Below are 57,671 nucleotides of genomic sequence, written 5' to 3' on the forward strand. Positions count from 1 at the left end.
GGCGTAAAGCGGCAGGACTCGAATATTGAATAAAACGAAGGGACTCGTTTTATTGCCTCTTGTCAGCTTCGAGCGCTAATTCTTTATATAAGGAATATAATTATGACTGATTTCATTCGTGAAGTGGTGGCAACGGTGCTTTTTGTTGTTGCGGTTGTGGCACTTTATATTCTTTTTTCGGCTGGTTTTAATCTTATTTTCTGCTTATTAGTCCCAACTAGCTTTGTAAGCGCATATTTTATCTGGCCAAAGCGTGAAAACCGTGAAAAAGGCAGTACTGCGTTAGATATCCTTGAAGCGATAGTTCTGTTTCCAGTTGAATGCTTTATTTGGATCTCACGTTTGTTATATAGCTTGTTGGGTTTTCTTGTGATAGGCAAGGATAGTAGCGGTTTAGATTAAACTGCAATCATTCATATAACATCTCTGTCTGCTGATTTCTTTTCAACTTTCCATCCCTTATCTATACTCAATGACTGTGCGAGCTTTACCTTCGTTGAACTTTTCAAGCGGATATTGCAGTGAACGCCAGTGTGACCTTTCGGATTTTTGCTTATCTATTTATTGCACTTAGTGTGTACTTTTCATCTAATGTCATCGCACATAAACATAATAACTCGCATATAGAGGCCCCCTCATTTTTTGATATTGGGGAGTTAATATTTCAACATGTCGGTGATAGTGAAACAATCCCTAAAGGGGTGATCACCGCCATGGTGCAAGATAGTCGCGGATTTATATGGATAGGCACGCAGTTTGGGCTGATCCGATATGACGGATACCGATTTAAGCGTTTTGGACACAGCCCTGAAGACTCTTCATCTTTACCGGGTAATTTTGTCAGAGCTTTGTGGGCTGGTCGCAATGGTCAAGTATGGGTTGGCACCTTTTCTGACGGCGTTTCGGTGTTTGAACCCGAAACAGATCAATTTCGCCACTTTAAACATCATCTTGCTAATAACAATAGCCTTTCAAATAACAATATTCGCGCATTAACAGGTGATAGCCAAGGCAATATTTTTGTCGCCACCAATGATGGCTTAAATTATATCAATAGCGACACCAATGAAGTTGTAAGGCTGGAAAATATTGCAGGCTGCGATATGCCTTTAAAGATAACTCGCATGCGCTCTGTACTTTTTGAACAACCTCGTACTTTATGGCTTGGCACCCAATTGGGACTTTGCAAGATCACTTTACCGGACAGGTTTTCCCATATATCTACAGCCAATCAGAGGGTATTAAGAGGGCAAACTTATGAGGAGTTTAACGGCAAAAATGTATTTCGGCTCTTTTTAGCTAAAGATAACGCTGTGTGGGTAGGGACAACGGATGATGGTGCTGCGAGACTGGGTGGCGAGAAGGACGTTATTCAGTGGGTAAAACATCAGCCCAATGATCCTGCATCACTCAGTCATCATTGGGTTAATGGAATTGTTCAGCCTGCAGCAGATGAGATCTGGTTGGGAACTTCTGGTGGCGGCATCACTGTGGTGGATGCGGTATCCACGTCAGTGAAAAGACACATTCGCCATGAGCCCTTAAATGAATACAGTATTCCACTTGATACCATGGGCGCCATGTTAGTCGATGACTCTGGCGTAGTTTGGGTGGGGACATGGGGAGGCGGACTAAGCCGTTATAGCCCGCAAAATAAAGCGTTTAGAAAGTTTGTCCGTGGCCTTGATAGACAACATACACTGACACATGAAGATGTGAGAGGGTTTGTAGAACTGAGTAATGGTCAAATTTGGGTTGGCACAGCGCAGTCGGGCATCGATATTATTTCACCAGAGTTTGGCGTGGTTGGCGGCTTTAGACCTGAGCCTGACAACCCTAAAGCACTGTCGGAAGGCTATGTCCGTGTGATGCGCCAAACACGTGACGGCAGCGTATGGGCTGGTACCACAAATAAGGGGTTGCATCGCTACGATTTTTCACAGCAGCGCTTTTATCGTTACACCACTGCCGAGGGTCTGCCAAGTATACAAATCGTGACCTTGCAGGAGACGCCGGGCGATAAGCTTTGGGTTGGGACTGGAGAAGGGGTCGTATTGATAAATACGCAAACCAATCAAGTCGAAGATATTACTCATTTTTCTGGCAGCGAATTATTTACAGGAAAGTCGATTTTGAGCTTTGTGTATGATCACAATGACAGGCTTTGGGTTGGCACGCGCAATGGTCTGTTAGTGATATTTATTGGTGAGGAAAAGGTACTTGAGGTAAGTCCTGAAGCGGGCACAACCCAAAGTTTATCCGATAACTATATCAATAGCTTACTTTTGGATAGTCAAAAAAGGCTGGTGGTTGCCACACCGCATGGTTTAGACCGCTTGGTCAGTTTTAATGGTCGCTTTGCAAAATTTGAGTCGTTAAACACTTTGGTTGGTAGGCCTGTGGGTACTGCCGGTAATTTGCTCGAAGACGCGCAAGGGCGGATCTGGAATGGCTATGGCTGGTTAGATCCTGATCAAGGCACATGGCAAAATTTAGCGCGAGCAGATGATTGGGATGTAGGTACCATGTGGACAGGTTCTTACATTAAGCTTCGTGATGGCACCATGCTCTTTGGTGGCACAAAAGGGATATTATTATTGCGCCCATCGCTTTGGCAAAGCTGGCAATATCAACCTAAGCTAGTGATCAGTGAATTAGAGGTCAATAATCAAGCCGTTCCTATCCCTGAGAAACTGGTTTTGCCTGCTGATACAAAGAGCTTTTCAGTTGAATTCGCCGCTTTGGACTTCACGGCACCTGAGCATAATCAGTATGCATATAAACTGGAGGGGTTTGATGAAAAATGGATTTATACCGATGCATCTAAACGCCGTATTACTTATACCCGACTATCGCCGGGGAATTATCATTTGCACATAAAAGGCACTAACCGCAAAGGTAAATGGAGCGAGCATCAAATCGATTTATTTATTGTGCAGCAGCCTAAGTGGTTCGAAACGATTTGGATTAAACTGCTGTTATTTACTGTGCTTGCATTCGGGCTGTATGGCTTTTATCGCTGGCGAGTGAAAGAGCTCAAACAGCAGCAAGCTGAGCTAGATTCTTTGGTGCAATCTCGTACAGAAAATATATCTATGCTCGGCACAATCGGCCAGGAGATCACTTCGACTTTACATTTAGGCTCTGTGCTTGAACGGGTCTATAAGCATGTTAACGAGTTAATGAATGCAGATGTCTTTGTGGTGGGGATTTTAGATGCGCCAGGTCAGCGAATTTTATGTCAATTGGCGATAGAGCAGGGAGAAAAGCTGCCGCCTTTTGAATATGCATTGACCGATTTACGTCGTCCAGCGGTTTGGTGTATCAATAACCAGAGTGAATTGGTCGTCAACCGCGTGGAAGAATTAAAGCTGTATGTGGAGTATGTGGCAGCCCCTGTGAGCGGGGCTAATACAGAGTCTTTAATTTACTTGCCATTACTTATCGACAAACAAGTACTTGGCTGCATCACTGTACAGAGCTTTAAGCAGGCAGCATTTAATGACAATGATGTGCAAATGCTGCGCACCATTGCCAACTATACCGCAATTGCACTGGCTAATGCGGAATCAGTGGAAAAACTTGAGGCTACTTTCTCGCAGCTCAAAGAGGCGCATAGTAACCTTCAGCAAACACAAGAGCAATTGGTTCAACAGGAAAAAATGGCAGGTCTTGGGCGTTTAGTGTCGGGTGTTGCTCACGAGATTAATACGCCACTGGGTATTAGTATTACAGCGAGCTCACATGCAATGAAAGAGCTGGGCGAATGCCGGGGGTTATTTGATAGCAGCAAGCTGACAAAAAACAAACTGCACTCATTTCTCGAGGTGATGAGCGAAAGCCTGTACTTACTTGAATCGAATTTATCTCGAGCAGCGCAGCTGGTTAAAAACTTTAAGCAAGTTGCTGTCGATCAATCGATAGAGGAGCGTGGGGAGGTCAATCTTGGTCAATATCTTGAAGATACCTTGATGAGCTTAAGGCCAAAATGGAAGCATACTGAGATAGTTGTGGACACTCAGTTTGATGATGGGATTGTGTTGTTGACTTACCCTGGCGCAATTGCGCAAGTGCTGACAAACCTGATTGAAAACTCAGTCCGCCATGGTTTTGAAGAGGGCAAGCATGCAGGCAAAATAGAAATTAGCTTGCAACATACAGGCTCACATATTGAGTGGTGCTTTGTTGACAATGGGGTGGGTATGAGTAAAGAAACGTTGGCAAAGGTGTTTGACCCATTTTATACCACAAGGCGTAGTGCGGGTGGGACTGGGCTGGGTATGCATATCGTGTACAATATTGTGACGCAAAAGCTACATGGCGAGATAACTTGTCAAAGTGAACATCATCAAGGATGTCAGTTTGTTATTAAACTGCCTATTAGCAATTCAAGAGTAGATTAAACAAACTGACCTCGCTTGTATTCAGTAAAGTTGTATTTTAACGGTAGTCTTCTTCATCAAAATACAAGTGTTTTAAGGTCCCGCAATTGACGAATTTATACATTAGCTCGGAGCTTTTTGGCACGCGCTTTGACGTTTTGAATTTCTGCATACATGCATTGGTTAAATCAACAAAAATCAAGTGATTAAAACTCGGTGGCTGGGTTAACTTATGGATGTAGATCCGCTCAGAACTGTTGATCTCAATACTGTCATACTCTTGCCATTGAGAAGCTGCGGGTAAATCTTTTAATTTGCGTGCATACAGTTTTTTGCTAAAAACAATGGTGCGATCACTGTACACTTTAAAGCCGTCGCGTTTGTAGTGGCCTTCATACACATCGGCGACAATATTGACTTCTTCACCCCGCTCTAGACGCTGCAAGTTGAAAGGCTTTGTCTTAATGGTGATGAGATCTGAATCTCTGACAAGATTTAGAAAGGCGACATCAGGATTATCAATCTGATATACAATTTGAATATCACTGGGTAATTTGTATGACGCAAAGTTGGTGGCGTAAATTTTTGAGCCGCGATTCATCAGTACCATACCATGCTCGCCTTTATAAGCAGGGTTTAATGGCGGGAGTTCTTTTTTTTCTTCTTTAGCGAGCGCAATAAAGCTAAAAGCAAAGATGAGCGTGAACAGAAAAGTTTTTTTCATGGTATTTCCTTTGTGCTTCAGACTTGGGCTGAGTATAGCAAGTGCTCAGTGAAGCGCTACATCAGCCGTTTTGACTATCTTGGACTAGTTCATTATCAAGTTAGGCTGCCACGTCTTCGATACGGTTGTGATGCAGGTTGTACTGACAAACTCTGTCTCGGCCACGCTGTTTGGCCGCATACAAAGCTTTGTCGGCGCAGTTCATCCATTTTGTTTGTGTCAGGTCATCAGCACTTGCACATAAGCCCAAACTGACGGTAATCGTTTTATTATCCAGTAGAGCAAGAGATTTGATATTTGCCCTGAGTTTTTGTGCGACTTTTTGCGCTGTCTTGAGATCTGTATTTGGGAGTAATACGACGAACTCCTCTCCACCGACGCGAAACAGTAAATCCGTTTCCCTGATCTGTTCGCGAATATCAGACACTAAGTTAACAAGTACTTCATCTCCTTTTGCGTGACCATATACGTCGTTTATTTGCTTAAAGTGGTCCACATCAATCATGATCAATGTCGAGTCATAGTGGTAATGCACCTTATTTGCTAACGCATCTTTCAAAAAAAGGTTGAGTTGCCTTCGGTTCAGCGCCCCTGTGAGGGCATCTTTGCTCGATTCTTCTTTTAATAACGTGTGCAGCGCATCAATATGTTTGAGTAACAAGTGAACTGAGCAAGCCGTGAGTAAATAGGCAAAGAAAAACCTCAGCGCATCTGCCATGTCATAATTTAAAAACACATAGGTGGTTGCGGTGAGTAGTAATGCACAATTAAAGAGAATGGATGTGGCCAACGGAAATGCGAAGCTGATGATAATACTCACAGGAAATACCCAAAAGATGGTACCAGCCCCCAAAGTAAAAAGCGATAATGCGATACATGATATGGCCAAAGTAGCAATTATATGCTCATGAATGGGCAAGGCGCGGCCTTTAATTAATGCGTTCGCATCAGCAATGAAAGCGCATACAAAAATCATAATGAGCGCACCGAGCGCATACTCACCGATAATCAGGTTTTTGATTGCTAAGGGGGTAAACACCGCCAAAATGATTAAAGATAAAAGCGGAAATACTCTGCCTTTACCATCAAAATAGGTGTTTAAACGCAGCGAATACTGACTGTTACTTTTTACTGGCACGCGACATACTCTCTACCATAAATTATGCACTGTCACCCTTATAAATATATATAATTTATTCTTACTTTAAAGGTTTTTTGTGTTAATTATTTGATAACTCTTTGTGTCGTTAATACAGTGGGATTATCAGGAGTAAACTTGTGTATAAATGATTTGGGCTGTTTATGTACTTTTAGCTTACCCGCTGTGGCTTGGTTGCTGCCAATATACAGCGGATTGTTCAGTATATAAGTTCGAAGAGTCGATGACTTGTTGTCAGAGCACCTATTGTAAAAACTCAGTTTTGGCTTGGCGTTGAGAAGCTAGCTCTGCAATAGCTTGATCATTTGGCTTTTGATCGATTAAGCCTTCATGGGCTAACAGCCATTGCTTACGTAGCACGCCACCTGCATAGCCCGTCATTTTACCATTGGCGCCTATTACTCTATGGCAAGGCACGATCAAGGTAATCGGGTTTCGTCCATTGGCACCGCCAACTGCGCGTACAGCTTTGGGGTTATTAAGCTGCTGTGCTAATTCTAAGTAAGATAAACTCTGGCCAAATGGGATGGTCGTTAAAGCCTGCCAGACTTGTTTTTGAAAAGGCGTGCCTTGCCAGTCAAGGTCGAGATCAAATTGCGTCAGCTTCTGGTCAAAATATGCAGATAATTGCTGTTTGCACTCTTGCAATAATGTGCTGGGATGCACATCAGACGTTTGCTCCCCGCAAAATATCAGTTGGCGCACGCCGATATCAGATGCCTTTATTTCAATCAGCCCCAGTGGGCTTTGAAAATAGTCTGTGTACAAACTCATAATTGACTCCATAGTTGAAAAGTGAGGTAGCTGCGCCAAGGTGAAAGTTTCTTATCATCAAAAGCTTGTTGTAATTTTAGGGCTTTGATTACACCAAGGTCGGAAGCCAAAAAAATATCTGGGTCGCTTTGTCCACGCATTTTGGCATAAGCGACTGTCCAAGGGCCAATTCCCTTAATCGGTAACCAGTCATCAGCATTGTCGGTCACGTTGTTTTGTGAAAAATACTCAGCAAAGCGGATCAGCGTTTGCCTGCGTGCGGTGGGCATTTTTAAAAAAGCTAAGTCACTGGTCGCCATTGCTTTTGGGTTTGGGAAAAAGGCCTGTTCTTCGTGTTTTTCTCCAAGCTCGTGTACCAGCTGAGTGACCAAATTTTTCGCTGCTTGCACTGAGACTTGTTGTCCAAGTATGGCCCGTACGCCTGCTTCAAATAAGCTCCAGATCCCGGGTAACCGTAGCCCAGTGACCAATGTAAACTCATTGGGTAGTGCATTTTTCAAATCCCCTTCAATTTGGCCCAAGTCGGCGTCCAAATCTAAAATACGACGGATATTGTTTACCACAGGTTTAAGGTATTTGATTTCGTCTATTTCAATGTCTACTTCAAAACAATGCTTTTGATCACAGTGCTTGGCAGTGAATTGCCCTCTGCAACCTTGCCAAAAAAAGGTGCGGCCATAGCTGGCGTCCGTTACCCATTCAAGTCCGTCGATTTGGCGCTTGGATAAAAATTGCTGCATTTTTTGCCAGTTGAAGGGGGGGCGATAATAAAGCGTCAATGTAATGTTTGAATTGCTTTGGTCTTGCTGTTTGCGCATTTGCGTGGGGGTCAGCTGTAACTGGTTTTTAAAGCAGTCATTGAAGCGACGGATACTATCGAAGCCGCTTGCCAAGGCAATTTCTGTGATAGGGAGCTGAGTTTGATGCAGTAATTTCTTGGCGAACAGGCATTGCTGATACAACGCATAAGCTTTTGGCGACACCCCAAGGTGCTGATTAAATAGCTTACGAACATATCGGTCACTGACGCCAAGCCGGCTGGCAAGTTGAGGTAAGGAGCCCTGTTGTAGTGCTCCTTGATCTATTAAGTGAAGTGCTCTGTCTAATGTTGTGCCAACCCCTTTCCATGGTGCAGAGCCAGGTGCACTGTCTGGCCTGCAGCGTAAACATGGACGAAACCCCGCCTGTGCTGCGGACATTGCAGTACTAAAATAAGTCACATTTTCTTCTTTTGGAGGATGCACAGGGCAAGTGGTACGGCAATAGATACCTGTGGTTTTTACTGCAATAAAAAACTTACCGTCAAAGCGTGGGTCTCTTGAATGGCGTGCTTTTTTACAGATTTCTACATCTAACATCAAATCAGTCCTTCCTCGTCAATGAGGTAAGTATATGCGAATTACACTCTACTACTGGCCAGTTTCGGAACTCACTGTTGGTGTTGAATGGAAAAAAGTCACACAATGGCATACGCCATTATGTGACTAAACATTGTATTAGCGGATGTTCGCTTTGATTTCGTCAAAGCTGTGCTCAATCAATAGTTGCCCGTTTTTGAATACAGTTTTAAGTAAGTTCTCGCGGTTGCCCAAATCACTCTCACGAATGGTCTTCACCCCTTTAACCTTATCGTGAACCACTGCAAGGCGACCTTTTTTACTGCGTTTTCCGTGATCTGTGATGGGATCTTTAAATACATCATGCCACAGGCCCTTTACTTTAACGGCACTGGCTTTCATGGCAAATTGCATGGTGTCTCTATCGAGTTTTTGCAGCAGCGCACCGCCCATGCCAAACGCGATATTCTCAGCGCTTTGTTGCTTGGTTTTCATGGTGTGTAAAATTTCGCGGATGCTGTTTTCTGCAATGCCATCCCCTTGGATCACACGAACGCAATCAGGTAATACACGATAGCCTTTGCTATTGATGCGATAGCCAAACTTTACCATCAACTTGTCGATGGTTTTGGTAACCACTTCTACAGGTTCGCCACTGTCAGGGCGGATCACCAAAGTGCCACCTGTTTGCTGCACTTGCTCTTTTAGCTCATCGCCCCAGATGTTATCGATGGCATGCCAAAGGTCGTATGAATCACTGACTACTGCGACGAGCTTTCCAGGGCCTGAAAATTGTTTGAGCATATTCTCATATGCTGCTTTTTCGCCGTTTTTACCCCATGCCGTAATGGTACTGTGCTCTGCGGCGGGAATTGAAAATCCTGGCATAGCTGCGTCATAAAATCGTCTTGCAGCGACAATGGCACTGAGCGTATCTGTACCCATAAAATTGAGTAAGTGCGCAGCGCCACCCACAGCAGCTGCCTCTTCAGTGGTTGCGCCGCGCGCACCAAAGTCATGTAGCTTAAACTCAAGCCCATCTAGTGAGTCAGCCGTATCGGCCAAATATTGCTGAATAATTTGTTTGCAGTGGTAAGACACAGTTGCAACTGTGGTTGGGTACCAAATTGCGCGCAATAGGGCGGTTTCAACATAGCTGGTTAGCCATGCGCATTTGGGATCGGTATTGATAACTTGGACCAATGCATTACTGATAGGCACAATGCTCCCTTCAGATAAAGCTTGGATTTTTATGGGCAGCAAGCCTTGGTGTTTGTCGACTATGTGTCGCCAACCGGCCTCATGAAAAGGCACGCCATGGGCCTCTAAAATGGTTTTAGCATCATCAACATCTTGATGCGTGAGTGGGGTAGTTAGGTACTGTTTAATGAACATCTGTAAACCAAAAAACAGCGCTTTGTCATACTGCCCACCGCGAGGCTCAATGTAGCTAGATACTTGGCTAGTGCCTTCTGGGTACTGTTTAAAATGTGAGGCTTTGTAGCTATCTGCGTTAAGTATGATATTGGTCATGATGGAGTTCCTCCTATCTATTTGCCAACTGGGTCTATCCCAATCTGCATTGGCATTTACATGCCGGTTAATTCTTGAATGATAAAGTAATGATCTTCAAATAATTTGCTTGGCTCTAACTCCGCAAGCGGCACCCACATTGCATGTTTGGCGTCATCCCCGCCCTTGACTTTGGGCAGTAATTTATTCGGCGCCAAATCAAAATAAAATGCATGAGTGATAGTGCGTCCTCGTGCTGATCTATTCGGGTCATCAAATACTTGTTGTTGCTTAATCGACCCCATTAATACTGGAGCTGGGACCTTTAACTTGGTTTCTTCTCTGAGCTCTCTCAAACAAGCGTCGACAAGCTTTTCACTGCGATCGACAAAGCCGCCAGGCAGCGCCCAAAGCCCTTTTCCTGGGCGTGCTTTTCGCTCAATTAACAACACATGGCCACTTTGTACGACCACCGCATCGACGGTGACAAATGTCGGCGGATAAGGCGCGTTTTGCCATGCTTGACGATATTTTTCGATGAAGTCATGCTCGTTTTGAATTGCTGAGTAGTCATCGGTTCGCATAAACTTATCTAGCGTATCACGGACAAAGCGAGGTAACACTTGGGCATTTTGTGAAGTTAAAAAATCTTCACCTTGGGATGAAAAGAGCTGCTTTCGAATTGGTGTGGCAGAGATAGACTGATAGTTATCTACAGGAATAGCACCCCATTGAGGGAACAAATTTAAGTAGTAAGATGATTGGTCTTTACTATGGCCAATTAAACCTACTTGAGGCGTTTTGTGCGGCATTTTATGCTGTGCGGTAATGATGCCTTTGACGGTTGTTTGCACATTACGAACCCAAGCATCGTCGTTATAGACTGTATCCATTAGAGGCGCAATGTGGACTCGATTGTTCTGTTCAGTGGTGAGTGAACCGCGGATCATTAACTCTCTTTCTGAGCTTGTCCATGGGTTTCTAACTGTTCTAGGCTGGTGGGCAGAGCCACACAAAATGATGATATGTTCAGCACGTCTTAACCCTTCTTGGATCACAGCTAAGTGACCTTGATGAAAAGGCTGAAAACGGCCAATAAATACGAGGAAGTCGTACTTTTGATCGTGTTGTAATGTCATTGCAGCAAACCCCTTGCTGTTGTTGTAAAACGCGACGCAGGTCTATCCCGCTTACGTTGTGATTATCGAATGGTTCCCACTCGATAACGCTACAATGACATAATCACGCTTAAATTTCAAACATGAAGATTGACTAAGTTTCCATCTTCGGGCAAACCAAATTGAGACTTTAAGTCAGATAATAGCGCTTGCTTTTGCTCATCATTTAATTGATTGGTATCTTGCTCCGACAATGCATCACTCAAATAATCGACGACTTGCTTTAAATCCACTTGTGCATCTGGTTTGTCTTTTGGGGGCTTTGCTGGCGCGCCTGCGAGTTCGCCAATGGCTTTGGCATCAAAGCCGAGCTCAGACATCTGCTCAGCTAATGCTTTTGAGGGTTTAATACCGGCCTCACTGAAACTGTTTACGATGCTTTGTGCATCGGCTTCTGATAAGTTATCGGGGTCAAACTGTTCCAACGTCTCTTTGATAGTACTTGTTTGTTGCTCAGATAATGTGGTCTGAGGGCGACTTGCTTGTGTAGAGTGTGAATATGATTGCGTAGCTTGTGTGATCATGGGCAATTAGCTCCAACAGGTTAGTCACTTTAGTTTGACTACTAATTGCGCAAATAATGTGGAAGCGTGAATGATACCCCTCTATTTCTGGCAAGAATCATCTCTACTTTACTCTCCATTACTTATGACATCACTTTTGGCGGACACTTGTTCAAATTCAGGTTCGATGTATTTCAACTCGCCTAATTGGTACGGGACGGGTAAATCGAGGTTGAATTCGTAGATTTTTTGTATCTGCTGCTGCACAAAGTTTTGCTTGATAGTGTCTATATTATTCTCTGCCCAAACCTCAATAGAGTCAGAATGTATAAATCCATCTGGATGGTTTTCTACATCATGCAAAAGCTGTTTCCACATATCCCCGTGAGTCGCTGCGGGCGTATCGAAAGTAAGCTCAATCACTTCATTCATCCAGCTTAGCCCTTTATTTTCATACGCTTCCAAGACGTTTTTATGCAAATCCCTGCGCTCGCTTTCATTGGTATCTTCATCATGATGTACTACAAATTCCTGGTCTTCTGTCATAAAGTACTGAGTATGCGCCCATTTATCTGTTTGTTGTCCTAGCATGGCGAAAATATTCTCACTATTAGACTTATCCACTTCTTGTAACATGGCAAAGAAACTGTCTTGCTCAAAAGGTTTGATGGTAATGGCCATATCAACGATCCCTGCATTTGTTGCAAAATCACCTTGGCTAATATGTTGATTGAGTTCTAATAATTGGCCATCATGCATTTTATTGTTATCAAGCAATTTAACGTATTGCATCAGATGAGAAGAGTAATCGTTTAACTCCCTTAATCCCAGATCTTCAAATGGGCCGTATTCGACTCGTAGCAATGGGCTTTCAATACCATCCTCACTTAGCAGCCCCTCAGGCGTGAAGGGAGGCGTTCTATCGTGTGCTTTATTTTGTTGAACTAAGTGAGCCATAACGTCCAGTGAACTACTGAGCAGATCATCTGATAATGTGCTTAATGTTGAGATGATGTCTTCACTGTGATCGCTGATTAAGTTGGTGTACTCATTATAGCGCGGCGCAGATGTTAGGACTTCGGCCAGTTTTTCTAATTCATCATCATTTAAACGTTCGCTCAGTTCGAGTAATTCCTTAGAGGGCTTTATGAATGAAAATCGAATTTGCCCATCCGAGGACAATCTGTCTTTTTGTGCTAGGAATGCGTCAATATCACTTTTTTCTGTGAGTTCCCCATACTGAAACCTATTTTCCTCATTATTATCAGATTGAACTCTATATATGCCGGAATAACCAAAAGAAACCAACTCTGGTATCGCTTTAAAGAAGATATCATCCATAAATTTTTTTAAATAATCATCGTCTTGAGTAGCTGAAAGTGATACATGGTAATCACTGCCACTTGGCAGTGTATTCGATTTATATTTTGAGTCTGCATCTTTGACTGCTGAATTGATATGAGTGTTTTTACTGTCGTTCGAATAGTTGTGTGTACTGCCTGCAACCGAGTTGGCCAATCGATTAATCATCACCTTATCCTTAGAATCTGATTTACGGATCTATTAATCGGCCAACTGTGTTATTTCTTTAGGGACGATCTGTTTATAATACGCCCAAAGATAAATCAATCATGATCTTTTATAAATTAGTGTGTGATTGTGGCGCTATTGTGGTTGTGCTGTGCAGTGAATATGCGCAGCGCCATAAAAGTTGCAACGCCCGCAACCAATGCGCACAGAATATGGTGTAGCACTAAATGGCTGACAATAAATGTGGGAATATCTTCAATGCCATCGATAAAAAATGCCTTTATGAGTAACCCGATGTAGGCACTTAAGTGTCCAAACAGGACCACTAGATATATTTTACTGAATTGACTTTTTGTCTGCTGTTCTATTTTTATGGGAGCATATTTTATGACTAACAGCGCGAGCATTGCGAGCAAGATACTGATAGCACCTAAGCCTAGTAAAGAGGTCTTAACTAATACAATCACTAAAATATAGGCCAATAACATTTTCAAACTACTCTTAATTCATCACTGAGTGATGCTATGTCAGAGCACTTTTATTTGTCTATCAGAATTGCTTTGAGAGGTTATCAGATTTTATTTGCGAATCGTATTGACTCATGCCATTGAAGGGTACATAGTAACCACTCTACTTCACAGGATAATAAGAAATAACCATGAATTTGCTTTCCAATACACAACTCAATTGCAAGTGGCACTCTGTCACATGGCTAGGTGTGTAGCGGTTTAGCGCTTTTCTAACCGCGACGATGAATGCGGTTAGCTTATCTTGAATAAATCACCCCATTTATCGTCCTTTATTAATAAGGATAAATAGCAATGCCCGTGCAATTGTCTTATGCATTTGTCGTTTTAATTTGGTCTACTACACCGTTGACAATTGTCTGGAGTAGCTCGTCTATGGCGCCGACGACCAGTGTACTACTGAGGATGGTTATCGCTATGATACTCGCAGCAATTGTAGTGACACTCTGTAAAGTCAAAATGCACTGGTCAAGCACTGCTTGGCGCTTATATGCCTATTCAGGTGGGGGAATTTTAGCTGGTATGATGCTTTCATACTTGGCATCCAAAACGGTTCCTTCTGGGGTCATTTCATTGGTTTTTGGATTGGCTCCGATCATATCTGGTGTATTGGCGCAAAAACTTTTGGGCGAGGATAAATTTACCACGGTAAAAAAATGTGCACTTGGCTTAGCATTAGTGGGCATGTTTTTGGTGTGTTTTACCCAGCTTCAGGAGTTAAACATCGAGCCTTTAGGTTTGATATATGTTTTATGTGCCACAATTAATTTTAGTATTAGTGGCATTCTTGTAAAACGAGTACAGATAGTGATCCATCCGATGGCCACAACTTTGGGCTCATTGATTGTCGCGGTGCCTGGTTTCTTGGTTATGTGGTTGATTGCAGGCGCACCACTTGATGTTGATAATTGGAGTGAAAAGTCGATGTGGTCTACTTTATACCTTGGTATTTTTGGCTCGTTCTTTGGGTTTTTAGCTTATTTTCATATATTGCAAAAGATGAAAGCCAGTACTGTCGCATTGACGACTTTAATCACCCCAGGACTTGCGATGACATTAGGCGCACAGGTCAATAATGAATCGATAACGCCATTATTATTGGTGGGCACGATCATCATAATTTCAAGTTTGGCTTTATATCAGTTTGGAGGGCAAGTAACTGGACTGTTTAAAGTCAATAAAAAGCTGTCTGAGAGAAAATTAAACAAATGAGCTATATAAGTTTCCCTAGAAGTTTGCAATTATATTAGCTCAAACGTTATTTATTACAAATAGTATGAAATTCATACCTTAAAGAAATAACAGGTTTAATTTCGATAATGTTCTGTGGTAAAAATAGTAACATTGGTGAAAATTATAATTATAAGTTCAGGGACAATGAAATTAGCATTCGAAGACTTTCAATTTGATATTCAGGCGCTCACATTATTAAAAGATGGCCGAAAAATTTCTCTAAAAGAGAAACCAGCGCAAATTCTCGCTTTATTAATCTCACAACCAGATAAAATCCACAGTAAAGTTGAGATATTAGAGGAGGTTTGGCCTGGTAGAACAGTTACAGAGCAGGTTGTGTTTCAAAACATAGGCCATTTGAGAGCATTATTTGGTGATGACGCAATCAAAACCTTTTCCAAAAAAGGGTATCAGTGGCAGCTACCTTGCGACCCTGTGGATGGTAAAGCGCAAGAATCTTCAGTCGGACAAGATAATGCGCCAAATTCTAGTGCAGAGTCAGAGGCTGTTAACACGGCAACTCAGATATCTGTAGACAAGTCAGCTCAATTGCCTTGGAAGATCATTGTGCCTGCTCTTGTTGCTGCTGCTGCCGTAGGTGGCTTTTTGGCGTTTGCTTAAATCGCGCCTTGTGGGAGTCTCGAAGTAATAATGCAACTTTCAAGTTTAAGTAAATATAGAAGATGAGCTCGTGGTAAAGTTGTGCATATTCTTAAGTAACTAAAGAACATCACTCAGCTGGTTAAAATAGTAATGTGAACTTGCTTTGTTTAATTCAAAGCTTAGAAGCATAGAACTTAGTTTAAGTTTTTTTGTCAAAGTTAAGAATAAAGGCGTTATATTAGGTCATAATTGACCTGTTTTTGTTGGTGCCTTTAAGCTAGCCTGCGTGCTAGGCTATTTTGACCAAAAAGGAGTGTTATTTGACTACGATAGCATACCATCACTCAACGCAAATCATTTGTGTTGATAGTTTAACTACCACATCACAAAGTATCGTGACTGATGAGGCACAAAAGTGTCAACGTGTTTATAATGGCTTTGTTTTTGCCACAGGTAACTGCACCGAAATATACCACTTACTCAGTAACTGGAAAAAAAATTGTTTTGAGGCGATAAGTTGCACTTTTTTCTTTATTAATAAACGTGATGAAATATTTTATGGCGAGATACGATATGGAAAACGTTTTTTAGAGCCTTTACAGATGAACTGGGCGATTGGTTCTGGTGCTAATTGGGCGATTGCGGCAATGGATTTTGGTAAAAGTGCCATGGAAGCTGTCCAGTATGCGTGTAAAAGAGACAAGTCAACTGGCGGCACCATACATAGTTTTAGCCTAAAAAACACATCAAAATGGTTACCTTTTTGTTCAGCTCAGCAACATATAAAGTTACTGCCTGACGCTAACGTTGTTTGAATGCTAAAAGTAAACTTACTTGGTTAGTATTGTGATGAGCTCCAGACTCTATTGTCTGTTTAATTTTTTGTAGAGTAATTTTAGATGACGACACTATATATTACTGGCGCTGGTGTAAGCGCCGAAAGTGGTATTCCAACATTTCGAGGCGAGGATGGATTTTGGACAATAGGCAGCCGTAACTATACACCGCAGCAAATGGCGACTCGTGCCATGTATGAGCAAAATCCAACTGAGTTTTTAAAGTGGTACTATCATCGCTTTGTAACATATCGGCATCATGGACCAAATGAGGTACATCATTGGTTAGCAGATAAATTACTGATAACGCAGAATATCGATGGGTTAGATGGCAAAGCAGGCAATGATGATTATATTTCTATCCATGGTCGGATTGATAAAATGACCAAATACCATGTTCAAGGAGAAGACGCAGAGATAGAAACAACACCTTGGGATTTAGTTGATGAAAATAACTTAACTACATCCTTGTTAGAGCTTTTTAAAATTTCTAGTAAAGGGCCGGAGCTTAACGTCTCTTTGAAGCCTTTTGTACTGCTATTTGATGAGTTTTATACTGATTTATACGGCATTGGTAGAGCCCAAAGGCGTATGTGGGATGCCAGTAAAATAGCATTTATGGGCACCTCTTTTAGTGTCAACATAACGCAAATGGCCTTAGATGTTGCTCGTCATAAAGACATTCCCGTTGAGGTTGTCGATCCAGATCCAACCCATATCTTGCATAGTAAAGTTAAGTACTTTCCTATGACCGCAAAGGAATATATAGCGAATGGCAAAGATACCTGAGCATCATGATGTTGCTGAGCTGGTGACTCAGCGACTAGTACTGAGACAGTGGCAAGAAACGGATAAAGACTCTTTTGCACAAATGAGTGCAGATTCTGAGGTGATGCGTTACTTTCCTGCTAAATTAAACATCGATGAAAGCAATGCGCTGAGTGATAAAATTGCAGCACTGATAGCTGAGCGAGGTTATGGCTTTTGGGCTGTGGCGCTGCGTGGAAGTAAAGAAGTGACTGTCACTAGCCCAAGTACAGACAGGTTTATTGGCTTTGTCGGTTTACATTGGCAAACAAGGGTTAACCCAAACCAACCATTTATGGAGATAGGCTGGCGCTTACATCGTGATTTTTGGGGCCAAGGGTATGCATATGAAGCTGCTCAAGCGGCACTAAAATTTGCGTTTGAGGTACTGTCTTTGGAGCAGGTGTACGCGTTCACGGCTTTGCAAAACAGGCCATCGCAACAATTGATGCGACGTTTGGGTATGACGAATTTAAATAAAAACTTTGCCCATCCTGACTTACCAAATGGGCATGTTTTGCAATCGCACTGCTTATATGCGGTGACGCGTGATGAGTTTGAGAATAAGCAATCAGTGTAACTGACACACTTGGTTGATATCGACTTGATAATAGCTTGCGACAATCAGTAGCGTTTGATTTTGTGCATTAAGCGTGATGTTACGGCTTTTCATGGCGGATTGCACTTGAGCAAGGTTATTTTTTAGCACAGATTTATTGTTTGATTGCTCTGCCTCAATTAACGCAAACAGGGCGGTGAGTTCATGTTCAGGAAGCGGCTGTTCATCGAGACTATAAACAAAATAACACTCCAATGGCGTTAGTTTGTTTTGATTACGTACACGCAGTGTCTTAGCTAGTGATTCATTGCGTTCAAATAATAATAATGAACGAATGAAGTTAAATGGGGGAGGTGACTGCTCTGTATTAGCAAATAAGGCGTGTAAAAACGTATTGCCCTGATGGTTTGTCTGTGAGAATGACTCCGACGCTTGCAGTGCGGGCATAAAAAAGTTCACTCTATCATTGTTATTAAGCCCAGCAATAATCCCTGAAGGCAGACCATGCGCAGCAATGCATTGTGCAGCGATATTCTGATAATCGGCATAGCGACTGGGCTGAGACTCACCGGTTTCATAGCAAAACTTAAGTTGTGCAGCTCGGCCTTTGTCATCTTGCGCTTGATAGACTGTGAGTATTTTTGACAGCGTTTTGCTTCGAATAGCTAAGATTAACTCAGCAATGGCTTGATCTTGATTGTTGGATGCCTGTGTCATAAATGTTTATCTCCTAGCAGCGATGCGATGACTCTCGTCATCTTACTCTTTTTTTTACGCCATAAAAACTCGCGAAACAGCGCTTAGCTTGAAAAAGATATACGGTGGCCACATAGCAATATGACAGTTTAACAAAGGACTCATGATTATGGACTGGCAAACTCGCGTGCTACTCATGCTTTGCATACTCGGTGCAGTTATACTTATGTATCGCGCGGTGCGTTGGGCCAAGAAAATGCCTAAAGGCGCTTTTTTATTTATGGCTTTAATGCCTTTAATTGCGCTATTTCCAATTCCGCCGCCACAATTTAAGAATATAGCTAAAGCGAAGCAAGAGCAGCGGAAAAAGCAAAAATCTGAAGAAGATTAATGCATCATTTGATATTTAAAAATAACAATAAAGAGGGTCAAAGTATGTCGGGAGAAACCAATTTATCGGTGCTGCTAGCCAGTATGGAGCCTGTTTTATCTACGCAGCTGTATGTCTATTGTGTTGTATCGGAGCGTCAACTAGCGCACCTTTCACTAAGCAAAATACACGGTATGTTCCGGGAAAAAGAGGGTGTCACGGTGATCATCAGCAAGGCGTATGCACAAGAGGCGGATATTAATTATCAAGGGGATTATCGCTGTATTACCTTAAATGTGCATTCCAGTTTAGAGGCGGTTGGCCTGACTGCCGCATTTGCAGCAGCATTGGGGGAAGAAGGTCTTAGTGCGAATGTCGTTGCAGGGTATTACCATGACCATATTTTTGTACAAAATGAATGTGCTGATAAGGCTTTGCAGTGTTTAATTAAGCTGTCGCAAAGTCATCAAGGAGCGTAGTCTTTTAAAAAAGGCTGCCACCGCAGCCTAGCAAGTTGGGATAAAGCAGGATATTTAATCTAGTGTCAGTACAATGCGCCCTTGAATATCGTTTTCTAGCATCTGATCAAAGACTTGATTGATATTGGCAAGAGGTTGCGTTTGCACAATGGCGCGTACTTTTCCAGCCGCGGCAAACTCAAGGCACTCAATGAGATCTTGCCGCGTTCCGACGATACTGCCTATTACACTGATCCCTTTTAATACCGTATCAAAGATAGGGATAGGTAGTGCATCATTGGGTAGTCCAACTAACACACATTTACCACCGCGTTTGACGCTTTGATATGCACTGTCAAAAGCGTTTTTTGAAGCCGCTGTACAGATAACTGCTTGCACGCCACCAAAGTTTGACTGAATATGAACAGCCGGATCGGTTTTTTGATAATCGATGTAATGATCGGCTCCGAGTTCTTTGGCCAGGGCAAGCTTATTGTCACCCGTATCCACTGCAATCACATTTAAGCCCATGGCTTTAGCGTACTGAATTGCTAAATGCCCAAGCCCACCAACGCCAACAATAGATACCCACTGTCCCGGCTTGGCCTCACTGACTTTAAGTGCTTTATAGGTTGTAACGCCAGCACAGAATAAGGGAGCAGCTTCGACAAACCCTAAATTGGCGGGCACTTTCACAACATAGTTGGCATCAGCTAAGCAATATTCCGCATAGCCACCATCAACTGAGTAGCCGCTATTTTGCTGCTGAGAACAGAGATTTTCGTCTCCCTGTAAGCAATGTTCACAATGTCCACACGCGGAATGTAGCCAAGGGATCCCTACCTTATCACCAATGTTTAAATGGTGGACATCATCTGCTTTTTTCTCAATGATGCCAACACCTTCATGGCCGGGGATGAGCGGCATCTTGGGTTTTACAGGCCAGTCGCCATGACAGGCGTGTAAATCGGTGTGGCATACGCCACAAGCCGCGATTTTAACTAAAACTGTCCCGGGTTGGATTTTTGGCTGTGCAACAGTCTCTATGCACAGCGGCGCTTTAAACTTATGAGCAACGGCTGCTTTCATGGTGGATCCTTTCGTAAATAGAAGACAATTGATTGTGCTGACATTGAGTGTATCTAGTTTTGCATTGCCAGGGTTGATCCGGCGCAATATTTTGCACTTGATGGCATGGGGAATGTTTTTAAATTCACGTTCAACGTGAAATAGTTTCTCTGTCTTGCTTTCTTGCTCTGCCTTACAGTGGGCATAACCTAATCGATATAGCCCATGCCAGAATATAAGAGGAATTAAATTGAAGGATTTAACGCACGGCGGGATACACAAGCATCTGACCTTCATGAGTGTGCCCATTATGATGGGTATGTTTGTGCATACTTTAAACTTTATGGTTGAGCTTTACTTTGTTGGAAAATTGGGCAGCGCCGCTTTAGCCGGAGTCGGGAGCGTTGGCGTATTAGTCTTTTTTGTCTTGGCTGCAACGCAAGTACTTAACGTGGGTATGGGTACTTTGATCTCTCATGCGGTAGGTAGGAAAGATAAATCGCATGCCAATACTTTGTTTAATCAAGGCATATTTATATCCATATTGTGCATGATTGGCGTAATCATCTTTGGGCTACTGTTAGCACCGATTTATTTCGATGCCTTAGCGCCAGATACCGCGACTTTAAAAGCTAGCCTTGATTATTTTTACTGGTTTTTACCTGCGTTAGCACTTCAGTTTCCTATCACTGCGATTGCTGCCGCATTGAGAGGAACTGGCGTTGTTAAGCTTCCCATGTTGATTAATATTGTCGCCGTAATTCTCAACATGTTGTTGTCTCCTTTACTTATCACAGGCAAAGTTTTTGGCATGGCGCTCGGGGTGGCTGGTGCGGCGCTTGCTAGCTCAATTGCTATGGCATTGGGCTTTGTGGGACTGTTCTTATATTTGAAATACAAAGAATGTTATTTAGGTTTGACCTTTAAGCAATGCTTGCCAAATGGAGTGGAAATTAAACGTATTATCGGTTTAGGTCTGCCAGCAGGTGGTGAACTGCTATTCACATTTGTTTATATGTCCGTCATTTACTGGGTTTTGCGTGATTTTGATGCTTCTGCACAAGCTGGTTTTGGCGTGGGGGTTAGAGTGATGCAGGCACTATTTTTACCCGCTATGGCTGTGGCGTTAGCCGGTCCTGCAATTGCGGGGCAAAATTTCGCGTCAGGTAATATGCGTCGTGTTTTAAACACCTATCATCAAATGGCGTGGATGACTTGTGGATTGATGCTGATTTTAAATGGACTCTGTGTGTTTTACGCTGATATTTTCATTACGCCTTTTTCAAATGAGCAAGAGGTTATTGTTGTCGCAACTGTTTTTCTGAGTTATGTGTGCTTCAACTTTATACCTGCAGGATATGTACTTACCGTGTCAGCCATGTTTAAAGCATTGGGGAATGTTTGGCCTGCATTATTGAGCACAGTGATCAGATTGAGTTTATTTTCAGTGCCGGTTATCACGCTCTCCCTAACCTCAACCATTAGTTTAGAAATAATATGGTCAATATCTGCAAGCTCTGTGTACATACAAGCGGTTGTCAGTCATTTTTTACTTAAAAGAGAATTGTACAAGAAGGGTCTGCAGTTGGTGTCCTTCGGTGAGTGTAAAGCAAAGTGGCCACCACTATATAGAGCTAAAGATACACCAAATAAATCAGCCTCATAGTGACCCTTCAGCCCCTCTGACTTGAAAAACAAATTCGCTTCCTTGACCAAGGCGGCTATTTACTTTTATCTCGGATTTAATCAGTTCGATGAGCCTTGCCGTGATGGCAAGGCCAAGGCCTGCATGAGACTTTTTGCAGCCACGCGTATTGCTTGCTTGATAGCGCGCTTCAAAAATATACGGCAGCTCTTTGGGGCTTATTCCAACGCCTGTATCTTGCACGGCAATGCTGTAAGCTTTTTCAGTGGCACAAATTGAGATACAAATGCTGCCTTTTGCTGGGGTATGACGCAGCGCATTTTCAATTAAATTGCTGAGAATTCGTTCTAGCTTTGCAATATCAGAGTAGACAGTAAAATCACATTCAACTGGGTACACACTTAATGAGATATCTGCTTTTTGCGCTTTTAATGCGAACTTAGCGAGTACGTCATAAATAAGCTCGCCAAGATTAAACACTTCAAAGTTGACTTTAGACTGTCCAGATTCTAAATGAGCAAGTTCAAAAATCTGATCGATGAGGCTTTTTAACTGATTGCAGTTTTTAAGCGAAATCGCGAGGTACTCTTGCTCATTGTTGCCCGTCGGAGGGTTTTTTTCTATGAGCTCTAAGTAACCTTGTAGCGATGCAAGTGGCGTACGCAAATCATGAGATAGATGCGCTAACAGCTTGCGACGTTGCTCATCTATGGCTGTAAGCTGCGTCATTTGCTGATTTATCGTTTCGAGCATGCTATTGACACTTTGCCCAACGACATGAATTTCGTTGTATTTTGATGACCAAGTTAATGGATTAATGGATTGCATATCAAAGTCATTTTTTTCAACCTTTTGAATAAATTGGCTGAGACGTTTTAGTGGCCGAGTCATAGTTCGAAATAGCAGCAACAAAATGGCAAACAGAAAAATGGCCATGGCGATTAACCAAGCGATGCTCTGTGCTAATTGTTCAGAGCTTTTTATATGCGCGCTGATAGAATCCGCAATCGACGAGCCGATAATGACATACAGGTATCCTTGTAGCTTGTCTCCGTTATACACGGGGGACACTGAAAAAATTTTGTTTTGTTCAACTGAACGCGGGTCATCACCATATATAGGCAGCTTAGTCGGTTCATTAATAAGCTGAATAAGTGGACGTAAATCAATAGACTGCCTTTTTACTTCACCGGGTTTTGCTGAAAAAGTAAGTAGCTTGCCACTGGGATCAACAAAGTAAAACTCAAAAGCTGGACCAAGCACCATCAGTGTATGGAACAAGTTCTCAAGTGCTTTGTAATCATAGACGCCTTGCTTAAGTAGCGGGTTGTCTTGCGCTAAATGCTCAGCAAGCCCTAAATGCAATTGTTGTTCTGCTTGAGCTCTGGAAATAGAAGAGAGGTTTTGCGTCCAGTACACAAACGCAGAGACTGTGAGCATGAATACACCAGTAATGACGAGTGCAAGGCGGTGATAGAGTGAAAAGGTCATAACCTGTCCTGTTGCAAAGGCTTAGAATTGAGTTTATAGCCAACGCCCCAAACGGTTTCGATGATCGCTTGGTCTGTGAGTTTTTCTATTTTGGTCCGTATGCGATTAATATGAGAATTAACGGTGTGTTCGTAACCCAAATGGTCGTAGCCCCACACAGACTCTAGTAATTGCGCACGGGAAAATACTTGATTGGGATGTTTGACGAAAAATAGCATAAGCTCAAACTCAGTTGCGGTCAGCTCCAACAGCTTTTGATGTAAAGATACTTCGTGGCAGTGCGGGTCAACATGCAGGTCACCGAGTTTTATCGGGGCTGAAACGCCCTTAGGTATTTCAATGGATTGCTGTGCTTCTAACAGCTTAATGTGTCTTAACTGTGCCTTGATACGGGCTTGAAATTCACGATAGCTACAGGGTTTACATATGTAGTCATCGGCCCCCATTTCTAAGCCAATGACGCGATCCATCTCACTACTTTTTGAAGTTAACATGACAACACTGATTTTGGGGTGGAGTGTTTTTATTTCTCTGCACAATGTTAAACCATCGACGACAGGTAGCATGACGTCTAACAATACGATGGCATAGTGTTGCTGCGTTAGTTGAGCCATAACACCTTCTCCTGTCGCAAGGTGATCAACTTCAAGGTCAAGCTCGTTTAAATGTACTTGTAGTAAACGAGCGATGTCTAAATCGTCTTCGACAATGAGCACGCGTTGATGCATAGACTAACCTCCTGCTCGTGCTTATTACACAAGCAAACACGCCCCAGCTACTCGGTTGCCGGGGCGAGTAGGAGGCTATTTGGTTCTCATAATGGTCACTGACATCAATGGGTTGTCAAATTTATGAGCACTGCTTAACACAGAGTTCGTCAGACCATCGTCTTGACCGACAACACCAGGATGCATGGCAACCTTGTTCAGTTCTTCTCTTTGTGCATTAAACCCTTCCCCATTGTCAGCGGGGCCAGGAATAGTGCCACTGGTTTCTGAATTCTCTTCAGTACCTGCGTCATACGCATAGGTGACATAGTGCATCTCGTCACCTACAGCCATAGAAGACACATCTAAGGCATTAAGACCGGTAAAGCCGTCATTTGTATTCACCATCATGGTAAATAATGATAACTTTTGTTCATCCAGTGACGATTGCGTTAACATAAGCTCTGTTTTTGCCCCAGGTGGCAAAACCCCTTCTCCAGACACTTTACTCTGCACGACGCCCAAGGCAAGCAAATCACTGTTGTCTCCACTTTCTGCCATTTTTTCAAGCGCTTCACTGGCTGGCTGACCAATTTCCCATAGTTGTCCTTCTTTATGCAATACCACACCAACAGGGGAAAGAGGTTGGGCATAAGTCATGTTTGTCACAGTGACTTTTAACATGGCCTCGCTAGGCTCCGGATCTGGTGTCGGGTCCGGCGTTGGGTCAGGTGTTGGGTCCGGGGTTGGGTCTGGAGTTGGATCAGGCGTGGGGGCCGGTGCCGGACTTTCAACGACTGTCATCGGTTCATCGTCATTATCACTACAGGCAACCAGGGTCAGGCAAGCAATCGGTATAATCAATTTAGAGAGTTTCATGATAGCCACCTTATTTTACTGTGATAGTCACTTTAGCAACTGGGTTCAACCAGCGGTGTACTGTGTTGTGTAAATTACTGTTACCGCCTGTTGGATTATCATCGCCTATGTTACCTCTATGAATGTGTATCATTTCATTGGCTTCATCAGTCGTTACACCAGCTCCCCCGGTACCTGGAGCTACACCAGGAGAAGCAGGAATACCTAATACACCCGGTACACCTGAGCCGTCTTCGACCAATTCATTATTGGCCTCTGTACCTGCATCATAGGCGTTCAAATAGACGTGATAGGTGCCCGCTTCAGTTGGGATCTGCCAACTATTAAGTCCGATAAAGCCGTCGTTGGTTGGCAGCATCATAGCAACGATAGACAGCTTATCGTTGCCATCCGTGGTTTCTAAATCTGTCATCGTGCTTGTTACAGGCGCGAGTAAACCTCCAGCAGGGTTTAGAGCAGTATTCGCGCTAATGCCTGTCAATATGGTGTTAAGACCATCCAAGCTGCCGCCTTCGGCCATGGCTTGTAGCTCATCAGATGCTTTGTCTCCAACATTGAATAACATGGCATCCTTGGTGTGCGCAGTAATGAGTAAAGGGGTGAAGTATATTCCTTGGGTTAGGTTAGTAACCTTCACTTCAAGCGAGGCTGCATGTGCAGCACCGGAGCTAAGAAGTGTGCCTGCGATGAGTGATAGAATACGTGTTTTCATAATTGGCTCTTGTTGTTTGTAATTGACAACACTAAGCATGCAGGGCAATTATTACGAAAGCCTCCCTCAATTATCACAAATTTATCACAGTAAGATCATTTTTTAATTCAAGCCAAAAAAATCAAAACCAGCCACTTGGGCTGGTATTGGCAGTTAAAATTTACCGGCAGGCGGCCATTGAGGGTTGCATATTTCATCTTCTCCCACGGCCGTTGGTGCTTCGGCTGTGATGCTTGATGGGGTATCTTCTTTTGGTATACACACCTCAACAACATAGTTGGTGTTGTCGTGCTGGCGAACTTCTTCTAGTGCATTGAGTAGTTGTTCTATAGAGGTAACTTTGATTCCTTTACCACCAAATGCGTCCGGTAACTTAGCGATGTTCCAAGAAGGTAGATCATTGTAGCTATAAACTGTGTTGAGTAATTTATCTTGATAATCTACCGGCGGGTCACGAAATGGATTTGGATTCACAAGGTATTGCTCGATACCATAGATACCGTTTGCCAAGACAAACACAACGGTATTTTGTCCATATGCATGTTGATCGGCTACCGCTTGACAGGTTTCATGAAAGGCGCCATCGCCGACCACTACAATGGAGCGTTTATCAGGGTAAGCACATTTTACGCCTGTGCCAGCTGGCACAGAGTAACCTATCGATAACCAGGCGGCTTGTGCAACAAAGCCATTTCGCGAGGGAATTTTAACTTTTTGGGCACCGATCAGTGGGAAGCCGGCATCCACAATTAAAACATCCTCTTCTGAGAGCCAGCTGCTGATCGCAGAGAAAAAGCTATCATAGCCCAATTGTTGCTCTGGCGTAGGCATGCTGCTTAGCGGCATTGGCTTGCGAATGCCGCTCAGTTGGGCTGGTTGTTCTTTAGCTAGTTTTTCAAAGACCTCTGTAAGGTATAACAAATAGTCTTTAAGTTGGACCGACGGATAAAAGTCAGCTCCCACATAGACACCTTTATGAGCCGATAATATGGTGTTGCTGCTACGAATATCTTGATTGCCGGTATCTTTACCCGTTGTCCATGCACCTATACCGACTAACACGCCATCTTCTCCAACCAGATCTTTTACTTCAGATGGGGAGAGTGTCACGCAGCCTTCAAACCAAGGGTGTGTTTCAGCAATGACGGACTTACTCAATGCAGAGGTGACAAAATGTATCTGTCCATCGGGCATGGCATGATGGCGGTTGATCACTTCCATTAAATTGAGAAACTCATCTTGCAATTCGAGTCTTTGCAGTTCAATGCCTGCCCAAAATATGCTTTTTGGTTTTGATAGCATGAGCTGCAAGGTTGCTTCGGCAGCTTGTTTGGCACAACTGACCGTGAGCGTATCATTTTGCCGCTCTCTGATCCGCCCCTGTGGCCTTTGACACGGGCTACGCCAAATATCCTCTGTGACCTCAAAGTAGATAGGGCGCTGCTCACTGAGTAATGCTGTTAATGCCGAGTCGATTTGATAGGGGGCTTGTAGTGCATTGGTAATGCGCTCTGCGGCCACGGTGACTGGACGAAACATGTGAATATCGACAAACTCATATCCTGTGGTGTGGGAGTAAAGCAAGCCTTGGCACTTTGATATTTGGTCTTCTTTATTGGTGGGGGCACCATTGATTAAAATAACCGGAACTTGCTCGACATAAGAGCCAGCGATGGTATTGAGCAGACTAAATGCCCCCACGCTGTAAGTCACATAAGCGGCGCAGGGGCCTTTGAGCCTGGCATACGCATCAGCGGCAAACCCCGCGCAAATTTCATTGGCATTGCCCTTAATGGTGATGGGGGATTGGCTGTCGGCTAAAATAGTATCGAGTAAACCTGCGGTGTAATTGCCAGCGACGCCAAACATGTGATCAACGCCAATTTCTTCCAGGCGGTCTTTGAAGTAGTCTGCTACCGTATATTCTTTGAAACATGAACTCATAACTAAACTCTCAGATTAGTTCGCAAAAAAGCGGCTCAGCGATTTGCTTAGCCGCCGCGTTGATACTGTCGATTACTTGGTATCGAAGTAGCAAAGGTCAACACCGATAACACTATCAAAGTCTTGTGCTCGGTCTATTGGCGCTGCATTTGCTGAGAAGTTAGTCTCAATGTATTGGTTGATGAGCTTACTGGAGTTTTCTTCGTAAATTGCTTTGATTGCATCCGATGCATGAATGTTGGTATTTTCAAAGTACACTTGACTAAATGGTTTCAAACCAAAGCTTTTTTCTAATGCCAAATCAGTTGAGCGCAATGCGCCTTCAACCCAGCCCTGATAATCAGAGAATGCTTCACCACAGGTGTATAGGTTGGGTAATGGCTCACTGAGTGTTCCCATGACTTCTTTATCATTAGCACCCACTGCCCATTGGTGAACGCCATAACCAAATTGTCGACTTGCTGGGATATCAAACTTGGTACTCCCTTCCCAAATGCGTGCACTGGTCAGGATTGGCTCAGGTACATAGTGGGTGTTAAATATTTCTTTGAAGAATTTTGTTGCCTGAGCCACAACCGCTGTCGACGCTGGATAGATATCATCTGGGACATCTTGCACATAATGACTTTGATTCGGGTGATGGTAAGTCTCGCCAATGTTTTGCAAGTTGCTCCAGAAGTTGATATTTAAATAGTCGCAATAGATGGTCAATGCGGCGGGTCGCTCGTATTTGTCATTGCCGATACGGTCCAATTTAGCTTGTACATCTTTTGAAGGGTGCGTTGTTCGCTCTTGGTACATCAGTGCTGCGGCCAATTCATCATTGATGGCATAGAAAGGATACACTGATCCTGTGGGTAAGTCGGCAAAGTTAGGGCCAAACTCAACGGCGGGTCTGCCAGTGGTACCACGACCCCACCACGCTGAGTCATAATACAGGTTAATTTTTAGCAGCGGCTGATTGCTGGCTGATTGCAGGGTGTTCCAAAGTTGCTCAGATTTGTCTTTGTCGAGCTGGTTAAACGCGTTGGAGCGAACAAATAGTTTTTCAAGTGCAAGCCTCGGTAAGCCTAATATCACTTTTTCTGCTTGCACGACCCCTTTGTGTGTTTTCCCATGTTCATCAGTGTGGCTATAGTGCAATGAATACAGCCCAGATTCTTCAGCAAAGTCGATTTCTTCAATACTGGTCTGTAAGTGAATATTATCAGTGCCGACTTCTTGTACGAGTTTATTCGGTAATGTGCTAAAGCCGTCTTTAAAGGTTTTAAATTGCACATTGGCAGGAAAGTCTTCTAGGAGCTGGTAAGCAACACCCGCGTTCATTTGCGATAAGAAGGTGCCATTGAAGCCAAGTACACGATAGAGCATATTGATACACTCTTGTGAGTAACCCATATCAGTATACAGGTCCCACAAGGTCCATTCATTTAGCGTTTGCCCTTGCCACTGACACTCTAATCTAAATGCTTGCCAAAATTCTGGGCCTCTGACTTCGGGACGTTGCTGAAACTGTGGGTTAGCTTCTAATATGCGATTAAACACGACATTAACGATGTCTTTTGGGTTCACACCTTGCTCAGATTGGTCAAGGTTATATAAGTGTGACCAGATAGCATAATTATCTTGTTGTGCATCTGTAACGCTAAAGCTTTCACCGCGAAAGAATAAACGGTTATTTCCACCACTGCTCATCGGAAAAGGAACGATGTCGTTTTGTAAATTGAGTTTTAAAAATAGCGCCATCAGGTCGTCCATTCCATCAAACAAGAAGCGCATGCCGCCTTGCTCTTCTTTAACCGTGATGGTCTTTGGCTGATCTGAACGTAGATTATTAAACTCGATCAGATCGGAGTCTAAACGTCCGCCTGTTCTATTTGAGCGTTCAAATATAGCCAAATCTTGTACTTGTGCTTCTTGCTGTAATCGCCAGGCACTATATAGACCTGACATACCCGCGCCAACAATGGCGACCTTTACTTTTGAGGGGAGGGGTTTATCCGTGATCTCTTTGCCAAATGTGTAATGTGTCATAGTTTTTCCTTAGCCTTGATGGTTAAGTCTACTTTGGCAGACGACTACTCCTATAAACGACTACTGCGACTGTGCTGCAAAAGCAGATAGTTAAATCTGCGATTTACATAACGTTTTACATTTATTATGTAAGTTGTTTAATGGCCCAATAAACTGCTACTGCACGGCGCATTTATATAATTCAAATTAAATGTAGCACAAAGGTTAACTTTGTGATGGTGCTGTTGAACGTATTCCTCTATTTATAAGGTGAATAAACCAGCGATAAATTATGTTGACTGAAGATTATCTTATGACGCTTGAGTGCATTGAAACATTGAGGCAAACTATATGCAAAACATATGGTTATATTGAGAAATTGCGAAAGCCAACCTAATGGTGTGATGTCATGCGCTTTAAAATTGATAACAAGGAAGTCGACCTCGTTCGCGGAGTGGTTTATACCCTAGACGCACAGCAACGAAAGCGGCATGAGATCCGTGCAAAAACCTTACAAGTTTTGACTGTGTTAGTTGAAAACGCGGATCGTGTTGTGACTAAGCAAGAGTTACTTGAAATGATATGGCGCGATTTAGTCGTACAAGATCAAGTGTTGGTGCAGTCAATAAAAGAAATACGAGATATGCTCGGCGCCAATACGATTAAAACTTTTCCTAAAAAAGGTTATCGATGGGTAGCTGAGATAGAGCGCATTCAAAAGCCAGTTCAACTTAAAGCGCTTATTCCGACGCGTATCTTAGCTATGGCTTTTTTAGCATTGATATTAATCATTGGCTTGGCTCATTATATTTTAGATAAATCCAGCTCACAGCAGTTGCCTCGTGTTGCATTCTTACCCGTAGAAAACAATATGCCTGATAAATTGCATGACTGGGTGCCTGTGAAAGGCATGGATCACCTCACCTATGGCCTTGCTCAACAAACAGAGTTACCTGTCAGTGATACTGACGATGTGCTGTTGGCAATAGAACATTTACAGCAACGAGATCTGCAAAATACGATGTCCATAGCACAGCTGGTGTTTAAGCTTCAGCAAAAGCTCGGAGCACAATTAATAGTACAAACTCGATTGACAGGTTACCCTGAAGATTTACAGCTACATTACACATTGCATTCTCAACATGGTCCACAGCAGGGAGTAATTTTGTCCCACAGTGTTGATGATGCATTAAATCAATTAGTCAGCGCATTGGCAGAAAAGTTTGGTCAACGAGAAATAACTGACGGCAGCCATTATCAAGGAGCGTTCAGTAATCAGGCTTTTGCCAAAGGGGTGAATGCATTTTTAAAGCGTGATTATGAAGCTGCCATTGTATTGTTTCAAAGTGCGTTAGTAGAGCAACCCAATATGTTAGCTGCAAGGCGGTATTTGGCCGGCAGTTTGGCCAACACTTACAAGTTGCCCGAAGCGATTAACTTGCTTCAAGGCAGTTTATTGCTAGAAGATAACTCAGTCAGTCAAAAAGAGCATTTACGTGCCAATTTACTAATAGGCTACCTATTGATCCATTGGCCTCAAGGTGACAATAGGCAGCAAGAATTAGATTTAGCAGAGCAGTACATAGCGAAAGCGAAAGGATTAGCTCAATCCAGCCAAGACAAGTTATTTATCGCGTACTCATATGAAGAACTGGGAAAAATTAAGCGTTTACAGGGCCAATATAGTGAAGCGACAAGATGGCTATTGGCTGCGCTTGAATATCATCAGAGCTTCCATGGTCGCTATGGGCAAACGGCCGCTTTGATTGAACTTGCTAAAATAGCCATTGCACAAGAAGAGATCAGCGAGGCAAAACTCTATTTTACCAAAGCGATGCAAGTTGCAAATGAGAGTAATGCCAGCCCAAATCAAATTTGGGTATTGTTAGCACAGGCTGACATGTATCGTGATTTGGGGCAAAAAGCCCGTGCGCATACAATGGCGCAACAGGCGCTAGATATCGCCCATCTAGCGGATAGCCCGCAACTCATTGCCAGAGTGCAGGCTTGGTTTGCCCATGTGCCTATTCACACAGTGAATTAAAGGCTACAGTAATCTGCCTGTTTTGGGCGCCAGTCAGGTACGGTATCGCGTTGAGCAACGTTAGACTTTCTGAGTTGCTCTACGGCTTTTACAACGGCTGTTGGCTTAACCACCTGATCTTTTACAAAATAGACCCAGTCTACATCTTGGTAGTATTGGCGCATTTGTGTAGATTGCACTAATTTATTCGGGTCAAACCATTGGTTAAAGTTAATCGACATCGGCACTTCTGGGTATACGTCTGCACCATGCTCAGCGAATAAGTGGCCATTTATATAATACTTGAGGGTATTATCAGCGACTTGCAAAACCAGTGTGTTCCAGCCTTGTAGTGACTCGATATGATAGTCATATGCGTTGACCTTGGTCCAAGGCGTTAATTGAAAGGTTTCCCAAGAGGTAGCAAATAAGGCAAGACGTTCGGTCCCCCAGCCTCCATTGGGTAGATACTCAAAATCCATTTCGCTGTAGTTTTTATCCATTGGTGCTTTTAAAGGACTAATGGCGTAAAACGTTTGTATGACGGCGTCCCCATCTGGTCCATATTGCGGCGCGTCATTAAAATAGACTCGTGCAGCATAGGTTCCCTCTTTATATTTTCGATTGTGGCAGACTTGTGTGTGGCGTGTATTCTCTGCGGTGCCATCAGTTTTCGCGGTAATGCGCATTACAGTATTGTTGTGATTGATAGGGTCTGGGTGGAAAGTAACGCCTTCTTTCCACCACGTTGCGTTTTTAATGCCCGGGTGGCCGGTTTCATCACGAATTTGCCAACCATTTTTTTGCGCATCAGAAAATTGACGATAACTAAAATCATCAAACATGATCTGAGGTGAGTTTGCATTTGCGACAGGGGATGTGGCACAAATACCCATCGTACCTGCAACCAATAAGCCTAGTTGTGCTTTTATTAATATTTTGTGTGTCAGCATCGAGTTTACTCCATTTTCTTGTGTTTGGAGTAGCTTGTTGCACGGGCACAAAAAGGGCGAATTAAACTTACTGAAATTTGTCTATTTTAATTTATTAAAAAATATTAAATGCATGATTTTTATGAATATAAAAATGAGCCTTACTCATCCATAAGCAGGCTCATTGGGCTAGTAATTTAGCTTTTAATTGCGGGCTTGAACGTCTACTTCTTGTCCATCAGCTAAACGCTCCGCACCGCGAACAGCAATACGGTCACCAATGTTCAGTTGACGCGTCTTATCCGTCGCTTGTATCTCAACCAGTTTGCCTTCACCTTTACCGACACTCACAGGGATCTGTTGTACTGTGTTATCGCTATTGATTTTAACTATGTGGATCCCTTGCTGACGGATAATTAAGGCATCGCGATTTATCAATAACACAGATTGCTTCGATTGCAGCGGCACGGTGACATCAACGAGTTGACCAACCGCATAAGTATGCCCAAGCCCTGCGTCTAATTGGGCTCTGACCTCTACCGTTTGCGAGCGCGGATCAGTTGCTGGGATCACGCTGCTTATGGTGGCGGTATTGCTTGTTGGGTTGCTCAAATCGCCACTTTGAAATGGCAAAGCAATACCGAGCTTGAGGTAGTGTAAATACTTAACTGGGACATATAGTCTGGCTTCGAGGTTGTAAATATCCACAAAGTTGAGCAAGTCGCTGGCACGGCTGACTTCTCTGCCTGCGCGTTTGAATCGCTCACTGACGACACCTGTAAAGGGCGCTCTAATTGTCGCTCTTGATAGCTTATCAGCAATAACGCGAAGCTCGATTTCAGCCAGCGCAATGTCAGAAAGCGCTAAGTCATGTTCGTTTTGCACACTGTCCACTTGCGTTGCCGCTGCACTGTTTGTTTTAGCCAGCTTTTGTAAACGACTGAGTTCTTGTTTGTGGAACTTTAGATTTATTTTTGCGCGTTTGAGCATTTCTTGCTGGCGCGCTTTTTCAAGCTCAAGTGGTAGGGTGTCCATGCGAACTAAGACATCCCCCTGTTTTACTTGCTGCCCGGGCTCTGCAACAAACAACAGTCGTCCTGCAAGCCCTGAAGTAATGACCACATCTTGTTTACCAAACAAGGTAGCACTGACAGCAAGTGAGCTAGATATTGGCGCTTGGGTGACTGATTCGACAGACACAGGAAGCGCAGCATGGCTGGTGGCACCGTACATGAGTGTGCTGCATGTCAAAGCCAAGGAGAAGAGTTTAATGGTTAAAGAGGTTTTACGCATTGTCGGTCCTTATTGGTTTGACACTAAATTTAAAGCGGGTTTCGACTCGCTATTTTGCTTTGGTTTTGGCTGTTTCCCTTTACCGAGTTGCAGCAAACTCGGCATTAATATCAAGGTAAATAGCGCGCTAATTGCCATGCCGCCAACAATCACTGTTGCTAAACCGCGATAGATTTCCGCACCAACACCGGGGACTAATGTGAGGGGCAACATGCCAAAGAGGCTGGTTAACGTACTTAAATAAACGGGTCTTGCACGCAGTAATACGGCTTGTCTGACAGCATCTTGTCGCAACATACCAGCAGCTTCTGCGACCCGCGTTTGATCAACAAGGAGGATGGCGTTGTTGACAACCAGACCGAGCAAAATAATAAAGCCGATCATCGTCAGTAAATCAAGCGACTGAAAAGTAAATAAATTCAGTATATACAGTGCTATCACACCACCCGCAGCGGCCAATGGCATGACCATAAGCACGAGCAAACTGTCTTTGGCAGACTTAAACAGCGCACTCATTAATAAGAATAAGATGAAGAGGGCTAACACAAAGTTGATCGCCATTTCTTGAATAGCAGAATTCATTTTTTGGGCGTTACCGGAGAGAATGACACCGGCACTTTCAGGCAGCGAAGCCTTCACTTGAGGGATAACTTGTGTTGTTAAAATTTGTTGCGCTTGCTCTAGTGACATCGTTGCTGGGGGCGTGACGACAACACTCACCGTTCTGCGACCGTCCACGCGGCGTAATTGACTGGGACCAACTGTGCGTTCGACATGCGCAAGTTCACCTATGGTTTGAATACCAGAATCAGGTGTAACAATTGGCAGTGCTTTAAGTGCTTCTGGTGACTGCCAATTTTCGGCGCGTAAAATCACATTCATTCTGTCATTACCGTTAAAATATTCATTCACGAATAGGCCGCCGGTAAACGCTTGCACAGCTTGAGCAACATCTTGGCGTGTAATGCCTGCCTGTGTAATACGTCGATCATTTGGATGCAACCTGAGTTCAGGCTCTGCCATATCTAATCTTGGCTGTGGTTGGGCTGTGGCCTCTGGAATCGCTTCTTTCACGGCATTTAAAGCAACCTGTGCACCAGTAATGAGATCATCCATGTTCGGGCCTGTGATCTCAATATCAATATTGCGTCCATCGCCACCATTTGATACTTGGATCATTGAGCCTCTAAAGAGGAAGACTTGGGTATCAGGTAAATCAACGAGGATTTCTTCGCGCGTTACTTTCATTAATTCTTCGACTCTTTGCGGGTCTGCCGAATAAATAAATCCACCTGCGTTAGTACCGAATAGATAAAAGTTAAAGTCTTTAATACCCGGCTGCTTTTCTCCAGTGTAGTGGGGCATCAAGCGTGCTTTAACTCGCTTTAAAAGCTCCTCTTCCATATAGTTAACATTGCCACCCGGTGGGGTAACTAAAGAAAAGAAGAAGCCATCAGTGGGTGCTTGTGGCATAAAGTCTGTTTTTGGCAACATGGTGATCGTGATGAGTATCGAGCAGCCTAATAAGCCAGCTACCCAGCTTATTTGCTTCACCCGAGAGTTGGTGAGCATCATGATAAAATTGGTTAGCTTTTTCCAATATGCCTGATAGGGATCTTTTTTCGCCTTGCTATCAGGTAGGTAACGGTTGGCCATTGGAATAATGGTGAGTGCGCTAACGAGTGATGCAATCACAGCAATGGATAAGGTCAGCGCCAAATCTGAAAACAGTTGTCCTTCAATACCGGCCATAAACAAAATAGGTAAAAAGATGGCGACGCTGGTGGCAGTTGAAGCAAACAGGGCGCCTGCAACCTGTGTTGCGCCTTTGAGTGCCGCCTTGTGGTTATCAAATCCGGTTGATTTTAGCCGCGCGATATTTTCTTGCACTATTATCGCTGCATCGAGCACTAAACCAACGGCAAATGCAAGGCCGGCCAAAGAAATGACATTAATACTGCGATCAAAAATATTCAGTGCTAAAAACGCCATCATCAAAGATACAGGGATGGTTGCAGCAATGATGAGGGTGGTTTTAACACCACGAAAAAACAGCCATAAAATAATACAGGATAGGAGCACACCTAAGCCCAAGTTACTTTTAACTAGGAGCAGCGCATTTCGAATATGTACTGACGCATCGTAACTGAGCTCTATACTTAGGCCTGCTTCAGCCAAAGGACCAGAGTTGAGTTCGCTGATGGCTGAGTTAATATCATCTAAAAGTGCGACGGTATTGGCATCATTGATCCGTGCGATACGAATGTAATAAGCGGGTTGTCCATTGCGACCACTCATCCCTAATCGATCGGAAAACGTTTCTTTAACGGTGGCGATATCGCCCAAATATATTGGTCTTTCGCCGGAATAACCAATGCGCATTTGCAGCATGTCCTGCAAGTCATATTGGCCAGTAAAACGAACTGTATACTGCCGGCGGCCAACGTTTGCTAACCCTGCTGAGGTATCTTGTGAGGTGCGCAGAGTTTGCCTGATCTGATTTATGCTAATGCCCAATGCTGCAGCTTTATGTGGGTCAAAAGTTACACGAAGTTCTCTAGAGCGTTCACTGGCGAGATCGACACGGGAGACCCCTTGAATTTGAGATAATCTAGGCTCAATGATTTCTTCTATTTGTTTTTGGTATTGAGCCATGTCAAGGCTAAGACCTTCATCGCCTGCTTCTAACGGTGTGACAAGTAAAGTCGCTGCTGCGGCGCCGCCTCCGCCTCCAAAACCGCCACCAGCAGATACCACAGGGTCAATGGCATCAAGGGGGAGTGGAGGCGCTTGATTAAGGTTGGTTAAGACGTCTAGCATGGCTTGCTGCATATCTGTGCCAATTGCAAAAGTGAGTGAGATAGAACCATTACCACGGTTAATTACGGTATTGACCTCTAGCGCACCTGGTGTATTTTTTACCGCATTTTCTAGTGGCTCGATGATCACAGATTCAATTTCTTCCGGCGCAGCTTGACGCCATCCAGAAAAAATAGTGATTTGTGGTTGCTCAATATCTGGTGTGAGCTGTATTGGTAGTTTGAATATGCTTAATAATCCAAACACCAAAACTAGTGCCAAAATGACAATGACACTAGCGGGATTTTTAAGAGAACTGCGCGTTAAATTCATTACAACATCCAAGTTTAACAGTACACATTGGAGTGTAACGATTGAACAGAAAAGTGCTAGCCCCAAAAAATAACAGCATTCCCATAGCGCGATAAACCGCTGTTTTAAAGCGGCTGATAGCACACTTGCAATAAACTGTAACAATTTTTCATTGTTTGAAATATATGTTTTATAAGCGGTTAATAGATTGAAGCATGAGAGTCACGGGCCATGAGGATGAGATTCATCCGCCTAAATTACGAACCTGAAAGTCGTAGAACTTAATTTAAAGTGTGTCCATATCAAAAAAATCAACGAAAAAAGGCCTTTTTATCCACGAAAGCGCTGTCGTTTGATGTAGGTTAAACAAACTCACTTTCTGTCAAAGTTTATCTGTATATGTCATGTGCTGTGCATTAATATTTCGTTTTAAGTTTAGGGACTAACTCAAGAGCTGCGGGGTATCATGATGCGCTAAATTACTTGTGTGATGCCGAGCCTCAATATAGCTGATAAAGGATAAACAGCAACGCACTTTGATAATAGTTGTAAGGAGTATAACCATGTTTGTTGCTTTGAAATGGGACCATCAGATTGGCGCCCATTTTGTGTCTTGGTTAGTTGTGGAGTGCTCAGCGGTTAGAGATAAGTTTGGTCTGCCGCAGGCCATTCCTCCACGGCGTGACATCGCTTATTTTGTTAACCCGAAAACCGCAGAGCACGACGCCAAAGCATTTGCAGATCATAAAAATGGTGTTGCCAGTGTGGCGTGTGAGCAAGATTATTCACCGTATTTGTCGGATCATCACGGCTACGCGCACTATCAGTGGGATCACACTTACCTTGAAGAGTTGGTAAAGCATGCAGTTCTGTACTGGGAAGATGGAAAGCATATTGAAAGTCAGCCTTTTAGAGATGATGTCGCTTATTTTGTATGTCCATATGAATCCGAAGCTGATAGTCGTTTCTTTGCCCAGTATAAGTTAATGATGCATAGTCAGTGTTTGCTACATAGCGCTTAACTTTTACAGGTTTGAGGGCGAGCTTATGCCCTCAATATTGGTCTACAACTCTAAATCCTGAACTGAAAAGTTGGGGTAGATGCTTGGCTTAAATCGGTTTATGTTAATTAAAAAGCGACTATCTTTCACAGGCAAGGTGGCTGAACCATAGTCGTATGTATTGAGCTTGTCACGCAGTATTTGGTTGCTTATCCCATCCCCAGTCATATGATACCAACTAATGATAGGCGGGGTGACAAAGTACCCGTAGTCGTTTTCTGCGATTTCATTTTGCTTAGCAAATCTTAATGCATGTGTAAGTAGGCCATCTTTATGGTAGACAATTTTTAAATGGCCATTTTCAAAGGGTAGCTCGTTAGCTGGTTTGGTGTAAAGATCCCCATGGGCGCTATAGCTGCCATGGGTAACGATGCCATCAATTGTCCAAATCGCAGCATACTCCCAGTCGTGGCGATGACCACCACCTAAGTATGGAAAAACCTGATCTTTTTTAAAATATAGGGCATAAAAGTGGGCGCAAAATTGTCCATCATTTGTCACCTTACAGGCATGTCTGTGCACAGTATTAGAAGTGGATAAAAATTGGCTATCACGACAGTGTCCGCCTAACGGGCCTGATGTTTTTAGTCCTGAATTTTGTTGTCCGGTGCGGCTTATACCTGCACTAGGCAGGCAGCCATCCGTATCAAAGTCAAATACCGGCTCGGTGTTGTTAATGATATAGGCGGGTGGTAATGCGGGCTTGAGTGCTACAAAGTCGTTTGCGTGCGAGAGTGAGCTAAAGGCCGTGCAGCCAAGCATAGCTGCACCATATATCACTTTATTGGTCATCATAATATTCCTTGTTATCGATAGTGATACTAGTCAATTGAGTATTTATTCTACAAGGAGTTTATGACGAAATGTATATTTATTGTTTACTTTAGTCTTTTTGTTCTAGCTCTGAAATCGCCTTTTGCTGGTAATCTTGTTTGACTATTTCCAAGGCATCTAGGACCTGTTGTGGCGGGATTTCGTTTTGCTCAAGTAGCATAATGAGATCAACGGCGAGCTTTATATATGGGGGGGCTTGGTCAACTGATGGGGGCTTATTCATTCGAGAATTGTCTCTTTTTGGATACTTGTTCAATGGCGACATCTATGGCTATTTTAACACGTTCTTCCATTTGTTGTCGCTCAGATTGAGGCAGGTAAAACTCCATATCTACATCATAGCGAATATATCGAGCAGGTAACTGATTGAGAACAGTACAGCAAAAATCAGCCATGACGTTATCGTCATACTTATCGTTTAATTTGCGCTCTAAGATTTGTTCGATCATGACCTTTTCATAATAATTATGTAAATCATCATGTAGTTTCATCGTGTTAACTCCTTAGTTTTCCCCCTCAATGCTACTTAAAGTCTATATCATAAAAGTAGAGTGCGCGACTTAAGACTAAGGTAAAGTTTGTTTCGAGTAGCCACGAAAACGTTCAAGAAAAAGGAGGCTAGGCAAGGAAACGAGAAGCTTGCAAGGCATTAAATAGTTGCTGATGTACGGTCACTAAGTTGTCGGTGTCACGTTGGTACCCGCCACCTAGGGCGCACATCAACGGCAAGGTATGTTGATAGCAATAGTCTAAAATGATCTGTTCACGCTCTAAAACACCTTGTAGCGATATATCAAAGTGGCCTAGCTCATCTTTTTGAAAGATATCTGCCCCAGCGTTGTACAATACAATATCTGGTTGATGGACACGGACACAGAGGTCGAGGGCTTGCTTAAGTGTACTCAAATACTCGCTGTCTTGTGTATTTGCGGGCAGTGCAAAATCATAATCAGAGGCTTCTTTGAGCCTTGGAAAGTTTTGTTCGCAATGGATTGAGCAGGTAACCACATCACTGCGAGACTCTAAAATAGCCGCTGTGCCATCACCTTGGTGGACATCGCAATCTAATATCAACACGACATCTGCTTGTTGTGTATCTATTAATTCGCACGCAGCAATGGCTAGATCATTAAAAATACAAAAACCACTGGCTCGGTCGCTAAATGCATGGTGATATCCACCGGCTAAATTTGCTGAGAAACCATTTTTAAGGGCATAGTTGGCTGCTTTTATGCTCGCTGCAACAGAAGTTAAGGTACGCTCAACTAATTGCTCTGACCAAGGAAACCCCATGCGCTTGATGTCGACTTGATTCATGGTGCCACTACAAAAAGCATCGACATACGCTTGGGTATGACAACGGGTGAGTTGCTGCTCAGTGGCTTTATCATTGACGGGTCTTAGATATTGACCCAGTCCAGAGGCTTCGATGCGCGCTTTGAGCTTTTCATATTTACAAATAGGAAAGCGATGTCTGGGAGGGAGGTCAAGGCTGCTGTAAATTTCATCGTAAAACAACACGTCAGCGATTACCTTGCTTTTCGAGCTGTTGTATTTTTTCTTCTGTGGCTGAAATGGCTTTACGACAACGCCCTAATCGGGTGTGAAGCGCCAGTATTTCAGCGTTAAGTTTGGCATTTTGCTCTGCATTTGCGCCATCGAGTTGAGCACGTCGAAGATCGATCATTTCTTGTAAGCGACGCTCAAATTCATGGTTTTGAGACAGCTCCTGATACAATTCATGGGAAGATTGCATAATACGCTGGATGGCTTTTTTATATACTTTGGCCTTTTTCGGTTGGCTCAGTTTGTTTTCTTTTGCCCAAACAGGTGTTGATTTAAGCACTTTAATTACAGCTTGCATTTGCTCACCCACTTGCTCTACAGCAAATTGGTATGCATGGCGGTTCTGCTCTGGTGGCAGGTTTTTTAGTGTGAGCTTTATCTCTTCGACATAATCACTGAGTAACAAACTCTTAGTGTGAAATAAATGACTATCAAATAAGCTCGGCTGATTTTGAATATAGCGGTTTTTATCAAACCACTTGGCATTATCAAACTGATAGGCTTGAGTGCCTAATTGTTCAAGTTTGCTGTTGAGCTTGTTCAGTGCTTGGCTCATGAAATATATGCCTCAAAAATGAGCTTGCCCGCTAAAAGTATCACGACAGTATTAAATATAGGCTTTATTAGCTTGCTGCCAAATTTAATGGCTGAATGCGCGCCAATCCAAGCACCGAGCATCAAAAAAGCCCCCATTGTGACACCGAGCAAGAAATTCACATGTCCCAGAGCAACAAATGTGATCAAAGAAATAAAGTTTGACACAAAGTTCATTGAGCGTGCTAAGCCACAGTTAAGTAGCAAGCTCATTTTATATAATAAACTATTTGATGCGGTCCAAAACGTGCCCGTTCCTGGCCCTGCTAAGCCATCAAAAAAGCCTAAAGATAAGCCTTGAAGCCATTGCTTAACTTTTAACATCGGGGTTTTCTTTGGCAAGGTATTCAATTCAGTCGAGCTGAGGCTACCGAACAAGCTATATAAAGCGACGATAATGATGATCACCGGCAGTAGTTTATTTAAAAACTCAATACTTAATTTATCAACCAATAAGGTGCCAAGGATTGCCCCAATGGCGGTAGCGATAGTCGAGGCCGCCCAAAAGCGTGGGTTGAATAATTGCTTTTTATAATAGGTGAAACTTGCGGTGAGTGAACCAAAGCTTGCAGCTAATTTATTGGTACCCAAAGTGACATGCGGCGGTAAGCCCGCAGTTAAAAGTGCAGGTACAGTGAGCATGCCTCCGCCACCGGCGACCGCATCAATAAAGCCAGCTGCCAGCGCAACTGCACATAAAAGTGCCCATGTGAGGGGATCAAAAGCGAGTTCTAGCATTCTTAATCTATTTGTCTTGCAAAGGGTGGTAGCGTGTCGAGCATGGCTTTTCCATAACGTTTGGTTACAAGGCGCCTATCAAGTATCGTGATGCGACCAGAATCAGTTTCCTTGCGCAGCAGTCTACCACAGCTTTGCACTAATTTCTTTGCAGCATCCGGTACAGTAATAGATAAAAACGGATTTCCGCCTTTTGACTGAATAAATTCAGCTTGTGCTTCTTCAACTGGCGAAGTGGGTACGGCGAAAGGTATCTTGGTAATAATCAAGTTCTCTAAATACTTACCGGGTAGGTCTAGCCCTTCAGACAGACTTTGTGTGCCAAATAAAATGCTGCCAGCACCTAAGTCAATGGCAGCTTTATGACGGCTAAGCAAGGCTTCTCGCGACATTTCTCCCTGCACAAGAATATTAAGTTTCTTTTTGCGCAGCGCTGCGACCACATGATCCATTTGCCAATAAGAAGCAAATAATACGAGGTTTGCTTTGTTTTTATCTAAGTATTGCGGTAGTGCATCAGCTAAAAAATCGCTGAATGTTTTATCAGTTGGTTCAACGGTTGTTTTGGGTAAATGCAAAGTGGCTTGTTGCTGATATGCAAAAGGCGAATCGGCTTTGATGAATTTCACACCATCTTCACCAATTAATCCACTCTCTTTGGAAAAATGATCAAAGCTACCTAGTGCAGTAAGGGTCGCTGAACACAGCACAGCGCCAGCGCATTCCCGCCAAAGCTTGTCTTTTAAGTAAAAGCCAACTTCTATTGGACAGTCACATAATAAATGGTCGTGATGGTTTTTATATTCCATACGCTTGATCCAGCGCGCGTGCGGGGTGCTTTCACCCTTGGCAGCATAGCTAAACCATAATTTATTGAGCTGCTCTAAACGATTAATGTATTGGCCACTTTCTACCAGCAAAGGATCGGCTAAAAATGCTTGTACGTCACCATCTGATACATCGGTTGTCAGTGCATCATGCATTTTATTTAGTGCTCTAAGCGCATCAAGCGTGGCATCTGCGATATCTTTCGCTTGAGTTGTTAGAGACTCAGGGACATCGCCGTTAATGAATCGGTAAGTATCGTTGTCGTTATATTCAAAATCTGCTTTATCTAGACTATCTCGAACCGTTCTAAGGCACTTACTGGCGTCGTTGGCTGCATCATTCAGTTTGAAATTTTGTCCTATCGCTTTTTGCGAGACAATGGTGTTGGCCATTTTGCCACTAAATTTTAATAGTTTTTCAAGCCACTCTATGGTGCCTTTGATGGTCGCGGCGGCGGATGAAAAATCACGCGTAATGTGAGGCAAATGATGGGCCTCATCAATGACATAAAAGGTATCTTCAGGTTCAGGTAATATTGTGCCACCGCCAAGCTCTAGATCTGCGAGCAATAACGCATGATTAATAACCAAAACATCCATTTGCGCAATTTTTTGTCGTGCGAGATGAAATGGGCACAAATGATGGGACTTCATTTGGCGTTGACAGGCGTGTTTGTCACAGGCAATTAAATTCCATACTTTATCAGGAATGGTATCTTCCCAGCTGTCTCTGTCACCTGCCCATTGCTTGTTTTGGTAGGCATTGGCAAGTGTCTGTAAACATTTCTGCTCCATGTCAGTCAACGGTGATGAGGTCGTTGGTACCAGAGACATTTGCATATCATCTTGATTCACCGCAGCCATAAGCTTTTGTACGCAAATATAACGCTGACGCCCTTTCACTAAATCAAATTTAAAGTCGATGCCGCTATGCTCTTTAAAAAAAGGTAGTTCCTTTTCAATTAGCTGTTCTTGCAGTGCGACCGTTGCTGTAGAAATTATGAGCTTTTTCTTTTTTGCGAGTGCTAATGGTAGCGCACCAAGGCAATAAGCTAGTGATTTACCCGTACCTGTGCCAGCTTCGATGACACAGATCCGTTGTGATTTGTGGTATTCACCAGCGAGCGTTTTTGCGATTTCTGCTACTAGGTAGTTTTGGCTGCTACGAGGGCGATAATCCTCAAGTTGCTGAGCGATATTTTGATGGGCATGGCGTACGGTTTTTTTTAAAGAGTCTGACAACATGTGGATCGCCTAAGCAAAAAAGTATGGATATAATTACAGGGGTGTATTTTAGGCGGGGTTCACAATTGGCACAAGCAGTATATCCGGGCTTTATTTTGTCACGACAACAAACTTCATATAAAGGCAAGTTACGCTTGTGCTATTGGTTGAAGACGCAGCAAGGCGTTATTAAAGCTTTTGTTGAAGATGAACAATGTGTGTTTTTCATCATGCAAAAGCATCGTGATAAGGCAAAACAAAAGCTCGAACAAGCAGGCTGCCAGTTCAGATTAGCAGATGTGGCATTAAAACATTTTGACCAATCTAAAGTCTGTGCACTGTATTTTTCAAGTTTAAGTGATTTTTACAACGCCAAAGAAACACTGAGCGGGTATGTGCCAATGTATGAGGAAGATATTCGTCATGCTGACAGGTATTTAATGGAACGCTATATAAAAGGCGGCGTTTGGATCACTGGCCTGCCCGCGCAGTGCAGCGGCTATATTGAACTACGACAAGCGAAATTAAAAGCTAACCCTGTGTTTGTACCTGATTTAACTATGCTGTCACTGGATATTGAGTGTAGTGGTGATGGCGTATTGTTTTCAGTAGGTTTGGTATCGGGTGACAAAAAAGCGGTGATCATGATAGGGGAGCCACAGCCAAGTGATATAAATATTGTTTGGGTTGAAGATGAAATTGCGCTACTTCACACCTTATGTAACTTGATAGTACAGTTAGACCCAGACGTATTGATTGGCTGGAATGTCATTGACTTTGACTGTGTGGTGCTTCATGAACGCGCTCAGGCTTTGGGCGTATCGCTCAATATTGGTCGTGATGGTGAAGCGATGCAAGTATCCAGTGGGAATTTTACCCGAGTACTGATCCCTGGTCGCGTCGTGATAGATGGCATTGATACCATGAAAAATGCGACCTATCACTTTGAAACATTTAAGTTAAGCTTTGTTGCCAAAGAAGTGCTTGGTCGCGATAAATTGATTGCTCAGGATAATCAATTAGAAGAAATTATCAGGCAATTCCATGAGGACAAGCTTAGTCTTGCTAAATATAACTTGGAAGACTGTCAATTAGTTTGGGATATTTTTGAGCAGCAGTCGCTGCTTGACTTTGCCATAGCGAGAACGCGATTAACGGGGTTGGAACTGGAGCGTATGGGGGGATCTGTGGCAGCGTTTACTAACCTTTATCTACCTTTGCTTCATCGCAGTGGCTATATTGCGCCTAACCTTGGAGAACATGGTTTAAACTTTGATAGCCCCGGTGGGTATGTGATGGACTCCAAACCCGGGCTATATAAAAACGTCTTGGTGCTGGATTTCAAAAGTCTTTACCCATCTATTATACGTACCTTTTGTATTGATCCTATGGGACTCATAGAGGGAGAACTAGATGCGCTTAATGCCATTCCAGGCTTCAACAAGGGATTATTTTCAAGAGAGCAGCATCATTTACCTCAGCTGGTTGCTCAGCTCTGGGACGCTCGCCATCAAGCCAAGCTCGAAGGGGAGCAAATGTTGCAGCAGGCTATAAAGATCATCATGAATAGCCTATATGGCGTATTAGGCTCTAAAGGATGCCGCTTCTATGACCCGAGATTGTCGAGTTCAATTACGATGCGCGGTCATGAAATCATGCAAACCACGCGACGATGGATCGAAGAGATGGGCTATGAAGTGATATACGGTGATACAGACTCTACATTTGTAAAGGTTGCGGATGTTGCCAGCGCAAAAGACTGTCGGGACATCGGCAAAACACTGATGACAATGATCAATGAACGCTGGGCTGATGAACTGAAAGAGCAGTATCAGTTATCAAGTTTTTTAGAGATAGAGTTTGAAACACATTACAGCCCTTTTTTTATGCCCACCATTCGAGGTCAAGAAACGGGGTCTAAAAAGCGCTATGTTGGCCAAATTGAGAATAATGGGCAACCTGAGCTGGTATTTAAAGGTATGGAGACTGTACGCAGTGATTGGACGAGCGTAGCCAAAGAGTATCAGCAAGCGCTGATCCGCGCGTTATTCGATGGAGAGAGCGCTGTAGAAATCACAGAGCATTACATCGGTCTTATTACTTCTGGGCAAGTGGATGATAAGCTCATCTATAAAAAGCGTTTAGGCAAGTCGTTGGATGCATACGTCAAGAATATTCCCCCCCATGTGCGTGCTGCTAAAGAAGCCACGCGTTTAGGCTTGGTGAATGGGCTAGGTAAAGGCAGTCAAATTGCATACTATATTAGTCAGTCTGGCCCTCAACTGTATATTAAAGCGCTTACTCAACTTGATTATACTCATTATATAGAAAAACAAATATTACCTATATATCGAATGCTTCCGAATGTTGATGAAAATGCCATCAGCTTGGCAGGTCAACGCTCTTTCGATTTGTAAATCTCTAGATGCGAATTTTTATCGCTTTGTAATATTCGAGATTTTGCCGCACAACAGATAGCCAATCTATAAAATTGCTTTTACCGCGATGTAAATCCCCCTCATTTTTTATGCAAATAATTTGTATGCAATTAAAAGTGAAGGTTAAAAACCAACCACTTAAACCAAAATAAAAAATATTTTTATTAACGTGGTTGGCGCTTGCTTTTTTTGAAATGGCACTAAATTGCAGGTTTGTTGCGCATTTCACCTGTGAAATTGATTAATAATTTTATTTATATTGGAGTAAGTGTTTATTAACTTCAAAACATTATTAAAAATAGATGTTTAGCTGTTTTTATTTTGTTAGTGAGTGTTAACTCTGTCTTGTTTGACGTTTAACATGAGTCCCGATTAGTATCCATGCCGAATTTTTAAAAACGGCCACTAGAGCCAGAAGTAAAGACTTATAAAACTCAAGCTTATTGCTTATCAATAAGCCCAGGGAGAATCACATGTTGAACACTAAAGTAACTAAAGCAGTGCGTATTGCACTAGCGTTTGGTGCTGCTTCGTCAGCTGCATTTGCAACTAATGCTGTAGCTGCTGAAGGCGCAGAAAAAGTAGAACGTATTGAAGTAACTGGCTCACGTATCAAGCGTGTTGATATGGAAGGTGCAAGCCCTGTTGAAGTTATCTCAACAGCTGAATTTGAAAGCCAAGGCCGTGTATCTGTAGCTGAAGCACTACAAAGTGTTACATCTAACAGCTTCGGTTCAATTGCTCCTGCGTCGGGTAACAGTGCACAATCACAAAATACAGTAAGTTTACTTGGTGCTGGCGCAGGGCGTACACTTGTACTAGTAGATGGTAAGCGTCTTGGTGGTTCTCCATCACTTAATGCAGGTGGTGCAAACCTGAGCTCAATCCCAATGGCGGCAGTTGAGCGTATTGAAATTCTTAAAGATGGTGCATCAGCTATTTATGGTTCTGATGCTATCGCTGGTGTTATCAATGTTATCTTGAAAAAAGATTTTGAAGGTGCTGCATTTGATATTCAAGTAGGTCGCCCAGAAGCTGACGGTGGTGAGACTAAGCAAATGTCACTGTCGTTCGGTGTAAGTTCAGACAAGGGTAATATCACGTTTGTATACGACCACCAAGAGCGTCGTGCTATTTTCGACCGCGATCGTGATTACACAAAAGCAACGATGGAAGACAAAAACGGTGACGGCGTAATCTCAGCTGGTGACGAAACGACAGGTATCAGCATTTATGGTGCGACAATTAGAGATGAGGATGGTAATCATCACGCATCGTTAAAGTGTAACGAGCTGACGAAAAATGTACCTGGTTTTGTTGGTGTCCTTGACCAAGGCACTGGTAATGGCGGAATCGGTAATGGTGAAGTATGTGGTTATGCATTTGCAGACGTATCGGCAAACATGGCGTCGACAAAACGTGACTCTATCATGACTAGCCTTGCGTATGAACTAACAGATGATATCGAGCTATACGCACGTGGTATGTTTAGCCGCAATGATTCGTTTGGCCGTTACGCACCTGCTGCTGCTATGTGGAGAGACATGCCAGCTGATAACGAGCATAACCCTCTAAATGTAGAAGCTGACGGTCTATTCCGTTGGTATCAGCTAGGAAACCGTGATGGCGAAGTAACCGATTACCAGCAAGACTATTTGTTAGGTCTTAAAGGCATGTTTGGCGATACAGCTGAGTGGGAAGTGTCTTATCACAAAGCGCGCCTTGATTACCGTACAGCGGGTCGTTACTACTTAAGCTACTCTGGCCTTGCTTATAACAATCTATATGACATTGATATGGGCTCTGAAGAAGGCATTAATAACATGCGTGCGACAACGTATGTGGAAAGCCAAAGCGACCTAGATCACTTCTTTGCAGGTCTTGGCTTTGAGTTCGGCGAACTTGAAGGTGGTATGATCAGTCACTATGTTGGTGGTGAGTACTTCGAAGAAGTTTTAGACTCAAAGTTTGATGCGCAAAGCGATGCGGGACTGGTTGGTGGTAATGCTGGTGCTTCTGGCTTAGGTGAGCGTGATGTCACAGCTTTATTCTACGAAGTAGCATTCCCAATTCTTGATAACCTAATCGTAAGTGCGGCATACCGTTACGACGACTACAGCGACTTCGGCAGTGTAGGTAACCCAAGTGTTAAACTTGAGTACCGTCCTTTTGACGACCTACTAGTTCGTGGCTCATACTCAGAAGGTTTCCGCGCGCCAACGCTTAAAGAATTATATGGTGCAGATTCAGAAGGTAGCCCTGCGACAACTGACTATGTAGCATGTAAAAATGCTCTACCGGCTGGTGCAAGTGAAGCTCAAATCCGTGATGCTTACCTTAACTGCCCTCAAAGTGCATACTATGAACTTAGAAAGAGCAATGAAAACCTAGGTGCAGAAGAGTCTACCTATATTAACTTAGGTGTTGTTTACTCTGGTTTTGAAGATGTAGCGATTAAAGTGGACTACTTTGAGCTAGAAATTGACAATGTAATTTCACTAATTACTATTCAAGACCTTGTGCACATTGAAAATGGTAACAAGCTTAATGAAGTCTATGCTAAGTTCCCTGAAGTAAAACTAAACCGTGCTGATAATGGGGCGATCTCAGGTTACTCACATACGCAATATGCAAATGGCTCATTTATGTCTCGTAAAGGTTTTGACATTGATTTGTCTTACAAGCTAGACACGAGCTTCGGTGAGTTTAAATTTAAGAAAGTAACTACAGTACTTACTGAAGTTGGTGAAGACGTTTATTTCTCAGGCCCTACGAGTGACCAAAAAGGCGCTCCACAGCAGCCTGAATGGCGTTCTCAGTTTACAGTTAACTTCTCTGCAGACAGTTACGCAGTAAACTGGACAACTGATGTTATCGCAGGTACTCATGAAAGTGACGTGGTACAAGTAGATTCAACTGGTAACCCTTATGTTGTTTACTCTGGTGATGTACCAACTTATGTAACACATAACTTGAATGTGAAATATTTTACAGAGAGCTATGGTACATTTACTGTAGGCGCACGTAACCTATTTGATAAAGGTGTACTGTTTGATAGCAAAGATAAGTGGATCAACGACTCAATGTACAACTCTGGTCACATCGGTCGTGAAATCTTTGCAGGTTATAGCATCAGCTTTTAATTTGCAGAAGTAACTTTTTGACTTATCAAGCCTCGCTTTATGCGAGGCTTTTTTTTAGCTTTTCTCCAAGCCTTATCATTAGCAATTCCCCCTACTTATATCTTTGAATGACGATATTTGAATGACTTTATTGATTAATTTCATTCAATAAGTGCGTTTTTGAGTTAAAAAACTGTCAATTGGGTCTGGTTTGTATCTAGGTATGTTATTAAGTTTTAATTTTGTGCTTTTTTTGGTGTTTTCTATTTTTAGGTTTACTTTTCTGTATCATTTTTAGCCTGTTTACATAGATTTAAATTTTTAAATTACGCTTTTTGTTTTGTTTAACTTATTGTTTTTTCTTTGTTTAACCTATTTCTGTTTCTTTTATGTAAACGTGATTTCGTTTTTTGGGGGTTCTTATTGCGTATATTGATCTAATGCAGGGTTTGGAGAATTTTGTTATTTTATTTGGGACTTAATTAATTTTTCGTTCAAAATAAATAAACCCTTTAAATTCAGTGTTTTGATGTTTTTTTGTTGTTTTCTTTGTAACTTTTCGTGTTTAAGGATGTTGATTTTTGGGGGTAGAAGTGCAATAAAATTGTTGACGCTAAGGGCAGGTATTGTTTAGTATTCCTGCACTGAGTTGCCTTAAGTGCAACAATAAAAAATTGGCTCACGCCACTTATATAATTATAACCACTCAAAAGGGTGGTCCAGGGAGATTCAAATGTTAAACAATCAAGTAACCAAGGCAGTGCGCTTAGCATTGGCTTTAGGTGCTGTTTCAGCATCTGGTTTTGTAGCTGCTAATGAAGCAGGTGAACAAGAAGTAGAGCGTATCGAGATCACAGGTTCAGCTATCAAGCGTACTGATCTTGAAGGTGCTTTACCTGTTGACGTTATCGATGCAACAGACATTGCTAAGTCTGGTGTAACAAGCGTTCCTGATTTAATTGCAAACATTCCTTCAATGCAGGGTTTCACTGCTGCAGGTGAATCTGTAGGTGGTGGTGGTGGCGGTATTCAAACTGCTTCACTTCGTGACTTAGGTGCTGAGTACACACTTGTGTTAGTAAACGGTCGTCGTATGGCGTCATCTGACTCAGGTTCAAGCATCGACATTAACTCAATCCCGCTATCAGCAATCAAGCGTGTTGAAATTCTAAAAGATGGTGCTTCTGCACTATACGGTTCTGATGCAATCGCGGGTGTTGTAAACTTCATTCTTAAAGATGACGTGCAAGAGACAACTATCAGTGCGCGTTACGACAAGCCAAAAGATACTTCTAGCTCTAACTTTGCAATCACGACTGGTTTTGGTGACCTAGGTAGTGATGGTTTCAACGTAATGGTGAGCTTTAGCCGTGATGAGCAAGATAACCTAAGATCAGTAGATCGTGACTTTGCAAAAACAGGTTTTGTTGAGTTTGAGCACGCTGGTCAAGACTTAGTTGCAATCGCAGGTTCTTCAAATGCAATCCCTGGTAACGCATATGTACCATATAAGCAAAAAGACAAAGACGGTAACTACGTAACTAAAGACGATAAGCAAGTAATTAAGACTTACTCACTTAACCCTTACAAAGAAGCTAACGGTTCATGTCACACAACAAGTGCTCCTTCTGGCAATGCTTGTCAGTTCGACTACACAAGCACACTAGAAATTCAGCCTGAGAGTGAGCGTAACAACTTATTCTTACAAGGTACGTTCACAGTGAATGACGATACTGAAGCGTACGTAACTGCTTCTGCTTCTGAATTCAAAATGACGACGCGTATTGCACCTTACCCAACTGGTGGTTTCACGCTAAACAAAGAATTAGGCCAAGAGTCTGCTTTTGTTAACGATAACGTGATTAAATACTTACCAACTGCATTTGTTGATGCTGATGGCGTTACACAAAATGTTCTTGCAGAGAGAACTGGTGAAGTGACAGCTCGCTGGCGTGTACTTCCTGGTGGTAACCGTACTGATGAGTACAACACATCAACAACGCACTTCGTAGCTGGTCTTCGTGGTGATTTCGGTGAGTGGAACTACGACTTAGCTGTAACTGCCTCTGATGCAGAGCGTGAGCAAACTCGTATCACTGGTTACCCACTAGAAAAAGAGTTCATGGCGCTAGTAACTTCTGGTGAAGTTGATATCTTCGCAGATCCTGACTCGCTAACTGAAGAGCAAAATGCTGCTGTTCGTAACACGATGTTCAACGGTTTGTGGGACACTACTGATACAAGCTTATTCGCTGTAGAAGGTAAAACATCAGGTCCTATCGCTGAACTAGACGCTGGTACAGTGTATATGGCTGTTGGTTTTGACTACCGTCAATCTAGCTACTCTCTAACAAACGGCGAAGGCCAAAATGCAGAAGTAGTACTATTTGAAAGTGCTGGTGAAGAGTTTGACCTAGAGCGTGATAGCTACGGTGCATTTGCTGAAGTAGTTGTTCCAGTTCTTGAAAACTTAGAAGTAACTGGTTCACTTCGTTACGACGAAATTGGTGAAATCACTAACTCTAAGCTTGCAGGCAATCAAACTGTTAATGACAGTGCAGACGATACAACTTACAAAGTAAGTGTTTCTTACCGTCCAGACGACCAGTGGTTGCTACGTGCTTCATATGGTACTGGCTTCAAATCTGCAACTATGCGTCAAATTGCTGCGCCACGTCTTGAGTTTGGTGTAACTGCATCACCTTATGACTGTCCAGCAGGCTTAAGACAGGAAATTGCACAGTTCTGTCACTCTGACAAGCTTCAGTACGATGTATACCGTGAAGGTAACGCTTCGCTTCAGCCAGAGACTTCTAAGCAGTACACTTTTGGCTTCGTATGGTCTGGCGATCAAGGCACAAGCTTTGGTGCTGACTACTGGAACGTTGAGATGGAAAACCAGGTTCGACGTCTAACTCAAAACCAAATCTTTGGTGACCCAGTAACATACGCTGAATGGTTCACAACTAAGATTGATAACGGTACAGGTAACACTGTTGTTGCAATCATCCAAGCTGCTGACAACGTTGGTCAGTCAAACACATCAGGTATTGACTGGCACTTTGATTTCACGACAGAGTTCTCTTTCGGCACACTTAAGTCTCAGTTAATGGGTACTTACATGCTTGAAGCTGAGAACCTACGTGTAGGTAGCGACAACATTTGGGATACAAGCCTTGGTCAAGTTGGTACAAACGAAGCGGTGACTTTCCGTAATATCGTTAACTTCAACAATACCTTCACGCACGGTGATTTCACTCACAGCTTAAACATTAAAGCACGTAGCGGTTACACGGATGCAGCAGCAGATGTTAGCTTCTATGTTGCTAAAGCTGATGACTGGGATGACGCGGTAGATGGTAGCGTGATTCAAAAGCATGTTCCTGTTTACATGACGTTCGATTACCGCCTTGCATATGCATGGGGTGACAACGCAAACGTAGGTTTTGGTATTAAGAACCTATTTGATAAGCAGCCTCCATTTACGCTTAATGCAGCTGCTGGTCACCAGGTTGGTTACGACCCTCGTTATGCTGATGCGTATGGCCGTAGCTTCTACCTACAAGCTGATTACACTTTCTAATATCAGCCATTTGGCTCTAAGTTTTACTTGGAGCCACTTTACTTATTTTAAAGGAAACTATAACAATTTTAAGCATATATAACTTAATTCATAAATGTCAGTTAGCATGTTTATGTAAATTAGATAAATGCTTTGTAGATTAAGTTTCTGATTGAAATATTTTTGTCTGAAAAGCCTGCATTTGCAGGTTTTTTTTGTTTTGTTTTGTTGTTGTTTTGGGGATTTGTTGTTTTCAATATGTTTAATATGTTTATTTGTTGTGATTTTGCGGGGTGGTTTTTTAGCCAGCCTTCTTTTTTATAATTCGTATCCCCCTCCTTAACGTATCTCATTACTAAAAAACCTATTTGATTGCGCAGAGTGAGTTTTAACTTCCTGTATTAAATGGTTAATTTTAGGTTTTTTATCGGTTTTTCTAAGGCGAAAATGATTGTTTTTATTCTGTTGGAATCATCTGGCTGTGTTTTTATTGAGCAGATCGGGGTGGGTTGTTGATGAATGATTTCATTGCTTTTATATAAATAAATCATTGTATTAACTGGTTTTTACAAGCTTGCATGGGTATTTACTTTGTGGTTACTATACTTGCGGTGTTACATATAAGGTACACAAAAAAGTAACGTGTTTAACCTTGTATAGAGAGCATAATTAAAATAAAAGCTTTGATAGAAGCTCAGGGAGAAATTGAATGTTAAATAATAAGATCTCAAAAGCAGTTCGCTTAGCGATTGCTTTTGGTGCTGTTACAGCGACTGCATTTACAGCAGCAGCTTCAGATGAAGAAAACATCGAAAAAATTGAAATCACAGGTTCAAGTATCAAAGGTACCGACCTTGCAGGTGCGCTTCCAGTAAACGTTATCAGTGCAGAAGATATCAAAGCTACAGGTGTTACATCTGTACCTGACTTAGTTGCGCAAATCCCTTCAATGCAGGGTTTCACAACACCAGTTTCTTCTGTAGGTGGCGGTGGTGCAGGTGTTGCATCAGCTGCATTACGTGGTTTGGATGACTCTTATACACTAGTATTATTGAATGGGCGCCGTCTTGCTCCTTCTGGAGCTGGTACAACGGTTAACCTTAACAGTATTCCACTTGCTGCGGTAGAGCGTGTTGAAGTATTAACGGATGGTGCATCAGCGCTTTATGGTTCAGATGCGATAGCAGGTGTAATTAACTTTATTCTTAAAAGTGATGTAGATCAGACTACAGTTGCAGTTCGTTTAGACCGTCCAGAAGAAGATGGTAGTGACAAGACTGCATTTAGCATCACATCGGGCTTTGGCGATATTGATGCCGACGGTTTCAGTATCGTAGCGTCTTTAAGCTATGAATCAACAGACTCTCTTCACTCTTACCAAAGAGACTTTGCAAAAACAGGTTTTCTAGAGTTTGAACATGAAAATCAAGATATGTACACAGTACGTGGTTCAAACAATGCAGTGCCAGGTAATGCGGAAATTCGTTATCAAAACCCTGAAGGCTATACAGATGCAGAGGGTAACCCACGACGTTTTTCTCAACAAGACTATACACCGTACCTGTTAAGTAATGGCTCATGTGCTCCAAATACAGCAATCAACCCAGGTGACACGCGCTGTGTATTCGACTTTACAAGTACTTTAGAGATCTACCCAGAGCAAGAGCGTACGGCACTTATGTTGCAGGCTGCATATACTCTGACAGACGATATTGAAGGTTTTGTAACACTCAATGCGACAGACTATTCACTAATTTCACGTATAGCGCCAAACCCAGTTGGTGGTATTAATATTGGCTTAGATAGCCCTCTTTATACACAGTATGGTGTACCACACATAGATGCGCCTGTAGAAGGTGCTGTACCAGAGCGCTTTAGAGGCCATTGGCGTGCACTTTCTGGTGGCAATCGTACAGAAGAGAATGAAATTAGCTCATTGCACACAATTACTGGTTTTGAAGGTACGCTGTTTGATGACATAGATTTTAACACTGCATTAGTGTTCTCTCGCTCACAAAGAGAAGCATCTAACTTGCAAGGTTTCTTCCACAGAGATACGTTCCTAGAAAATGTTCGCTCTGGTGCGATTGATATTTTCCTTTCAGCTGAAGAGTTTGCAGAAAATGAGCGCGCTACAACAGCGCTTGAAGAATCTCAGCTACGCGGGCTTCGCAGCACAACCGAAACTCAAATGATCAGTTTTGACTTCCGTGCTTCTCAAGCTTTATTTGAGTTACCAGCAGGTGAAGTTTATGTCGGTTATGGTGTTGACTTCCGTGACAATGAATATGAGTTTACTCGTTCTGCTGCAAACGTTGCTGATATCCAAATGGGTGACGGTGGTGGTGACTTTGACTACAGTTTATCACGCTCATCATATGGTGTATTCTCTGAATTCCAAATCCCTGTTCTTGATAATTTAAGTGCAAACGTAGCGCTTCGTTATGACAGCATTGGTTCGGTTTCAGACTCATTGACAGGCAGAGATATTGGTCAAAGAGAAAATGACACGACTTACAAAGTAAGTTTACGCTACAACCCTACAGATGATCTTGTTGTTCGTGCTTCATATGGTACAGGCTTCAAAATGGGTTCATTAACTCAATATGCTCGTCCTCTATCTGCTTGGGGTGTAACAGGCTCTAACTATACTTGTCCTGTACCTGGTTCTGACCCTCGCGCAGAGTTCTGCCCTGCAGGTCTAACTCAATACCAAGCTTACCGTGTTGGTTCTGAAGAGTTGAAACCTGAGACATCAGTTCAATCATCAATTGGCTTCGTTTATGCACCAACAACAGACTTCTCGTTTGAGTTAGACTATTGGAGCATCGAAGTTGAAGACATGATCCAGTTACCTTCATATAACTACATGTTTGATAATGTAAGTCAATTCGATGATAAGTTTGTTGTTAGAACTGACCGTGATGACTCATCTGCTCAGATATTAACTGTACTTCGTGATGAAGTAAACATTGGTAAGTATGAGACCTCTGGTATTGACTGGAAAGTTGAACTAAACAATGACTTGTCTTTCGGTTCACTGAAAACAGTTGTACAGGGTACATATATCACTGATTCAGAGTACACTCGTCCGGGCGTATTCCCATATGAGTGGACAAGCAGCTTAGGTAAGTATGGTGAAGATGAAGATGTTGTATTCCGTAATGTTTTCAATATCCAGAACTCACTAACACATGGTGACTTTACACATACATTGCGTCTGAAGTACAAATCAGGCTGGCATGATGATGTTGTTACTGTTGGTGTAGGCACGATTGCAGACCCAGCGCGCACTAATGGTGCTCTACAAACACAGCGAATTCAGCAGCATATTCCTTCATACCATGCAACTGATTACCGTGTAGATTATTATGGTTTTGAGAATACAACGATCACATTTGGTATTAACAACCTATTTGATAAAGCACCGCCATTCTCACTAGCTGATCCAGAAGGACACTTAATTGGTTATGAAGGCCGTTACTATGATCAGTTCCTAAGAACTTACTATATTAGTGCAGAATACTCATTCTAATCTAAGTTAAGTATCTTTTATACATAAGCCTGTTCAATGTGTTGAACAGGCTTTTTTTTTAAACTTTTGTGTGTGATTAAATAATTTATTATTTGCTTTTTTGTCTTTTATTTTTCTTTTTTTTGTTTATATTTAAAATTGAAAGAAAGTAAATTTAAATTGGATAATAATAATTAAGGAGTAATTATGAAGATGTTTTCTTTAGGTTTGGCATCTGTGGTTTTAATGCTATCAGGCTGTAATTCAACAAGTGATTCTACAGAGACTGCAAAAAGTAGTAATTATCGCTGTGAGCAGGTACGTGCATTGGGTTCTAACATTCCAAAGAAGCGTTGTACCACACGCCAGCAAAGGCAAGAAGAAAAACGCCGTAGTGACGCATTGATGAGAGATGCGCAAATTGTAAGAAGTATAAACGACGAGTAATAGAGATTTTAAACTGAGTTTATTCAATAGTGAGCTCCTGGTTTTTATTTTTTTCATCGGAGCTCTTTAATATGTAAGTCTATTTTATATCAACTACTTTGCTTGCTTTTTTATATTGCAACTTAAATCCTTGAAAACTAGGTAGCTCCCACTTTTTCGGTGCATCTTTTCTATTACCTGATTGGTATTCTAATAAAATACGTTTTGATAAAAAATTGTATGCTACAGACATATTCAGTTCAGGCAGTGAGACTTTAATTGGGTGCTTGTCAATAAAGGGGTCTAGTATCCAGCTTTCCACGGCTTGAAAGTATAGGTCTTCTGATTCGATTAGCTCTAGATCTTCAAAGTGAGTGACGCCCAGCTCGGACAACCTGCTTTCTAAGTACTCCTCTAGCGTAGGTACTATTTCGCTCATTTTCTCGTACTGATAGTATAAACCATGGTATGCGAGCGAGTCTTCGAGTATGTCACTTACACCGGGATACAACTGCCCACTCTGAATTAGCATACGACAGGCGGGGATCAACATATCACCCTGTGCATCACTCACTTTTGTTGCTAAAGACACGCCAGCATAGACTAAGTTATATTCTATTTTGATCTGCTCATCTTCGATGAATGCGCGGATAATATGTTGTTCACCCATCCCCAGCTTAATGAGTGTTTTAATCGGCAGTGGTGCGGCAAGTGCTGCCATGGTCATAGCTTGCTTAGTGCCCTTGCCAGCCAGAGCAA

46 protein-coding genes (1 of these 46 running past the window's edge) are annotated in these 57,671 nt (G+C 42.8%); 17 read left to right on the forward strand and 29 right to left on the reverse strand.

All coding sequences use genetic code 11. From position 1 onward, the window contains the following. Window positions 1–102: 102 nt before the first annotated feature. A complete protein-coding gene (locus N477_RS03695) occupies window positions 103–402 on the forward strand; it encodes a hypothetical protein (RefSeq protein WP_063360309.1) in 300 nt (99 codons plus the stop codon). A 131-nt stretch (window positions 403–533) separates the two neighbouring features. Then, on the forward strand, window positions 534–4,403 hold the full coding sequence (locus N477_RS03700) for a two-component regulator propeller domain-containing protein (protein WP_155731792.1): 3,870 nt from the start codon (window positions 534–536) through the stop codon (window positions 4,401–4,403). 37 nt (window positions 4,404–4,440) lie between these two features. On the opposite strand, the gene N477_RS03705 is transcribed toward N477_RS03700, so the two are convergent. The 9 genes from N477_RS03705 to N477_RS03745 form a co-directional block, all read right to left on the reverse strand. Next, window positions 4,441–5,106, reverse strand: coding sequence for a hypothetical protein (locus N477_RS03705; RefSeq protein WP_063360307.1), 666 nt, complete (start codon window positions 5,104–5,106; stop codon window positions 4,441–4,443). A gap of 100 nt (window positions 5,107–5,206) precedes the next feature. Then, window positions 5,207–6,244: a GGDEF domain-containing protein gene (locus tag N477_RS03710; protein WP_063360306.1), complete on the reverse strand. Its 1,038-nt coding sequence runs from the start codon at window positions 6,242–6,244 to the stop codon at window positions 5,207–5,209. A gap of 264 nt (window positions 6,245–6,508) precedes the next feature. Continuing rightward, window positions 6,509–7,039, reverse strand: a complete 531-nt coding sequence (locus N477_RS03715) for a methylated-DNA--[protein]-cysteine S-methyltransferase (protein WP_196760575.1) — start codon at window positions 7,037–7,039, stop codon at window positions 6,509–6,511. Continuing rightward, window positions 7,036–8,397, reverse strand: coding sequence for a DNA-3-methyladenine glycosylase 2 family protein (locus N477_RS03720; protein ID WP_063360305.1), 1,362 nt, complete (start codon window positions 8,395–8,397; stop codon window positions 7,036–7,038). Before N477_RS03720 ends, N477_RS03715 begins: the two co-directional genes overlap by 4 nt. A 138-nt stretch (window positions 8,398–8,535) precedes the next feature. Beyond that, window positions 8,536–9,909: a nicotinate phosphoribosyltransferase gene (locus N477_RS03725; protein WP_063360304.1), complete on the reverse strand. Its 1,374-nt coding sequence runs from the start codon at window positions 9,907–9,909 to the stop codon at window positions 8,536–8,538. A 56-nt stretch (window positions 9,910–9,965) separates the two neighbouring features. Beyond that, window positions 9,966–11,027, reverse strand: coding sequence for a bifunctional nicotinamide-nucleotide adenylyltransferase/Nudix hydroxylase (locus N477_RS03730; protein ID WP_063360303.1), 1,062 nt, complete (start codon window positions 11,025–11,027; stop codon window positions 9,966–9,968). A gap of 116 nt (window positions 11,028–11,143) precedes the next feature. Further along, window positions 11,144–11,590 (reverse strand): hypothetical protein, encoded by a 447-nt coding sequence (locus N477_RS03735; RefSeq protein ID WP_063360302.1) that lies wholly within the window; start codon window positions 11,588–11,590, stop codon window positions 11,144–11,146. 108 nt (window positions 11,591–11,698) lie between these two features. Continuing rightward, window positions 11,699–13,099, reverse strand: a complete 1,401-nt coding sequence (locus N477_RS03740; RefSeq protein ID WP_063360301.1) for a hypothetical protein — start codon at window positions 13,097–13,099, stop codon at window positions 11,699–11,701. 116 nt (window positions 13,100–13,215) lie between these two features. After that, window positions 13,216–13,593 carry a hypothetical protein gene (locus N477_RS03745; RefSeq protein WP_155731793.1) on the reverse strand — a complete coding sequence of 126 codons (378 nt, stop codon included), beginning with the start codon at window positions 13,591–13,593 and terminating at the stop codon, window positions 13,216–13,218. A 327-nt stretch (window positions 13,594–13,920) separates the two neighbouring features. On the opposite strand from N477_RS03745, the gene N477_RS03750 reads away from it, so the two are divergent. The 5 genes from N477_RS03750 (at window position 13,921) to N477_RS03770 (ending at window position 17,685) form a co-directional block, all read left to right on the forward strand. Continuing rightward, on the forward strand, window positions 13,921–14,838 hold the full coding sequence (locus tag N477_RS03750) for a DMT family transporter (protein WP_063360299.1): 918 nt from the start codon (window positions 13,921–13,923) through the stop codon (window positions 14,836–14,838). Window positions 14,839–15,003: 165 nt separating this feature from the next. Next, window positions 15,004–15,480, forward strand: coding sequence for a winged helix-turn-helix domain-containing protein (locus N477_RS03755; RefSeq protein ID WP_063360298.1), 477 nt, complete (start codon window positions 15,004–15,006; stop codon window positions 15,478–15,480). A 302-nt stretch (window positions 15,481–15,782) separates the two neighbouring features. Then, window positions 15,783–16,277 (forward strand): hypothetical protein, encoded by a 495-nt coding sequence (locus tag N477_RS03760; protein WP_063360297.1) that lies wholly within the window; start codon window positions 15,783–15,785, stop codon window positions 16,275–16,277. A gap of 84 nt (window positions 16,278–16,361) precedes the next feature. Beyond that, a complete protein-coding gene (locus N477_RS03765) occupies window positions 16,362–17,087 on the forward strand; it encodes an SIR2 family NAD-dependent protein deacylase (RefSeq protein ID WP_063360296.1) in 726 nt (241 codons plus the stop codon). Next, a complete protein-coding gene (locus N477_RS03770) occupies window positions 17,071–17,685 on the forward strand; it encodes a GNAT family N-acetyltransferase (protein WP_063360295.1) in 615 nt (204 codons plus the stop codon). Before N477_RS03765 ends, N477_RS03770 begins: the two co-directional genes overlap by 17 nt. On the opposite strand, the gene N477_RS03775 is transcribed toward N477_RS03770, so the two are convergent. Next, window positions 17,677–18,381, reverse strand: a complete 705-nt coding sequence (locus N477_RS03775; protein ID WP_063360294.1) for a hypothetical protein — start codon at window positions 18,379–18,381, stop codon at window positions 17,677–17,679. The two genes, N477_RS03770 and N477_RS03775, sit on opposite strands and share 9 nt — an antisense overlap. A gap of 148 nt (window positions 18,382–18,529) precedes the next feature. Between N477_RS03775 and N477_RS03780 the strand changes: the two genes are divergently transcribed. Beyond that, complete coding sequence (locus N477_RS03780; protein ID WP_063360293.1) at window positions 18,530–18,751, forward strand: hypothetical protein; 222 nt, start codon at window positions 18,530–18,532, stop codon at window positions 18,749–18,751. 44 nt (window positions 18,752–18,795) lie between these two features. Beyond that, window positions 18,796–19,209: an ACT domain-containing protein gene (locus tag N477_RS03785; protein WP_063360320.1), complete on the forward strand. Its 414-nt coding sequence runs from the start codon at window positions 18,796–18,798 to the stop codon at window positions 19,207–19,209. A 54-nt stretch (window positions 19,210–19,263) separates the two neighbouring features. On the opposite strand, the gene adhP is transcribed toward N477_RS03785, so the two are convergent. Continuing rightward, window positions 19,264–20,277, reverse strand: coding sequence for an alcohol dehydrogenase AdhP (gene adhP, locus N477_RS03790; RefSeq protein ID WP_063360292.1), 1,014 nt, complete (start codon window positions 20,275–20,277; stop codon window positions 19,264–19,266). 229 nt (window positions 20,278–20,506) lie between these two features. Between adhP and N477_RS03795 the strand changes: the two genes are divergently transcribed. Further along, window positions 20,507–21,922: an MATE family efflux transporter gene (locus N477_RS03795; RefSeq protein WP_063360291.1), complete on the forward strand. Its 1,416-nt coding sequence runs from the start codon at window positions 20,507–20,509 to the stop codon at window positions 21,920–21,922. On the opposite strand, the gene N477_RS03800 is transcribed toward N477_RS03795, so the two are convergent. The 6 genes from N477_RS03800 to N477_RS03825 all read right to left on the reverse strand — a co-directional run bounded on the left by N477_RS03800 (window position 21,917) and on the right by N477_RS03825 (window position 29,668). Continuing rightward, complete coding sequence (locus tag N477_RS03800) at window positions 21,917–23,392, reverse strand: sensor histidine kinase (protein WP_063360290.1); 1,476 nt, start codon at window positions 23,390–23,392, stop codon at window positions 21,917–21,919. The two genes, N477_RS03795 and N477_RS03800, sit on opposite strands and share 6 nt — an antisense overlap. Beyond that, window positions 23,389–24,120, reverse strand: a complete 732-nt coding sequence (locus N477_RS03805; RefSeq protein ID WP_063360289.1) for a response regulator transcription factor — start codon at window positions 24,118–24,120, stop codon at window positions 23,389–23,391. The genes N477_RS03800 and N477_RS03805 overlap by 4 nt, the downstream gene beginning before the upstream one ends. 75 nt (window positions 24,121–24,195) lie before the next feature. Next, on the reverse strand, window positions 24,196–24,978 hold the full coding sequence (locus N477_RS03810) for a spondin domain-containing protein (protein WP_063360288.1): 783 nt from the start codon (window positions 24,976–24,978) through the stop codon (window positions 24,196–24,198). Window positions 24,979–24,988: 10 nt separating this feature from the next. Further along, a complete protein-coding gene (locus N477_RS03815; RefSeq protein ID WP_063360319.1) occupies window positions 24,989–25,690 on the reverse strand; it encodes a spondin domain-containing protein in 702 nt (233 codons plus the stop codon). A gap of 153 nt (window positions 25,691–25,843) precedes the next feature. After that, window positions 25,844–27,634, reverse strand: coding sequence for an alpha-keto acid decarboxylase family protein (locus N477_RS03820; RefSeq protein WP_063360287.1), 1,791 nt, complete (start codon window positions 27,632–27,634; stop codon window positions 25,844–25,846). A 72-nt stretch (window positions 27,635–27,706) separates the two neighbouring features. Then, window positions 27,707–29,668 carry an FAD-dependent L-amino acid oxidase gene (locus N477_RS03825; protein WP_063360286.1) on the reverse strand — a complete coding sequence of 654 codons (1,962 nt, stop codon included), beginning with the start codon at window positions 29,666–29,668 and terminating at the stop codon, window positions 27,707–27,709. A 388-nt stretch (window positions 29,669–30,056) separates the two neighbouring features. On the opposite strand from N477_RS03825, the gene N477_RS03830 reads away from it, so the two are divergent. Continuing rightward, the gene (locus N477_RS03830; protein WP_063360285.1) at window positions 30,057–31,691 is read left to right on the forward strand and encodes a winged helix-turn-helix domain-containing protein; all 1,635 of its coding nucleotides are present in this window, start codon (window positions 30,057–30,059) and stop codon (window positions 31,689–31,691) included. Here N477_RS03830 and N477_RS03835 read toward each other — a convergent pair. The 3 genes from N477_RS03835 to N477_RS03845 all read right to left on the reverse strand — a co-directional run bounded on the left by N477_RS03835 (window position 31,688) and on the right by N477_RS03845 (window position 37,027). Then, complete coding sequence (locus tag N477_RS03835; RefSeq protein ID WP_063360284.1) at window positions 31,688–32,623, reverse strand: glycoside hydrolase family 16 protein; 936 nt, start codon at window positions 32,621–32,623, stop codon at window positions 31,688–31,690. The two genes, N477_RS03830 and N477_RS03835, sit on opposite strands and share 4 nt — an antisense overlap. A gap of 183 nt (window positions 32,624–32,806) precedes the next feature. Further along, complete coding sequence (locus N477_RS03840; protein WP_063360283.1) at window positions 32,807–33,895, reverse strand: efflux RND transporter periplasmic adaptor subunit; 1,089 nt, start codon at window positions 33,893–33,895, stop codon at window positions 32,807–32,809. 9 nt (window positions 33,896–33,904) lie between these two features. Continuing rightward, window positions 33,905–37,027: an efflux RND transporter permease subunit gene (locus N477_RS03845; protein WP_063360282.1), complete on the reverse strand. Its 3,123-nt coding sequence runs from the start codon at window positions 37,025–37,027 to the stop codon at window positions 33,905–33,907. A gap of 542 nt (window positions 37,028–37,569) precedes the next feature. Here N477_RS03845 and N477_RS03850 point away from each other — a divergent pair. Continuing rightward, window positions 37,570–38,028, forward strand: a complete 459-nt coding sequence (locus N477_RS03850; protein WP_063360281.1) for a hypothetical protein — start codon at window positions 37,570–37,572, stop codon at window positions 38,026–38,028. 42 nt (window positions 38,029–38,070) lie between these two features. On the opposite strand, the gene N477_RS03855 is transcribed toward N477_RS03850, so the two are convergent. The 7 genes from N477_RS03855 to dinG all read right to left on the reverse strand — a co-directional run bounded on the left by N477_RS03855 (window position 38,071) and on the right by dinG (window position 43,871). After that, complete coding sequence (locus N477_RS03855) at window positions 38,071–38,862, reverse strand: NPP1 family protein (protein ID WP_231098044.1); 792 nt, start codon at window positions 38,860–38,862, stop codon at window positions 38,071–38,073. 88 nt (window positions 38,863–38,950) lie between these two features. Beyond that, on the reverse strand, window positions 38,951–39,124 hold the full coding sequence (gene rsmS / locus N477_RS25565) for a pleiotropic regulatory protein RsmS (protein WP_081216323.1): 174 nt from the start codon (window positions 39,122–39,124) through the stop codon (window positions 38,951–38,953). Next, on the reverse strand, window positions 39,117–39,392 hold the full coding sequence (locus N477_RS03860) for a late competence development ComFB family protein (RefSeq protein ID WP_063360279.1): 276 nt from the start codon (window positions 39,390–39,392) through the stop codon (window positions 39,117–39,119). The genes rsmS and N477_RS03860 overlap by 8 nt, the downstream gene beginning before the upstream one ends. A 127-nt stretch (window positions 39,393–39,519) precedes the next feature. Then, window positions 39,520–40,422, reverse strand: coding sequence for a histone deacetylase (locus N477_RS03865; RefSeq protein WP_063360278.1), 903 nt, complete (start codon window positions 40,420–40,422; stop codon window positions 39,520–39,522). A gap of 1 nt (window position 40,423) precedes the next feature. Next, window positions 40,424–41,023: a primosomal replication protein gene (locus tag N477_RS03870; RefSeq protein ID WP_063360277.1), complete on the reverse strand. Its 600-nt coding sequence runs from the start codon at window positions 41,021–41,023 to the stop codon at window positions 40,424–40,426. After that, the gene (locus N477_RS03875; protein WP_063360276.1) at window positions 41,020–41,799 is read right to left on the reverse strand and encodes a sulfite exporter TauE/SafE family protein; all 780 of its coding nucleotides are present in this window, start codon (window positions 41,797–41,799) and stop codon (window positions 41,020–41,022) included. Before N477_RS03875 ends, N477_RS03870 begins: the two co-directional genes overlap by 4 nt. A gap of 2 nt (window positions 41,800–41,801) precedes the next feature. Next, the gene (dinG, locus tag N477_RS03880; protein WP_063360275.1) at window positions 41,802–43,871 is read right to left on the reverse strand and encodes an ATP-dependent DNA helicase DinG; all 2,070 of its coding nucleotides are present in this window, start codon (window positions 43,869–43,871) and stop codon (window positions 41,802–41,804) included. A gap of 23 nt (window positions 43,872–43,894) precedes the next feature. Here dinG and N477_RS03885 point away from each other — a divergent pair, with 23 nt between their 5' ends. From N477_RS03885 to N477_RS03900, 3 genes are all read left to right on the forward strand, one after another. Beyond that, window positions 43,895–46,267, forward strand: a complete 2,373-nt coding sequence (locus N477_RS03885) for a DNA polymerase II (RefSeq protein WP_231098043.1) — start codon at window positions 43,895–43,897, stop codon at window positions 46,265–46,267. A gap of 494 nt (window positions 46,268–46,761) precedes the next feature. Next, entirely contained in the window at window positions 46,762–49,431 is a 2,670-nt protein-coding gene (locus N477_RS03895) for a TonB-dependent receptor plug domain-containing protein (protein WP_063360273.1), read from the forward strand. A 712-nt stretch (window positions 49,432–50,143) separates the two neighbouring features. Continuing rightward, a complete protein-coding gene (locus N477_RS03900) occupies window positions 50,144–52,993 on the forward strand; it encodes a TonB-dependent receptor (RefSeq protein ID WP_063360272.1) in 2,850 nt (949 codons plus the stop codon). Between the two features lie 119 nt (window positions 52,994–53,112). On the opposite strand, the gene N477_RS03905 is transcribed toward N477_RS03900, so the two are convergent. After that, entirely contained in the window at window positions 53,113–53,325 is a 213-nt protein-coding gene (locus N477_RS03905; protein WP_063360271.1) for a hypothetical protein, read from the reverse strand. 356 nt (window positions 53,326–53,681) lie between these two features. Here N477_RS03905 and N477_RS03910 point away from each other — a divergent pair, with 356 nt between their 5' ends. Continuing rightward, window positions 53,682–56,507, forward strand: a complete 2,826-nt coding sequence (locus tag N477_RS03910) for a TonB-dependent receptor domain-containing protein (protein WP_063360270.1) — start codon at window positions 53,682–53,684, stop codon at window positions 56,505–56,507. A gap of 186 nt (window positions 56,508–56,693) precedes the next feature. Continuing rightward, window positions 56,694–56,933 carry a hypothetical protein gene (locus tag N477_RS03915; RefSeq protein ID WP_063360269.1) on the forward strand — a complete coding sequence of 80 codons (240 nt, stop codon included), beginning with the start codon at window positions 56,694–56,696 and terminating at the stop codon, window positions 56,931–56,933. A gap of 79 nt (window positions 56,934–57,012) precedes the next feature. Here N477_RS03915 and N477_RS03920 read toward each other — a convergent pair whose 3' ends face one another. Then, window positions 57,013–57,671, reverse strand: partial view of a DEAD/DEAH box helicase gene (locus N477_RS03920; protein ID WP_063360268.1) — the end only. The gene runs 1,672 nt beyond the window's last position; only the last 659 of its 2,331 coding nucleotides appear in the window; the start codon falls outside the window, past its right edge; the stop codon is at window positions 57,013–57,015.

Source organism: Pseudoalteromonas luteoviolacea H33-S, assembly GCF_001625695.1.
GTDB classification, from domain to species: domain Bacteria; phylum Pseudomonadota; class Gammaproteobacteria; order Enterobacterales; family Alteromonadaceae; genus Pseudoalteromonas; species Pseudoalteromonas luteoviolacea_B.

Coding starts and splice junctions, on each gene's coding strand:
- N477_RS03840 (WP_063360283.1), bottom strand. CDS start 33,895: ATGCGTAAAACCTCTTTAACCATTAAACTCTTCTCCTTGGCTTTGACA.
- N477_RS03845 (WP_063360282.1), bottom strand. CDS start 37,027: ATGAATTTAACGCGCAGTTCTCTTAAAAATCCCGCTAGTGTCATTGTC.
- N477_RS03770 (WP_063360295.1), top strand. CDS start 17,071: ATGGCAAAGATACCTGAGCATCATGATGTTGCTGAGCTGGTGACTCAG.
- N477_RS03835 (WP_063360284.1), bottom strand. CDS start 32,623: ATGCTGACACACAAAATATTAATAAAAGCACAACTAGGCTTATTGGTT.
- N477_RS03800 (WP_063360290.1), bottom strand. CDS start 23,392: ATGACCTTTTCACTCTATCACCGCCTTGCACTCGTCATTACTGGTGTA.
- N477_RS03820 (WP_063360287.1), bottom strand. CDS start 27,634: ATGAGTTCATGTTTCAAAGAATATACGGTAGCAGACTACTTCAAAGAC.
- N477_RS03815 (WP_063360319.1), bottom strand. CDS start 25,690: ATGAAAACACGTATTCTATCACTCATCGCAGGCACACTTCTTAGCTCC.
- adhP (WP_063360292.1), bottom strand. CDS start 20,277: ATGAAAGCAGCCGTTGCTCATAAGTTTAAAGCGCCGCTGTGCATAGAG.
- N477_RS03810 (WP_063360288.1), bottom strand. CDS start 24,978: ATGAAACTCTCTAAATTGATTATACCGATTGCTTGCCTGACCCTGGTT.
- N477_RS03730 (WP_063360303.1), bottom strand. CDS start 11,027: ATGACATTACAACACGATCAAAAGTACGACTTCCTCGTATTTATTGGC.
- N477_RS03855 (WP_231098044.1), bottom strand. CDS start 38,862: ATGATGACCAATAAAGTGATATATGGTGCAGCTATGCTTGGCTGCACG.
- N477_RS03895 (WP_063360273.1), top strand. CDS start 46,762: ATGTTGAACACTAAAGTAACTAAAGCAGTGCGTATTGCACTAGCGTTT.
- N477_RS03900 (WP_063360272.1), top strand. CDS start 50,144: ATGTTAAACAATCAAGTAACCAAGGCAGTGCGCTTAGCATTGGCTTTA.
- N477_RS03695 (WP_063360309.1), top strand. CDS start 103: ATGACTGATTTCATTCGTGAAGTGGTGGCAACGGTGCTTTTTGTTGTT.
- N477_RS03725 (WP_063360304.1), bottom strand. CDS start 9,909: ATGACCAATATCATACTTAACGCAGATAGCTACAAAGCCTCACATTTT.
- N477_RS03905 (WP_063360271.1), bottom strand. CDS start 53,325: ATGAGATACGTTAAGGAGGGGGATACGAATTATAAAAAAGAAGGCTGG.
- N477_RS03870 (WP_063360277.1), bottom strand. CDS start 41,023: ATGAGCCAAGCACTGAACAAGCTCAACAGCAAACTTGAACAATTAGGC.
- rsmS (WP_081216323.1), bottom strand. CDS start 39,124: ATGAATAAGCCCCCATCAGTTGACCAAGCCCCCCCATATATAAAGCTC.
- N477_RS03785 (WP_063360320.1), top strand. CDS start 18,796: ATGTCGGGAGAAACCAATTTATCGGTGCTGCTAGCCAGTATGGAGCCT.
- N477_RS03740 (WP_063360301.1), bottom strand. CDS start 13,099: ATGATTAATCGATTGGCCAACTCGGTTGCAGGCAGTACACACAACTAT.
- N477_RS03830 (WP_063360285.1), top strand. CDS start 30,057: ATGCGCTTTAAAATTGATAACAAGGAAGTCGACCTCGTTCGCGGAGTG.
- N477_RS03780 (WP_063360293.1), top strand. CDS start 18,530: ATGGACTGGCAAACTCGCGTGCTACTCATGCTTTGCATACTCGGTGCA.
- N477_RS03765 (WP_063360296.1), top strand. CDS start 16,362: ATGACGACACTATATATTACTGGCGCTGGTGTAAGCGCCGAAAGTGGT.
- N477_RS03825 (WP_063360286.1), bottom strand. CDS start 29,668: ATGACACATTACACATTTGGCAAAGAGATCACGGATAAACCCCTCCCC.
- N477_RS03885 (WP_231098043.1), top strand. CDS start 43,895: ATGGATATAATTACAGGGGTGTATTTTAGGCGGGGTTCACAATTGGCA.
- N477_RS03705 (WP_063360307.1), bottom strand. CDS start 5,106: ATGAAAAAAACTTTTCTGTTCACGCTCATCTTTGCTTTTAGCTTTATT.
- N477_RS03910 (WP_063360270.1), top strand. CDS start 53,682: ATGTTAAATAATAAGATCTCAAAAGCAGTTCGCTTAGCGATTGCTTTT.
- N477_RS03750 (WP_063360299.1), top strand. CDS start 13,921: ATGCCCGTGCAATTGTCTTATGCATTTGTCGTTTTAATTTGGTCTACT.
- N477_RS03755 (WP_063360298.1), top strand. CDS start 15,004: ATGAAATTAGCATTCGAAGACTTTCAATTTGATATTCAGGCGCTCACA.
- N477_RS03775 (WP_063360294.1), bottom strand. CDS start 18,381: ATGACACAGGCATCCAACAATCAAGATCAAGCCATTGCTGAGTTAATC.
- N477_RS03715 (WP_196760575.1), bottom strand. CDS start 7,039: ATGAGTTTGTACACAGACTATTTTCAAAGCCCACTGGGGCTGATTGAA.
- N477_RS03875 (WP_063360276.1), bottom strand. CDS start 41,799: ATGCTAGAACTCGCTTTTGATCCCCTCACATGGGCACTTTTATGTGCA.
- N477_RS03720 (WP_063360305.1), bottom strand. CDS start 8,397: ATGTTAGATGTAGAAATCTGTAAAAAAGCACGCCATTCAAGAGACCCA.
- N477_RS03860 (WP_063360279.1), bottom strand. CDS start 39,392: ATGAAACTACATGATGATTTACATAATTATTATGAAAAGGTCATGATC.
- N477_RS03850 (WP_063360281.1), top strand. CDS start 37,570: ATGTTTGTTGCTTTGAAATGGGACCATCAGATTGGCGCCCATTTTGTG.
- N477_RS03805 (WP_063360289.1), bottom strand. CDS start 24,120: ATGCATCAACGCGTGCTCATTGTCGAAGACGATTTAGACATCGCTCGT.
- dinG (WP_063360275.1), bottom strand. CDS start 43,871: ATGTTGTCAGACTCTTTAAAAAAAACCGTACGCCATGCCCATCAAAAT.
- N477_RS03915 (WP_063360269.1), top strand. CDS start 56,694: ATGAAGATGTTTTCTTTAGGTTTGGCATCTGTGGTTTTAATGCTATCA.
- N477_RS03735 (WP_063360302.1), bottom strand. CDS start 11,590: ATGATCACACAAGCTACGCAATCATATTCACACTCTACACAAGCAAGT.